At 48.4% G+C, this 44167-nt stretch carries 38 protein-coding genes, 1 riboswitch and 1 other annotated feature; of the genes, 32 read left to right on the top strand and 6 right to left on the bottom strand.

Translation table 11 applies throughout. From position 1 onward, the window contains the following. Window positions 1–322: 322 nt before the first annotated feature. From DXA87_RS10750 to DXA87_RS10625, 26 genes are all read left to right on the top strand, one after another. Window positions 323–1537 (top strand): LL-diaminopimelate aminotransferase, encoded by a 1215-nt coding sequence (locus DXA87_RS10750; RefSeq protein WP_117504336.1) that lies wholly within the window; start codon window positions 323–325, stop codon window positions 1535–1537. Between the two features lie 385 nt (window positions 1538–1922). Then, complete coding sequence (gene aspS, locus DXA87_RS10745) at window positions 1923–3254, top strand: aspartate--tRNA(Asn) ligase (protein ID WP_117504334.1); 1332 nt, start codon at window positions 1923–1925, stop codon at window positions 3252–3254. Window positions 3255–3279: 25 nt separating this feature from the next. Then, window positions 3280–3573 (top strand): Asp-tRNA(Asn)/Glu-tRNA(Gln) amidotransferase subunit GatC, encoded by a 294-nt coding sequence (gene gatC, locus DXA87_RS10740; protein ID WP_015554512.1) that lies wholly within the window; start codon window positions 3280–3282, stop codon window positions 3571–3573. 12 nt (window positions 3574–3585) lie between these two features. Next, the gene (gene gatA / locus DXA87_RS10735; protein ID WP_117504332.1) at window positions 3586–5061 is read left to right on the top strand and encodes an Asp-tRNA(Asn)/Glu-tRNA(Gln) amidotransferase subunit GatA; all 1476 of its coding nucleotides are present in this window, start codon (window positions 3586–3588) and stop codon (window positions 5059–5061) included. Continuing rightward, entirely contained in the window at window positions 5058–6491 is a 1434-nt protein-coding gene (gatB, locus tag DXA87_RS10730) for an Asp-tRNA(Asn)/Glu-tRNA(Gln) amidotransferase subunit GatB (protein ID WP_199537925.1), read from the top strand. Before gatA ends, gatB begins: the two co-directional genes overlap by 4 nt. A gap of 373 nt (window positions 6492–6864) precedes the next feature. Next, the gene (plsX, locus tag DXA87_RS10725) at window positions 6865–7875 is read left to right on the top strand and encodes a phosphate acyltransferase PlsX (RefSeq protein ID WP_021905053.1); all 1011 of its coding nucleotides are present in this window, start codon (window positions 6865–6867) and stop codon (window positions 7873–7875) included. 96 nt (window positions 7876–7971) lie between these two features. Beyond that, on the top strand, window positions 7972–8202 hold the full coding sequence (gene acpP, locus DXA87_RS10720) for an acyl carrier protein (protein WP_015554516.1): 231 nt from the start codon (window positions 7972–7974) through the stop codon (window positions 8200–8202). 55 nt (window positions 8203–8257) lie between these two features. Beyond that, a complete protein-coding gene (gene rnc, locus DXA87_RS10715; RefSeq protein WP_015554517.1) occupies window positions 8258–8938 on the top strand; it encodes a ribonuclease III in 681 nt (226 codons plus the stop codon). Between the two features lie 41 nt (window positions 8939–8979). Next, window positions 8980–12537, top strand: a complete 3558-nt coding sequence (smc, locus tag DXA87_RS10710) for a chromosome segregation protein SMC (RefSeq protein WP_117504330.1) — start codon at window positions 8980–8982, stop codon at window positions 12535–12537. A gap of 11 nt (window positions 12538–12548) precedes the next feature. After that, window positions 12549–13484, top strand: coding sequence for a signal recognition particle-docking protein FtsY (ftsY, locus tag DXA87_RS10705; protein ID WP_021905056.1), 936 nt, complete (start codon window positions 12549–12551; stop codon window positions 13482–13484). A 106-nt stretch (window positions 13485–13590) separates the two neighbouring features. Beyond that, a complete protein-coding gene (ilvA, locus tag DXA87_RS10700; RefSeq protein ID WP_117470315.1) occupies window positions 13591–14817 on the top strand; it encodes a threonine ammonia-lyase in 1227 nt (408 codons plus the stop codon). 88 nt (window positions 14818–14905) lie between these two features. Then, window positions 14906–16156 (top strand): chloride channel protein, encoded by a 1251-nt coding sequence (locus DXA87_RS10695; RefSeq protein ID WP_117504328.1) that lies wholly within the window; start codon window positions 14906–14908, stop codon window positions 16154–16156. A gap of 166 nt (window positions 16157–16322) precedes the next feature. Continuing rightward, window positions 16323–16520: riboswitch (cobalamin riboswitch) on the top strand. A gap of 54 nt (window positions 16521–16574) precedes the next feature. Then, the gene (locus DXA87_RS10690) at window positions 16575–17600 is read left to right on the top strand and encodes a sirohydrochlorin cobaltochelatase (RefSeq protein WP_117504326.1); all 1026 of its coding nucleotides are present in this window, start codon (window positions 16575–16577) and stop codon (window positions 17598–17600) included. 136 nt (window positions 17601–17736) lie between these two features. Then, window positions 17737–18678, top strand: a complete 942-nt coding sequence (locus DXA87_RS10685; RefSeq protein ID WP_117504324.1) for a hypothetical protein — start codon at window positions 17737–17739, stop codon at window positions 18676–18678. 6 nt (window positions 18679–18684) lie between these two features. Continuing rightward, a complete protein-coding gene (locus DXA87_RS10680; protein WP_242992152.1) occupies window positions 18685–19983 on the top strand; it encodes an ABC transporter substrate-binding protein in 1299 nt (432 codons plus the stop codon). A 252-nt stretch (window positions 19984–20235) separates the two neighbouring features. Beyond that, window positions 20236–21246, top strand: a complete 1011-nt coding sequence (locus tag DXA87_RS10675; protein ID WP_117504322.1) for an iron ABC transporter permease — start codon at window positions 20236–20238, stop codon at window positions 21244–21246. Between the two features lie 25 nt (window positions 21247–21271). Next, window positions 21272–22411: an ABC transporter ATP-binding protein gene (locus DXA87_RS10670; RefSeq protein ID WP_117504320.1), complete on the top strand. Its 1140-nt coding sequence runs from the start codon at window positions 21272–21274 to the stop codon at window positions 22409–22411. A 3-nt stretch (window positions 22412–22414) separates the two neighbouring features. Beyond that, window positions 22415–22614 (top strand) — a binding site (T-box leader). 282 nt (window positions 22615–22896) lie between these two features. Next, window positions 22897–24837, top strand: a complete 1941-nt coding sequence (gene thrS / locus DXA87_RS10665) for a threonine--tRNA ligase (protein WP_181968341.1) — start codon at window positions 22897–22899, stop codon at window positions 24835–24837. A 159-nt stretch (window positions 24838–24996) separates the two neighbouring features. Then, window positions 24997–26421 (top strand): HlyD family efflux transporter periplasmic adaptor subunit, encoded by a 1425-nt coding sequence (locus tag DXA87_RS10660; RefSeq protein WP_117504316.1) that lies wholly within the window; start codon window positions 24997–24999, stop codon window positions 26419–26421. Window positions 26422–26433: 12 nt separating this feature from the next. Continuing rightward, window positions 26434–27117: a YggS family pyridoxal phosphate-dependent enzyme gene (locus DXA87_RS10655; RefSeq protein ID WP_015554528.1), complete on the top strand. Its 684-nt coding sequence runs from the start codon at window positions 26434–26436 to the stop codon at window positions 27115–27117. Between the two features lie 17 nt (window positions 27118–27134). Then, a complete protein-coding gene (locus DXA87_RS10650) occupies window positions 27135–27647 on the top strand; it encodes a cell division protein SepF (RefSeq protein ID WP_015554529.1) in 513 nt (170 codons plus the stop codon). Between the two features lie 12 nt (window positions 27648–27659). Then, window positions 27660–28415, top strand: coding sequence for a YlmH/Sll1252 family protein (locus tag DXA87_RS10645; RefSeq protein WP_117470267.1), 756 nt, complete (start codon window positions 27660–27662; stop codon window positions 28413–28415). 12 nt (window positions 28416–28427) lie between these two features. Then, window positions 28428–29528, top strand: coding sequence for a 3-dehydroquinate synthase (gene aroB / locus DXA87_RS10640; protein WP_117504314.1), 1101 nt, complete (start codon window positions 28428–28430; stop codon window positions 29526–29528). Window positions 29529–29536: 8 nt separating this feature from the next. Further along, a complete protein-coding gene (gene lspA, locus DXA87_RS10635) occupies window positions 29537–30046 on the top strand; it encodes a signal peptidase II (protein WP_117504312.1) in 510 nt (169 codons plus the stop codon). Between the two features lie 3 nt (window positions 30047–30049). Continuing rightward, window positions 30050–30961 (top strand): RluA family pseudouridine synthase, encoded by a 912-nt coding sequence (locus tag DXA87_RS10630; RefSeq protein WP_117504310.1) that lies wholly within the window; start codon window positions 30050–30052, stop codon window positions 30959–30961. A gap of 246 nt (window positions 30962–31207) precedes the next feature. Then, a complete protein-coding gene (locus DXA87_RS10625; protein WP_117504308.1) occupies window positions 31208–31840 on the top strand; it encodes a cytidylate kinase-like family protein in 633 nt (210 codons plus the stop codon). 138 nt (window positions 31841–31978) lie between these two features. Here the strand turns inward: DXA87_RS10625 and glmS are convergent, their stop codons facing one another. Continuing rightward, window positions 31979–33796 carry a glutamine--fructose-6-phosphate transaminase (isomerizing) gene (gene glmS, locus DXA87_RS10620; RefSeq protein WP_015554534.1) on the bottom strand — a complete coding sequence of 606 codons (1818 nt, stop codon included), beginning with the start codon at window positions 33794–33796 and terminating at the stop codon, window positions 31979–31981. A gap of 324 nt (window positions 33797–34120) precedes the next feature. On the opposite strand from glmS, the gene DXA87_RS10615 reads away from it, so the two are divergent. The 6 genes from DXA87_RS10615 to DXA87_RS10595 all read left to right on the top strand — a co-directional run bounded on the left by DXA87_RS10615 (window position 34121) and on the right by DXA87_RS10595 (window position 41482). Next, on the top strand, window positions 34121–36355 hold the full coding sequence (locus DXA87_RS10615) for an NlpC/P60 family protein (RefSeq protein ID WP_117504306.1): 2235 nt from the start codon (window positions 34121–34123) through the stop codon (window positions 36353–36355). Between the two features lie 1154 nt (window positions 36356–37509). Next, window positions 37510–37794: a hypothetical protein gene (locus DXA87_RS10610; protein WP_117470262.1), complete on the top strand. Its 285-nt coding sequence runs from the start codon at window positions 37510–37512 to the stop codon at window positions 37792–37794. Between the two features lie 366 nt (window positions 37795–38160). Beyond that, window positions 38161–38310 (top strand): hypothetical protein, encoded by a 150-nt coding sequence (locus DXA87_RS17980; protein WP_158553069.1) that lies wholly within the window; start codon window positions 38161–38163, stop codon window positions 38308–38310. Window positions 38311–38348: 38 nt separating this feature from the next. Further along, the gene (locus tag DXA87_RS10605; protein ID WP_117504304.1) at window positions 38349–39077 is read left to right on the top strand and encodes a hypothetical protein; all 729 of its coding nucleotides are present in this window, start codon (window positions 38349–38351) and stop codon (window positions 39075–39077) included. 567 nt (window positions 39078–39644) lie between these two features. Then, window positions 39645–40430 (top strand): ATP-binding protein, encoded by a 786-nt coding sequence (locus DXA87_RS10600; protein ID WP_117504302.1) that lies wholly within the window; start codon window positions 39645–39647, stop codon window positions 40428–40430. Next, window positions 40430–41482, top strand: coding sequence for a tyrosine-type recombinase/integrase (locus DXA87_RS10595; RefSeq protein ID WP_015554543.1), 1053 nt, complete (start codon window positions 40430–40432; stop codon window positions 41480–41482). The genes DXA87_RS10600 and DXA87_RS10595 overlap by 1 nt, the downstream gene beginning before the upstream one ends. Window positions 41483–41891: 409 nt before the next feature. Here the strand turns inward: DXA87_RS10595 and DXA87_RS10585 are convergent, their stop codons facing one another. The 5 genes from DXA87_RS10585 to DXA87_RS10570 all read right to left on the bottom strand — a co-directional run bounded on the left by DXA87_RS10585 (window position 41892) and on the right by DXA87_RS10570 (window position 43716). Continuing rightward, window positions 41892–42263 (bottom strand): DUF2500 domain-containing protein, encoded by a 372-nt coding sequence (locus DXA87_RS10585; protein ID WP_117504300.1) that lies wholly within the window; start codon window positions 42261–42263, stop codon window positions 41892–41894. Between the two features lie 290 nt (window positions 42264–42553). Further along, window positions 42554–42697: a hypothetical protein gene (locus tag DXA87_RS18160; protein WP_015554546.1), complete on the bottom strand. Its 144-nt coding sequence runs from the start codon at window positions 42695–42697 to the stop codon at window positions 42554–42556. A gap of 56 nt (window positions 42698–42753) precedes the next feature. After that, window positions 42754–42915 carry a hypothetical protein gene (locus tag DXA87_RS17975; RefSeq protein WP_015554547.1) on the bottom strand — a complete coding sequence of 54 codons (162 nt, stop codon included), beginning with the start codon at window positions 42913–42915 and terminating at the stop codon, window positions 42754–42756. A gap of 50 nt (window positions 42916–42965) precedes the next feature. Beyond that, complete coding sequence (locus DXA87_RS10575; RefSeq protein ID WP_015554548.1) at window positions 42966–43514, bottom strand: hypothetical protein; 549 nt, start codon at window positions 43512–43514, stop codon at window positions 42966–42968. A gap of 73 nt (window positions 43515–43587) precedes the next feature. Further along, window positions 43588–43716: a transposon-encoded TnpW family protein gene (locus tag DXA87_RS10570; RefSeq protein WP_242990524.1), complete on the bottom strand. Its 129-nt coding sequence runs from the start codon at window positions 43714–43716 to the stop codon at window positions 43588–43590. Window positions 43717–44167: the final 451 nt, after the last annotated feature.

Genomic DNA, 44167 nt, shown 5'->3' with positions numbered 1-44167 from the left:
AGTTCAGTCATTACATCTTCTTGTTTTCATATTCATGAAAACAAGAAGCTTGGTGGTTCCACCATATGCTGATTTGGATGAAAAAGTGCTTATGCAAGCAAGCTTGCAACACACTTTCTCATTCAAACCAGCGCATGGCTGAACTGTAACAAAAAGTTAAAGTATTTGCCGGATTTTTACTGCAGTTTTTGCATATGTGTGGTATATTTACATATAAAAGTGGTGCAAAGCGACTAACCGGATAGCGTGCCTGCACGCAGAGCCGGCTAGGCATTTGGCAACCAGACCCCACATGCATTTACAGAAAGAGAGGATTTGAGACATGTTTAAAGTCAATGAAAATTTTGCCAATCTGCCGGGCAGCTATCTCTTCGCAAATATCGCAAAGAGAGTATCCGCATTCCAGGCAGAGCACCCGGAGAAGGAGATCATCCGTCTCGGAATCGGTGATGTGACACAGCCGATCGCTCCAGCGATCATTGAAGCGATGCACAAAGCTGTCGATGAGATGGGGCATGCTGAGACTTTCCGCGGCTACGCTCCGGAGCAGGGCTATGACTTTTTAAGAAATATTATTGCAAAAGAGGATTTCCAGGAGAACGGCTGCGACATCTCTGCTGACGAGATCTTCATATCCGACGGCGCAAAGTGTGACTGCGGAAATATCCAGGAATTATTTTCCTTGGACAGCGTTGTCGCTGTATGCGATCCAGTATACCCGGTATACGTGGATTCCAATGTTATGGCAGGCCGCAGCGGTCTTTACAACGGTGAGACAGGCCGTTTCGACAAGATCGTATATATGCCGTGTACTGCTGACAACGGATTCCTTCCGGAGTTCCCGAGGGAGCATGTAGACTTGATCTATCTCTGCTTCCCGAATAACCCGACCGGTGAGGCGATCAAGAAGGCAGATCTCCAGGCATGGGTGGATTTCGCGAACAAGAACGGCGCTGTCATCATCTATGACGCTGCTTACGAGGCATATATCACAGAGGCAGGCATCCCGCACTCCATCTATGAATGTGAGGGCGCTAAGACATGTGCGATCGAACTGCGCAGCTTCTCCAAGAAAGCAGGCTTTACCGGCATGCGTCTCGGATTTGCTGTAATTCCAAAGGACTTAAAGAGCGGTGATGTAAGCTTAAACGCTATGTGGATGCGCCGTCAGGGTTCCAAGTACAACGGAACTCCGTATATCATCCAACGCGCAGGTGAGGCTGTGTACTCTCCGGAAGGAAAGGCGCAGGTCGCTGAGCAGATCGCGCGCTACATGAAGAACGCGAAGACGATCTACACAGGCTTGAAGGACGCAGGTTTTACCGTATATGGCGGCGTAAACTCCCCGTATATCTGGTTAAAGACTCCGAACGACATGAAGTCCTGGGATTTCTTTGATTTCCTGTTAAACAACGCCGGGATCGTGGGCACTCCGGGGGCAGGTTTCGGTCCGTCCGGAGAGGGATATTTCCGGATCACTGCATTCGGAACTTACGAAAATTCTTTAAAAGCACTTGACAGAATCAAAAATCTCTGATAAAACATAAAACATCAAAAAGATATCAAACAAAGGCGTTGAAGGAAACTCCCTTTCGAAAGACTTTACAGAGAACCGTGTGACAGCTGAGAGCATGGAAGAAACGAGAAAGGCGGGAACGCTCCGGAGCCGGCTGCTCGAAGATCGGATACGATGGTAGGACAGCACGCAAGCTGCACGTTACGCGGCCGAGTCGTTAGGATGATGGTCCGACAGCGAAAGCGGCGACTCATGAGTGGCATGGAAATGCAATGCGGGTGGTACCGCGGGTGATATAGATCCCGTCCCGGAGAACTTTTAAAAGCAAAAGTCTCCGGGGCGGGATTTTTGTTGTTCAAGCTAAAAGGCCTCAAATTTTACCCCACAAATTTAGGAGGATCAGATTATGGAGTTTGTAACAGGATTAGAAGACAGAAAAGTAAAAACTCTTGAAGAATTGGAAAGAGAAGAGTCCGTTGGTACCGAAGTTACTGTTGAAGGCATGGTACACAGCATCCGCGATATGGGAGAAATCTCCTTTGTGATCTTAAGAAGCCGCGATGGTCTCTTACAGACCGTGATCCAGGCAGGATCCGAAAAGGAAGTCCTCTCCGAGATCCGTGAAGGTCAGGCAGTCCGCGTGACTGGAACTGTTTTCAAGGAAGAGCGTGCACCCCACGGAATTGAGATCCATCTTGCCGATGCAAGGATCCTTTCAAAACCGGAAGAGCCGATGCCAATTGCCATCGACAAGTGGAAACTTCCCACATCCCTGGAGGCAAACTTAAACCGCCGTGCCATCGCATTGAGGAACGTCCGTGAGCGCGCGAAATTCCGCATCCAGGAAGGTATCTGCCGCGGCTTCCGCGAGTTTATGACAAGCCAGGGATTCACCGAGATCCATACCCCGAAGATCGGTGCGAAATCCGCAGAGGGCGGCGCGAACCTCTTTAAACTCCAGTACTTCCACAGACCGGCAGTCCTGGCACAGAGCCCGCAGTTCTACAAACAGATGATGGTCGGCGTGTTCGACAGAGTCTTTGAGACCGGCCCGGTGTTCCGTGCGGAGAAGCACAACACAAAGAGACATTTAAACGAGTACACAAGCCTTGATTTCGAGATGGGATTCATCGACAGCTTCATGGATATCTGCAAGATGGAGACGGCGATGCTGCAGTATGTGATAGAACTCCTGAAAAAAGACTACGCGAAGGAGATTGCCCTCTTAAAGATCGAACTCCCGAACTTGGAAAAAATCCCATTCGTTCGCTTCGATGAAGCGAAACGGCTGATCGCTGAAAAGTATGACAGACAGATCAGAAGCCCACATGACTTAGAGCCGGAGGAAGAGGCGCTGATCGGCGAGTACTTCAAATCTGAGTACGGAGCAGATTTTGTTTTCGTTACCCACTATCCGTCAAAGAAACGTCCGTTCTATGCGATGGACGATCCGGAGAACAAGGAATTCACCTTAAGCTTCGACCTTTTATTCCGCGGTCTTGAGATCACCACAGGCGGCCAGCGGATCCATGATTACGAGACGCTCTTAAAGAAGATCGCGGAGAAAGGCATGGACATCGAGGGGATGGAAGATTATCTTGACTGTTTCAAATACGGAATGCCGCCCCACGGTGGTCTCGGAATCGGCCTTGAGCGCCTGACCATGAAGATGATCGGAGAGGACAACGTCCGTGAGGCATGCCTGTTCCCGAGAGATATGACAAGATTAAAACCGTGATGGTATAGAGAAAGGATTTGAGATTATGGCAGAGATGATCACCGATAAGACGATGGATGAGATTGAGATCCTGGCAAAGCTTCACCTGACAGAAGACGAGAAAGAAAAATCAAGACAGGATCTTCAGCAGATGCTCGATTATGTTGATATGCTGAATCAATTAGATACCTCCGATGTGGAGCCGTTGACCCACATCTTCCCGATCAAGAACGTGTTCCGCGAGGACGTTGTTCTTGAGAGTACCCCGAAGGAAGAATTGTTAAAGAATGCGCCGAAGGAAAAGGACGGACAGTTCCTTGTTCCAAAAACCATCGGTTAGGAGGAGACGGATATGAAAATACTGGAACTTTCCGCCACAGAGCTGGCAAAGAAGATAAAAGCAGGCGAGATCACCTCAGAGGAAGCCGCAAAGGCGTCCCTGGCGCAGATCGCGAAGGAAGATCAGAAGATCCGCGCGTACCTCACCGTGGATGAGGAGAAGGTCCTGGAACGGGCAAAGGAAGTGGACAATGGAATCCGTTCCGGAAAATACACAGGCCCGTTGGCAGGTGTCCCGATCGCAGTGAAAGATAATATCTGTACAAAAGACATGAGGACCACATGTGCTTCAAAGATCCTTGAAAACTTTGTCCCGTTCTATGATGCGACGGCGGTCACAAGGATCACAGATGCCGGCATGGTGATTCTCGGAAAGACAAACATGGATGAGTTCGCCATGGGAAGTACCACCGAGACTTCCGCATTTGCGGTTACAAAGAACCCGTGGGATACGGAACATGTTCCGGGCGGTTCCTCCGGCGGTTCCTGCGCGGCGGTCGCAGCCGGTGAATGCTTCGCGGCTCTCGGCTCTGATACCGGCGGATCCATCCGTCAGCCAAGCTCCTACTGCGGCGTTACCGGAATCAAGCCGACATACGGAACGGTTTCCCGTTTTGGTCTTGTGGCTTACGCGTCCTCCCTGGACCAGATCGGACCGATTGGCAAGAATGCAGCCGACTGTGCAGCCCTTCTTGAGACCATCACAAGCCATGACGAGAGGGACAGCACCTCCATGGAGAGAACGGACACGGATTTCACTTCCTCCATCGGAAAGGGCATACGCGGCATGAAGATCGGTATCCCGAAAGAGTATCTGTCGGACGGACTTGACGATGATGTCAGAGCAGCCGTCGAGCAGTGTGCAGCCTACTTAAAGGAGTGCGGGGCAGAGGTAGAATACTTTGACCTCGGTCTTATGGAATACACGATCCCGGCATATTACGTGATCGCGGCTGCGGAGGCAAGCTCCAACTTAGAGCGTTTCGACGGTGTCAAATACGGCTACCGAGCGAAAGAGTACGAAGGTCTCCACGACATGTACAAGCGTTCCAGATCCGAGGGATTCGGACCGGAGGTCAAGAGAAGAATTATGCTCGGTTCCTTCGTTTTAAGCTCCGGATATTATGACGCATATTACCTGAAAGCGTTAAAAGTACGCGCCCTGATCAAGAAAGCATTTGATGAAGCATTTGCAAAGTATGACATCATCTTAGGACCGGCTGCTCCGACAGCAGCGCCAAAGATCGGAACATCCCTGAGCGATCCGATGAAGATGTATTTAAGTGATATTTATACAGTTGCCGTAAACCTTGCAGGTCTTCCAGGGCTCACCGTTCCGTGCAGCGTAAACGAGAAAGGACTCCCGATCGGCGTCCAGCTTCTCGGTGACTGCTTCAGAGAAAAGACCCTGTTCGCCGCAGCATATGCCATTGAGAATGTCCGCGGTGGATGGACACTTCCATTTGCCAGAAAGGAGACCTTATCATGAAACAGTATGAAACCGTCATCGGTCTTGAGGTCCATGTGGAGTTAGCCACAAAGACGAAAATTTTCTGCGGATGCAAAACAGATTTCGGCGCTGAACCGAACACCCATGTGTGCCCGATCTGTACGGGTATGCCGGGATCTCTTCCTATATTAAATAAGCAGGTCGTGGAGTTCGCGCTTCGTGCGGGTCTTGCGTTAAACTGCCAGATCAACCAGTTCTGCAAGTTCGACCGTAAGAACTACTTCTACCCGGATAACCCACAGAACTACCAGATCTCCCAGTTGTACCTTCCGATCTGCCACGACGGTTATGTGGAGCTTGAGACATCAGCAGGAACAAAACGCATCGGCATTCATGAGATTCATATGGAGGAGGATGCCGGAAAGCTGGTTCATGACGAGTGGACCGACAGTTCCCTGGTCGATTACAACCGAAGCGGTGTTCCGCTTATTGAGATCGTATCCGAACCGGATATGAGAAGCGCCGACGAGGTCATCCAGTACTTAGAGCATCTTCAGTCCACGATGCAGTACCTCGGCGTTTCCGACTGCCGTCTCCAGGAAGGTTCCATGCGTGCCGACGTGAACCTTTCTGTCCGAGAGATTGGAAGCCCGGTACTTGGAACGAGAACTGAGATGAAGAACTTAAACTCCTTCAAGGCCATTGCCCATGCCATTGAGGGAGAAAGAGAGCGCCAGATAGAGCTTCTCGAGGATGGACGTGCTGTTGTCCAGGAGACACGCCGCTGGGATGACAACAAGGAAGCTTCCCATGCGATGCGTTCCAAGGAAGACGCGAAGGACTACCGTTACTTCCCGGACCCGGATCTTCCGCCGATCGATATTTCCGACGCATGGATCGCTTCCATCCGTGCAGCTCAGCCGGAGTTAAAGAAAGCAAAATCCAGGAGATACCAGTCCGAGTACGGGCTGAGTGCTTATGATGCGGATATCCTCACAGGGGATAAGGCGCTGGCTGAACTTTTCGAGAACACCATCAAGGCAGGTGCGGCACCGAAGAAGGCAGCGAACTGGCTGACCGGCGAGACGCTTCGTCTTTTAAAGGAGAAAGAATCAGAGGCATCGAAGATCACCTTCACAGCAGAGCATCTGGCATCCCTTATCGCACTCCTTGAGAAGAGCGTCATCAACAACCAGACTGCAAAGGATGTGTTTGCCGTCATGTTTGAGTCTGATGTGGATCCGGTAGCTTATGTTGAGGAACATGGACTCAGGATGGAGAGTGATTCCGGACTTCTGGAGGAAACAGTGAAGAAGATCCTGGACGCAAACCCGAAAGCTGTGGGCGAGTTAAAGGAAGGAAAAGACAAAGTCATCGGATTCCTTATGGGACAGGTCATGAAGGAGATGAAAGGAAAAGCAAACCCGTCACAGGTGAGCGGGATAATCCATAAACTTGTGCAGGAATAAAATGCGAAGAAGCCGTTTCAACGGATATGCATGCCTCGTAAGGAACCTGGTAAGGACAGGTCTGATAAGTGGTAAGGGCATATGTAATTAGAAAAAGTCATGATAATCGGATCTGAATCTTAGACCGATCGTTATGGCTTTTTTATCTCTTTCTTCTTTATATAAGGTATTTTTTTCCAAAAACCTGTCATTCCCTGTTCATGAAAACTGCATGAAAAAGGTATTGATTTTATGAAAGGTATTTAGTATATTAATTACTATAAAAGTCCCGGAGAGCGGCAGTGCGTTTTTACGCCGTTCGATGGGATGCTCCGTGCTATGGAAATATTTATCAACGCTTTTCTGAGCGCGGACAGGAATTGGAGAGAAAAACATGATAAAAATTGCTGTAGACGCCATGGGCGGGGACAACGCCCCTGGAGAGATCGTAAAAGGTGCTGTCGATGCGGTCACAGAACGAAAAGACATTACCGTCTGTTTAACTGGACAGAAAGATGTCATCGAGAAAGAGCTCTCAAAATATACCTATAAAATAGAGCAGATTGAGATCGTTGACGCCCCGGAAGTGATCGAGACGGGAGAACCGCCGGTCAATGCGATCCGTAAGAAAAAGAATTCTTCCCTTGTGGTCGGCCTGAACCTTGTAAAAAACGGGGAAGCGGACGGCTTTGTATCTGCCGGAAGCTCCGGAGCTGTTCTCGTTGGCGGACAGGTCATCGTCGGACGTGTCAAAGGTGTGGAACGCCCGCCGTTAGCACCGCTTATTCCTACGGAAAAGGGAGTCTCTCTTCTGATCGATTGCGGCGCAAACGTTGACGCGAGACCGTCTCACCTGGTACAGTTTGCCCAGATGGGTTCCCTCTATATGAAATATGTGATGGGAATCGAGAATCCGCGTGTGGCGATCGTCAATATCGGTGTGGAAGAGGAAAAGGGAAATGCCCTTGTGAAAGAGACATTCCCGCTCTTAAAAGAGTGTAAAAATATAAACTTCATCGGAAGTATCGAAGCCCGTGAGATCCCCCACGGCGGCGCGGATGTGATCGTCTGCGAGGCATTTGTGGGCAACGTGATCTTAAAGCTCTACGAGGGTGTGGGCGCGACGATGATGACGATGGTGAAGAAGGGCCTGATGAGCAATCTCAGAAGCAAGATCGGTGCGCTTCTCATCAAACCGGCTTTAAAATCTACGTTAAAGAGCTTCGACGCGAGCCAGTACGGCGGCGCACCGCTCTTAGGCTTAAAGGGACTCGTCGTGAAAACCCACGGAAGTTCAAAGGCGAAGGAGGTCAAGAACTCGATCATCCAGTGTATCTCCTTTAAGGAGAATGAGATCTCTGATAAAATAAAAGGGTGTCTTGCCCCGGAAGAGACAGAAGCATAACCGTTTGGCCGGGCGTTATCTGCGCTGCGGACTGAACCGTTACACATTATAAAACTAAATCTAAATTATTAAGCAAAATAGGAGAGGATGGAAATTATGGAGTTTGAAAAATTACAGCAGATCATCGCAGAGGTTCTCAATATCGATCCGGAGGAGATCACAATGAACACTACATTCGTTGATGATCTCGGCGCAGATTCCCTGGATGTATTCCAGATCATTATGGGTATCGAGGAAGAGTTCGACATTGAGATCCCGACTGAGGAAGCTGAGAAGATCGCAAGTGTCGGCGATGCTGTTGAGGCAATCAAAAACGCATTAAATTAATCGCAGGAAAAGGTGTCTCTTCACAGGGACACCTTCTTTTAAAGAAAGGCTAATCATGAAAGAAAAACTTGAAAAACTTCAGGAAATGATCGGTTACCAGTTCAAGGATCCAGGACTTCTGACTCACGCCCTGACTCACAGTTCCTACGCAAACGAAAAGCACTGGGATAAGACACGCTGCAATGAACGTCTGGAATTCCTTGGTGATGCCGTGCTCGAGGTGATTTCCAGCGACTTCCTGTTCCACACATACGAGTCTATGCCGGAGGGCGAGATGACGAAACTCCGTGCCAGCCTTGTCTGCGAGCCGACGTTGGCTTACTGTGCGGATGTGATACCGCTTGGCGACTATCTGCTTCTCGGAAAAGGCGAGGATCTGACCGGCGGAAGGAAACGGCCGTCTGTTGTCTCTGACGCGATGGAGGCGGTCATCGGCGCAATTTATCTGGATGGTGGTCTTGCTAATGCAAAAGAGTTCATCCATCGTTTTATTCTGAATGATATTGAACATAAACAGCTCTTTTACGATAGCAAAACTATCCTGCAGGAAATGGTTCAGGCAAAGTACAAAGAAACGCTTGTCTATGAACTTCTCAAGGAAGAGGGGCCGGACCACAACAAGTCCTTTGAGGTCTGCGTAAAAATCGGGGACGAGGAGATCGGAAGAGGTCTCGGACGTACGAAGAAAGCGGCGGAACAGGTTGCCGCCTACCACGGAATCTGTAAAATCCAGTAAGACACAGATCACGTAGTTTTAAGAAATAGGAAAATTAACGCATGTATTTAAAGAGTATCGAAGTACAGGGATTCAAATCCTTTGCTAATAAGATCATATTTGAATTCCACAACGGAATTACCGGCATCGTTGGCCCGAACGGAAGCGGAAAGAGCAATGTTGCCGATGCAGTCCGCTGGGTGCTCGGTGAACAGAAGGTAAAACAGCTCAGAAGTTCCTCCATGCAGGATGTGATCTTCTCCGGTACGGAGACGAGAAAACCCCAGGGATTTGCCTATGTGGCTATCACACTGGATAACTCTGACCACCAGCTTGCCATCGATTACGACGAGGTCACAGTTTCCAGGCGGATCTACCGCTCAGGTGAGAGTGAATATCTCTTAAACGGCAGTGCCTGCCGCTTAAAGGATATCAACGAGCTTTTCTATGATACCGGTATTGGTAAAGAAGGCTATTCCATCATCGGACAGGGTCAGATCGATAAGATCTTGAGCGGACGTCCTGAGGACCGCCGGGAACTCTTCGATGAGGCGGCAGGAATCGTAAAATTCAAGAGAAGAAAGGCCATCGCCCAGAAGAAACTTGAGGATGAGAAACAGAATCTCGTCCGTGTTTCTGATATTTTAAGCGAACTGGAAAAACAGGTGGGACCTCTCGCAAAGCAGGCTGAGACGGCGAAAGAGTATTTAAGACTCCGGGAAGAGTTGAAATGTTTCGATGTAAATCTCTTCCTCGCTGATTTAAAAGCCATCGAGGACCAGAAACTGGAGCTCACAAGAAAAGAGCACATGGTAACAGGCGATATGGAGGAATCCAAAGCCGCTGCCGAAGCCTTAAAAGAGGAATATGACCGGATCTCCGAGGCGGTCCGCGTGTTGGACGAAAAGATCTCCGAAAAGCAGAACGCCGCGAATGAAGCGAAGATGTCCGCGGGGAACTTGGAAGGCCAGATCAATGTCTTAAGGGAGCAGATCCATGCCGAGGAGTTGAACGCGGAGCACATTAAAAACAGGACTGCTGCCATCGACGAGGAATTATCCGCGAAAAATAAAGAGCAGGAAGCTCTCAAAGAGGAGCGGGAGGCTCTCGGAAATAAGATCCAGGAAGTCCTGGAACATCTCTCCGATGCGGAAGGTGCCTTAAAGATTTCCAGCACCCACGCCGACAGCCTTGAACAGTCCATCGAGCATTTAAAGGGTGCGCTGATCGCGGCCTTGAATGAAAAATCAGAGTTATCCGTAAAGAAACAGCGCTATGATACGATGCTGGAGCAGGTACAGGTCCGCAGATCCGAAGTCGCCCAAAAGCTCTTAAAGGTCAAGAGCGACGAGGAAAACTGGGATAACCAGATTGCGGAGCAGAACGAGCGCCTGACAGCCATCGACGCCGAGATTGAAAAACTCCTTTCCCAGGCAGAATCCCTGGAAGAGGAAGTAAAGGCGGCAAACGAAGAGATCCGCCGCTTAAACAGAAACCTAAGCCACACGGAACAGGATTACCACACGGCCCACACAAAGCTGGAATCCTTAAGGAACCTGGCGGAGCGCTATGATGGCTACGGAAACAGCATCAAGCGCGTCATGGAGGTCCGTGACCGGATAAAAGGCATCCACGGCGTTGTGGCGGACCTCATTGATGTTCCGAAGGAATATGAGATCGCTATCGAGACTGCTCTCGGCGGATCGATCCAGAACATCGTCACGGACTCCGAACAGACCGCGAAGGTACTGATCGAACATCTGAAAAAGAACCGGTTCGGACGTGCCACATTTCTTCCATTATCCGCAATCTCGGCGGGAAATGGATTTAATACACCGGGTGCCCTAAAAGAACCTGGTGCCATCGGAATCGCCGCGGATCTCGTCCATGTGCGGCCGGAATACCAGACCCTGGCGAGATACCTTCTCGGCCGCGTCCTCGTGGTGGATCACATTGACAACGCCATCGCCATTGCGAGAAAATACCGCCACTCCATCCGTATCGTAACGCCGGAAGGAGATCTCTTAAATCCAGGCGGATCCATGAGCGGCGGTGCCTTTAAAAACTCCAGCAACCTTCTCGGAAGAAAGAGGGAGATGGAGGAATTAGAAGAAGCCTGTAAGAAAGCCCTAACCACCGTCGATAAGATCCAGGCGGAGACCATATTCCAGGAAGGAATCTTCCAGGAAAAGAGCGGCGAATTGGAAAATGTAAAGAGTGACCTTCAGAAGAAATATCTGGAAGAAAATACGGCAAAGATCGCGTTGAAGCAGCTGGAGGGAAAGAAAGAGGAACTCTACGAGTCCTCCGCGGATATGAACCTGGAGAACCGTCAGCTGGAAGAGCAGATCCACGAGCTGCGGGACAGTCTCGCTGCCATCGCAGAAGAGATGAAGCGTCTGGAACAGGAAAATACCGACCGGAATGAAAAGATCGAATCGGATTCCGCAGCTTTAGAGCAGGCGAAGGCAGACCGGGATAACGCATCCGCGGTGCTTTCCGAAGTCCAGTTGGAAGCCGCGAACTTAAAACAGCAGGATTCCTTCCTCGACCAGAATATCCATCGTCTCGAGGAGGAGAAGAACCGTCTTCTCACTGAAAAAATGTCTCTGCGGGACGGACACACGGACAGTAAAAACGAGGTGGAGAAGCGCCTCGCACAGATTGAAGAATTAAAGCAGAAGATTGAGAATGCCGGAAAAGACGCGGAAACCTACTACCAGGAGATGACTGCCGCTCAGGATGAAAAGGCGGCAAAGAATGAAGCCCAGAAGGGATTCTTTGAGAAGCGGGAAGCGCTCTCCGCGAGGATCTCTGACCTGGACAAAGAGCTTCTCCGTCTGCAGAACCAGAGCGACAAACTGGCAGAACGCCAGGATGCCCAGGTGGAGTATATGTGGAACGAATATGGTCTCACATTCTCGACGGCGGAGCTCTTGCGGGACGGATCCCTCGACAATGTGGCGGACATGAAACGACAGATCGCCGAGCGGAAAAACGCGATCCGCGGTCTTGGAAATGTCAACGTCAATGCCATCGAGGATTACAAGGAGATCTCAGAGCGATACGAGTTCATGAAGACCCAGCACGATGACCTTATTACGGCACAGGATGCCCTCTATAAGATCATCGAGGAGCTGGATATCGGGATGCGGAAGCAGTTCACAGAGAAGTTCGCCATGATCCGGGCAGAGTTTGACAAGGTATTCCGGGAACTCTTCGGAGGCGGACACGGGAGTCTGGAGCTCATCGAGGATGAAGATATCCTGGAGGCAGGAATCCAGATCATTTCCCAGCCGCCGGGAAAGAAGCTCCAGAACATGATGCAGATGTCCGGTGGAGAAAAGGCACTGACGGCCATCGCTCTGCTTTTCGCGATCCAGAACTTAAAACCGTCCCCGTTCTGTCTCTTAGATGAGATTGAGGCGGCCCTGGACGATTCCAATGTGGACCGCTACGCAAAATATCTGCATAAACTGACAAAACATACCCAGTTCATCGTCATCACACACCGGCGAGGCACCATGGTCGCCGCTGACCGTCTCTACGGAATCACGATGCAGGAGAAAGGCGTATCCACGCTTGTCTCCGTGAACCTGATTGAAAATGATTTAAAATAGGGAGGATTCGTATGGAAGAGAAGAAAAAAGGCTTTTTCTCGCGCCTCGTCGAAGGTCTCACAAAGACCAGAGAAAACATTGTGTCCGGAATGGATTCCATATTTTCCGGCTTCTCCGCGATCGATGACGATTTCTATGAGGAGCTTGAGGAGACCCTGATCATGGGCGATATGGGGATCCAGACCACCATGGCGGTCATCGAGGACCTCAAGAAGAACGTAAAAGAACAGCATATCAAGGACCCGGAGCAGTGCCGGGAAGCCCTGATCGCCAGCATCCGCAGCAAGATGGACCTCGGTGAGAACGCATATGAATTTGAACATCGAAAATCCGTTGTTCTTGTCATCGGTGTCAACGGTGTCGGAAAGACCACATCCATCGGAAAGCTTGCGGACCAGTTAAAGGCAGAGGGAAAGAAAGTCGTCCTCGCCGCAGCTGATACCTTCCGTGCTGCAGCCATCGACCAGCTTGCCGAGTGGGCGAACCGCGCGGGCGTGGAGCTGATCGCCCAGAAAGAGGGATCCGATCCTGCTGCCGTGATCTACGACGCCATCTCCGCAGCAAAATCCAGAAATGCGGATGTGCTGATCTGCGATACGGCGGGAAGACTTCACAATAAGAAAAACCTCATGGAGGAGCTTAAGAAGATCAACCGCATCATCGATAAAGAATACCCGGAAGCTTACCGTGAGACTCTCGTAGTCCTCGACGGAACCACAGGACAGAACGCCTTGGTACAGGCCCGCCAGTTTATGGAAGCAGCTGATATCACCGGCATCATCCTCACAAAGCTTGACGGAACCGCAAAGGGCGGCATCGCCGTTGCGATCCAGTCCGAGCTCGGCATCCCGGTAAAATATGTGGGAGTCGGAGAGAAGATCGATGACTTACAGAAATTCAACTCCGAGGACTTTGTGAAGGCCCTGTTCGCGAAGCAGCCGGAATAACCCGAAAAATATGCCCTGTCAGATGCCTGCGTCAGACGCGGCTGTCCACGGCATTATACAGTAAATGACAGCGTAAGCTGTAACAATAAGGAGAATACAAATGGAAATGCAGGAACTCAGCCTCGAAAAATTTGAAGAAGCTTCTGAGATCGTAAAGAAAGTGACACAGGAGACAAAGCTGATCTACAGCGAATATTTCTCTGAGCGTTACGGAAACAAGATCTATTTTAAACCGGAGAACATGCAGCGTACCGGTGCTTACAAGGTACGCGGCGCTTACTATAAGATCAGCCAGCTCACACCGGAAGAGCGCTCCCGCGGTCTGATCACAGCATCTGCCGGAAACCATGCACAGGGCGTCGCTTACGCCGCAAAGCTTGCAGGCGTTAAGGCGACAGTCGTTATGCCGGTATCCACACCGCTCATCAAGGTAAACCGCACGAAATCCTACGGTGCTGAAGTTGTCCTTTACGGAAATGTCTTCGATGAGGCATGCGCCCACGCTTATGAGCTCGCTGATGAGCACGGATATACCTTTGTTCACCCGTTCAATGACTTAGAGGTCGCTACCGGTCAGGGCAGCATCGCCATGGAGATCATCAAGGAGCTCCCGACCGTAGACTATATCCTCGTTCCGGTTGGCGGCGGCGGACTCTGCACAGGCGTTTCCACCCTGGCAAAGCTCTTAAACCCGAAGATCAAGGTCATCGCCGTTGAACCGGCAGGAGCTGCCTGCTTAAAGGCATCCTTAGAAGCAGGAGAGGTGACAACGGTATCAAAGATCAATACCATCGCCGACGGTACCGCGGTACAGACACCTGGTGACAAGCTGTTCCCGTACCTTCAGGCAAACGTGGATCATGTGATCACCGTGGACGACTCTGAACTGACACTATCCTTCCTCGATATGGCAGAGAATCACAAGATGATCGTCGAGAACTCCGGACTTTTAACTGTAGCGGCCTTAAAGCATCTTGACTTTAAGGGCAAGAAAGTCGTATCCGTATTGAGCGGTGGAAACATGGACGTTCTCACCATGGCTACTGTTGTCCAGAATGGACTGATGCAGAGAGACCGTATTTTCACCGTAAGCGTTATGCTTCCGGATAAGCCGGGCCAGCTGGCAGCTGTTTCCTCACTGATCGCAAAGGAGCAGGGCAACGTGATCAAGCTGGAGCACAATGTATTTGCCAACGTAAACCGTACCGCAGGCGTAGAGCTCACGATCACTCTCGAGTCCTTCGGAACCGAGCATAAGGATCAGATCATCAAAGCTTTAGAGGCAGCAGGCTACTGCCCGGTGATCACTAAGACGAACGGAATCTATATGTAATATTCATTTATTGCCAGATGTCCAGGCAGATCCGGGCAAGATATGCCTGGATATCTGGCAATTTGTTACTTAGTAAAGGGGAAAATGTATGTACAGAAGCGAAACTCAGACAGCGCTTAATAAGAATATCCTGTATTTTATCCGTTGGACCGCGATCTCCATCGTGATGGGAACCGTCTGTGGCCTTATCGGAACGGCGTTTGGATACGGGGTCATCTATGCCCAGCGGCTGTTTAAGACCCACAGCTTTATGCTGTACCTGATGCCTGTGGCCGGCGTCCTGATCGTCCTGCTTCACCAGATGTTCCATGAGCTCGGAAACAGGGGAACGAACCTGATCTTAGAGTCCATCTCCTCGGACGAGCGGATCCCGATGGCAACGCTGCCCTGTATCTTTATCTCGACGATCTTAAGCCAGGCTGTAGGTGCTTCCGCCGGAAAAGAGGGAGCGGCCTTACAGATCGGCGGATGCATCGGAAATTATTTCGGCGATGTGTTCCATATGGATGAGAGAGATAAGAAAGTCATGATCATGAGCGGCATGAGCGGCTGCTTTGGTGCGATCTTCGGGACGCCGCTTGCGGCAGCCATGTTCGGAATTGAGGTCATCAGCATTGGTGTCGCCTACTACGCGGCTCTCGTTCCCTGCGTATTTGCTTCCTTTATCGGGGCGCAGATTTCAGGAGCTCTCGGTCTTCACGGCGAATCTTTCCCGATCCTTCATATTCCGGAGTTTTCTCTTGTTCCGGCGCTCTACACCGTTGGTCTTGGTCTTACCTGCGCTCTTTTAAGTGTCTGCTTCTGCATCCTGCTCCATGAGACTCAGCATCTCTATAAAAATAAGATCGGGAATGTCTATGTGCGGATCCTTGTTGCGGCAGGACTTTCCATCGCGCTGGCACTTATCTTCGGACGGGATTACTGCGGAGCCGGATTCAACCTTGTTGAGAAAGCAGTTGACGGGGAATCAGCATATCTTGGATTTTTGTTGAAAATGATCTTCACGGCAGTCGCCCTGGGCGGCGGATTTAAAGGCGGAGAGATTGTTCCAACACTGGCGGTGGGAGCTTCCTTCGGATGCACCTTCGGACTGCTCACAGGCTTCGAACCGTCCCTCTGTGCGGCAGCAGGAATGCTCGCTACCTTTGTCGGTGTCACAAACTGCCCGATCGCGACTATGTTCCTGGGATTCGAGCTATTTGGCTTTGAGGCAATGCCGTACTTTGCGGTGGCGGTCGCCATCAGCTTTACGCTGTCGGGATATTATGGTCTCTACAGCGGACAGAAGTTTACATACTCCAAGACGAAGGCGGAGTTTATTAACCGGAAGGCGCACTAAAGGTATCAGACCGTGCTTTAGCACATCAGCAGTCAGGTATTACGGAAATACTCCTCGGGTTTCAAGGGTTTTCTGTGATATCCGATTGCTTTTTTATTGCGGAGATGTTATGATAATCGTTACAGGTCCATATACATGCGGTGCTGTCATGAACCACCGGGCTGTTGTTTTATCCATATGCCCAGGCGTCATGAGAGTTAAAAGGGAAACAGGTCAAAAGCCTGCGCGAGCCCGTCACTGTAGATCCGGAGTACATGAGCATTGTCCGTCACAAACGGACAGTCACTGGCAGTTTCTGCTGGGAAGGCGTCTCATATGCGATGATGGATGAGCCAGGAAACCTGCCGGATGTCTGCTGGGAGAAAAAAGAACCAGGCTGGGACCTGAAAATTCATTTTTCAAGCGAGGAGAAGAGTAAATGAGAAAAGCAAACCTTTATGCCGTTATGACAGCGGCAGCCGTATCCATGGCAATCCTTTCCGGATGCTCCGGAAGCCAGACAGCAGCAACAACTGCTGCAGAGACTACTACAGTCGCAGAGACAACCGCGGAGGAAACTACAGCAGAAGCGACAGAGGCTGAAGAAGAGGACGAAGAGAATTACGATACAGGAGATGCTTCCATGGATAACACAAGAAATCAGGATGAGATCGGCGAGAATGAACTTCTTGTAGTAAGCTTTGGTACAAGCTATAATGACAGCCGCAGACTGACAGTCGGCGCTATCGAGAACGCCATCGAGAACGCATTCCCGGACTATTCCGTTAGAAGAGGTTTCACAAGCCAGATCATCATTGACCATGTAAAGAAAAGAGACAATATTGCGATCGATAACGTGACAGAGGCTTTAAACCGTGCCATCGACAACGGTGTCAAGAATCTTGTTGTACAGCCGACCCACCTTATGAATGGTCTTGAGTACACAGATCTTGTAAATGAGTTAGCAGAAAACTCCGATGCCTTCGAGCATGTTGCTGTCGGCGAGCCGCTTTTAACTTCCGACGATGACTTCAAGACTGTGATCTCCGCAATCACAGACGCAACAAAGGAGTATGATGACGGCGAGACAGCGATCTGCTTCATGGGCCATGGCACAGAGGCCGATTCCAACGCTGTTTACCAGAAAATGCAGGATATGTTAAAGGAAGAGGGCTTTGACAACTACTATGTAGGTACTGTTGAGGCAACTCCGTCCTGTGAGGATGTTATTGCACAGGTAAAAGAGGGCTCCTACAAGAAGGTCGTTTTAGAGCCGCTTATGATCGTAGCTGGTGACCATGCGAACAACGATATGGCCGGTGACGATGACGATTCCTGGAAGAGCCAGTTTGAGGCTGCAGGTTATGAGGTTACCTGCCTTGTAAGAGGACTCGGTGAACTCGAGCCGATCCAGCAGCTCTTTGTGCAGCATGCCCAGGCTGCCGTTGACAGTCTCGCAAAATAAGATAGCTCACTATGGGCGGTCGATGATTCGACCGCCTTTTTCTGATACAGGAATGTAGTGATGCTGACTTATCTGAAGCAGCCAGAATGCTGATAGCAGGCACTGCACTGATAATTTGAAGGGAGAGAAAAATTTTATGCATAAATTAAAACAGTTTACATTTGCACTTGCCGCAGTCTGCGCCCTGTCCACAGCATGCGGACAGCCCGGCACGACTGAGACAACATCTGCCTCTGCTGCAGAAACCAAGGCTGAAACTACGGTGGAGACGACTGCTGCCGTTGAATCAAAAGCCGCCGTTGCCTCCGGCAATGAGACCGCTGCGGAACAGACGATTGACACCGTGGGCCTCGTTCCGGTATCCGCAGCGGACCTGAAAAATGGAACTTACGATATTTCCGTAGAGTCCAGTTCCTCCATGTTTAAGATCATATCCTGTGCCCTGACCGTCCAGGACGGCGCGATGACCGCGAGAATGACTATGGGCGGAACCGGATATCTCTATGTCTACATGGGAACCGGCGAGGAGGCATCGAAGGTTCCGGAATCCGACCTGATCTCCTTTGAAGAGAATTCTGATGGGACCCACAGCTTTACGGTCCCGGTGGAGACATTAAATGAGGTGCTTCCGTGCACCGCGTTCAGCAAGAAGAAAGAGAAATGGTATGACAGAGAACTCGTCTTTGAGGCATCGGGAATTCCGGCAGATGCGTTTCTCAATACATCCTTAAAGACTGTGGAAGATCTCGGTCTCGCAGATGGAACCTATACTGTAGAAGCCGCTCTGACCGGCGGGTCCGGCCGTGCGTCTGTGGAATCCCCGGCGGTGGTCGAGGTAAAGGACGGAAAGGCAGAAGCGACGATCATCTGGAGCAGCTCCAACTACGACTATATGCGGGTGGACGAGGAGAAGTTTCTTCCGGTCAATACGGAGGGAAATTCCACCTTTGTGATCACGGTGACTGGTTTTGACAGCCCGCTGACTGTTTACGCCGACACGACGGCCATGAGCACTCCGCATGAGATCGAATACACGCTGACCTTTGATTCCAGCACGCTGGAAGAGCAGAAACAATAACACGGTATGGACAAGAACAGAATTCATTTATTCCGCAGAAGGCGGGAGACAGATAAGAGGTACAGGCGGTATGTCAGATGCCTCACCGTGATTCTTTTGAGTGTAGTCATGCTATGTGCTGGGTGCACCGGGAAAGACGCAGAGGGAAGCTCTGCCGGTGGCTCTGGGGAACAGACCGCTGCGGCAGACAGCCGGCAAAACGAAGCCGGCAGCAGCACTGAGGCAGCCCCAAAAACGGAGACAGCTGCTACAGCTTCCCGCAGCTGGAACAATATGTCCCCGGTAAGTTCCATGGATCTTCTCTATGCGGATCAGTTTTCCGTGGATTATTATGAGAATGACATCTCGCTCATCACCATCGAGGATACAGACCAGTTCCTTCTTCTGCCGGAAGGGATGTCCGCGCCGGCCGGACTGCCGGATTCCATCAAAATCCTCCAGAAACCGGTAAAAAATATCTATCTTGTGGCGACATCCGCTATGGATGATTTCATTCACCTGGACGCAATGGATTTGATTGCGCTCTCCGGCACAAAGGACACCGGATGGTATCTGCCGGAAGCAAAAACGGCAATGGAAGAGGGAAAAATTGCCTATGCCGGAAAGTACAGCGCTCCGGACTACGAGAAGATCTTAAGCAGTGACTGCGGTCTCGCCGTGGAGTCCACCATGATCTACCATACTCCCGAGGTAAAAGAACAGTTGGAACGCCTTGGGATCCCGGTTCTCGTGGAGCGGTCCAGCTATGAGGGCCATCCCCTGGGAAGAATGGAGTGGATCCGGCTCTACGGTGTCCTGACGGGAAAAGAGGCTGAGGCGGAACAGATATTTCGCGAAAATATTGACGCTCTGTCCGATGTTCTCGACATGGAACCATCCGGAAAAACGGCCGCTTTTTTCTATGTGACGAATTCCGGCAGCGTCAATGTCAGGAAGAATGGGGACTATATCGCAAAAATGATCGCCCTGGCAGGCGGAACTTACATTCCCGGGAATGCCGGTTCTGATGAGAACGCACTTTCAACGATGAACATGGATTTTGAGTCCTTCTATGCCGCCGCGAAGGATGCGGATGTGCTGATCTACAACAGTACCATTGACGGGGAACTCACCGCGATCGATGAGCTTTGCGCAAAGAATCAGCTTTTTGCGGATTTCAAGGCAGTGAAAGAGGGCAATGTCTGGTGTACCGGGAAGAACATGTTCCAGGAGACCATGGGCCTGGGGGATATGATCCGGGATATGAACGCGGTGTTTGCCGACGATACCGAATATAGCTTTACATATCTTCATCAACTGAAGTGACACGCAGGTGACAGCTGATCAACAGCACGGGATCGTCACTGCGTTGAATTCACACCTGTTGATGAGAACACGAAAAAGTTTAAATTATAGTAACTGTTCAGTAGGTCTGCGCACTTGCTGCGCTGACCGTAAGAAAACATAGGCTGGAAGGCAAAAATCCCATCAGCGAAGCTGATCTGGAATGGATTTTTGCACGTAACTATGAAGGTACTGAATAGTTACAAATTATAAATGAAAGGGGGAAGAACGCCTATGTCAACCCAGTCTAAGCGGATCGTCCGGGCCTACCTGCTGTTATTTGTCCTGCTTGCAGCCTTAAGCTTTCTGAGCCTGGCCGTCGGCAGCGTGCGCGTATCGGCAGCAGATATTCTTGTGGCCCTGGGTGGAAAAGAGGGGACTGATATGACCCGTCATATTCTCTTTGATATCCGCCTCCCCAGAATGCTGGCGGCGTTGATCCTCGGCGGGGCGTTATCGGTGTCGGGCTTTCTGCTGCAGACATTTTTCTCGAATCCCATCGCCGGCCCCTTCGTCCTTGGAATCTCTTCCGGCGCGAAGCTCGCCGTTTCGATCTTCATGATCCTGTTTCTCGGACAGGGACTCATCATGAATTCCTGGGTCATGATCGGTGCGGCTTTTCTCGGTGCAATGGCCTCCATGGGCTTCGTGCTGGCGGTCTCAAAAAAGCTTCCTCAGATGTCCATGTTAGTGGTAAGCGGGATCATGATCGGATATATCTGTTCGGCGGCAACGGATTTTATCGTAACCTTCGCCGATGACTCCAATATCGTGAACCTCCACAACTGGTCCATGGGCAGCTTTTCCGGCATCTCCATGGACGGGGTAAAGATCTGTCTCCTTGTGACTGCAGCAGCTCTCTTTTGTTCCATGCTGCTCTCAAAAGCCATGGGTGCCTATCAGCTGGGGGAGGTCTACGCGAGAAACATGGGTGTCAATATCAAACGGTTCCGGATCGAGCTGATCCTGTTATCCAGCATTCTTTCCGCTACAGTGACAGCCTTTGCGGGCCCCGTCTCCTTCGTGGGGATCGCGGTGCCCCATATGATCAAACAGCTGTTTAAGACCGCGAAGCCCATCGTTGTGATCCCGGGATGTTTCCTTGGCGGTGCAGTATTCTGCCTGTTCAGCGATCTGCTGGCGAGAACGTTGTTTTCACCGACAGAACTTTCCATCAGTTCTGTGACGGCGGTGTTCGGAGCGCCGGTGGTGATTGCCATGATGATAAAAAGAGTGAAACGTTGATAGGAATAGTCTGAAAGGAGAGCCCATGCAGAACTACCTGACAGCAGACAATTTAACCGTCGGATACCGCGGAAAACCGATCCTGTCCGACATCTCCATGAACATCCGCCGCGGATCCATCGTCACGCTGATCGGACCGAACGGGGCTGGAAAATCCACGATCTTAAAGAGCATCATCCGGGAACTTTCCCCATTAGGCGGAAGTGTATTTCTTGACGGCACAGCCCTGGAGGATTACTCGGATCCTGATTTTGCGAAAAAGACCGCGGTGGTCATGACGGGTCGGCCGGATCCGGAGCTTATGACGTGTTTTGACGTGGCGGCAGCAGGAAGATATCCGTATACCGGGCGGTTCGGGATCCTGTCCAAAGAAGACAAGAAAAAGGTCATGGATGCCCTCGAAATGGTCCGGTGCGAAAGCCTTGCGGATGTCCTGTTCCAGAACACCAGCGACGGACAGAAACAGCGGATCCTCTTAGCCCGGGCGATCTGCCAGGAACCGGAGCTTCTCGTTCTCGACGAGCCCACATCCTTTCTCGATATCCGGCACAAACTGGAGCTTCTCGATATCTTGAAGAAACTGGTCCATGAGCGCAATGTGGCAGTCCTCATGTCGCTTCACGAGCTGGATCTTGCGGAGAGGATCTCTGACTATGTGCTCTGCGCGGAAAACGGGACCATCGGGAGAACAGGGACGCCCCAGGAGGTGTTTGAGGGAGACTATATCGCAAAGCTCTACGGAATCGAACACGGGAGCTATCTGACGTCCCTTGGATTTCCGGAACTCCCGAGAACAGACGGAGCGCCGGGGGTCTTTGTCATCGGCGGCATGGGGAGCGGGATTCCTGTGTACCATGCCTTAAACCGGGCGGGGATCCCCTTTGCGGCGGGCGTGATCCATGAAAACGATATGGAGTACCAGACAGCGAGAGTGCTGGCAGCAGAAGTGATCCGGGAAGCGGCCTTCGAACCGGTGGGAGAGCAGGCGTTTCTTAGGGCGAAGAAAGTGCTAGAGTCCTGTGAGGCCGTTTTCTGCCCGTTAAACGTCTTCGGAACTATGAATAAAAAAAACCGGGAACTTCTCCGGATCGGAACGGAACTCGGAAAATTACGGCAAATTCATCTTGACAAATCTGATTCCGGTGATATACTAAATGACAAGTGAAAAAACAACACGTTGACAGGAAGAGTACGTTCGGAAACTGCTCAGAGAGGGATACATTTGGTGAGAGTTATCCTGCACGGAACGAGCTGAAGACCACCCTGGAGTGTCCCTTAATCGGGAACGGTGATTCCGTTATCATCAAATGAAGTGGTATAGAAATTCTATACAAGCAGGGTGGAACCACGGGTAATCTCGTCCCTTGATTATGTGAAAACGCATAATCAAGGGACTTTTTTATTTACGCGAACAACGAGCCAAAGTCCGCGCTTGCGCGAGACCTTGGCGACTGCCGCGATAACAAGGGGAAACTCGCGAAGCGTGTTTTCACTTGTTTGCGCGAGTGACAAAACAGAGACTGTGTTCACACAGGAAACTGAAAACGCGGTATTACAAGCCACGGCTCGCGTGAGATTTTCACTGAGAAAAAGCAGCTGTAAAATATCTCGGCTGCACGAAATTTTTCCAAGAGAAAAAGGAGAATGAACATGAAAGTAACATTAAAAGACGGCTCTTTTAAAGAGTATGCACAGCCGATGGCTGTCATCGACATCGCAAAAGACATCAGCGAAGGTCTTGCAAGAATGGCCTGTGTCGCAGAGATCGACGGAGAAGTAAAGGATCTGCGCACGATCGTTGACAAGGACTGCACTTTAAATATCTTCACAGCAAAGGATCCAGAAGGACTTGCAGCACTCCGCCACACAGCAAGCCATGTAATGGCTCAGGCGATCAAGCGAATCTGGCCGGAGACAAAGCTTGCCATCGGTCCGTCCATTGCTGACGGTTTCTACTACGATATCGACCGTGATGAACCGGTAACATCCGACGACCTCGCAAAGATCGAGGCTGAGATGAAGAAGATCATCAAGGAAGCTCTCCCGTTAGAGCGTTTTGAGCTTCCGAGAGCAGAGGCGATCGCCCTTATGAAAGAGAAGAACGAGCCGTACAAGGTAGAGCTCATTGAGGATCTTCCGGAAGATTCCATCATCAGCTTCTACAAGCAGGGTGAGTTCACCGACCTCTGTGCAGGTCCGCACCTCATGAACACAAAGGAAGTCGGCAAGGCATTCAAGCTCATGAACATCGCAGGCGCTTACTGGCGCGGAAGCGAGAAGAACAAGATGCTGACCCGTATCTACGCAACAGCCTTTGCGAAAAAAGAGGACTTAGACGCTTACGTTACCATGATGGAAGAGGCGAAGAAGCGTGACCACAGAAAGCTCGGCAAAGAGCTCGGTCTCTTCATGATGAGCGATGCAGGCCCAGGATTCCCGTTCTTCCTTCCAAAGGGAATGGTCTTAAAGAACACACTGCTTGACTACTGGCGCGAGATCCACAAAAAAGCAGGTTATGTAGAAATCTCCACACCGATCATCTTAAACAGAAGCCTCTGGGAGACATCCGGTCACTGGGATCACTATAAAAACAACATGTATACAACCGTCATCGACGGCGAAGATTACGCCATCAAACCGATGAACTGCCCGGGCGGCGTTCTTGTTTACGCTTCCGAGCCGCGTTCCTACCGTGACCTTCCGCTCCGTATGGGTGAGCTCGGTATCGTTCACCGCCATGAGAAATCCGGTCAGCTTCACGGACTCATGCGTGTACGCTGTTTCACACAGGATGATGCCCATATCTTCATGACTCCGGAGCAGATCCGTGATGAGATCAAGAACGTAGCAGGTCTGATCAACCAGGTATATTCCCTGTTCGGATTCAAATATCATGTAGAGCTCTCCACAAGACCGGAAGACTCCATGGGAAGCGACGAGGACTGGGAGCTTGCAACAAACTCCTTACAGGGCGCATTAGACGACCTTGGACTTGACTATGTGATCAACGAAGGAGACGGCGCATTCTACGGTCCGAAGATCGACTTCCATCTGGTAGACGCGATCGGCAGAACATGGCAGTGCGGTACGATCCAGCTTGACTTCCAGCTTCCGCAGCGTTTCGAGCTTGAGTACATCGGCGCTGACGGTGAGAAGCACAGACCGATCATGATCCACCGCGTATGCTTCGGTTCCATCGAGCGTTTCATCGGTATCCTGATCGAGCACTTCGCTGGCGCATTCCCGACATGGCTTTCACCGGTTCAGGTTAAGGTTCTCCCGATCTCTGAGAAGTACGAGGAGTACGCAAAATCTGTCAAAGCAGCTCTTGACGCGGCTGACATCCGTGCTGAGATCGACCTCCGTTCTGAGAAGATCGGCTACAAGATCCGTGAGGCACAGGGGCAGAAGATCCCGTACATGTTAGTTGTCGGCCAGAAGGAGCAGGCAGATGGAACTGTATCCGTAAGAAGCCGCTTCAAAGGCGATGAGGGCGCTGAAGATCTCAACGTATTTATCGCAAACATCAAGGCTGAGATCGCTGGCCGTGTAAACCGTCCGGTCGAGGTTAAAAAGGAGGAGGAGAAATAATCCTCTGCTCGTTTAACTAGGTGCTGAAATTTCAGATTTTCGCCGGTCTTCGGAATTTTCCGGGGACCGGCTTTTTTTCTGTTTTTTGTCTGTCTGCTTGCACTTTTTTCCGAATGATGGTATCATATTACGGAATATGACCGTTGGGAGGTTTATCAATTGGCGAAGAAAAAGAACAAGAAAGTCGTTCGTTATCGCCGGCCCCTGAATATCAATGTGGGCATGATCATTTTTGCCCTTATTTTCTTATATATGGCATTTTATCTCTATACCTACCTTCGCAGGGACAAGGTGGAGTTTTATGAAGTTGTGGAGGGAAGTATCGTAAACGATACGAGGCACACCGGAATCATTTTCCGGACAGAGGAGCCGAAATACACGGACCGTGCCGGAAATATCAACTTTTATCTGAGAGAGGGGAAAAGGGCAGCTGTCGGTACGAGAGTCTATTCCATTGATGAGACGGGAACGCTTTCCGCCCTGCTCGCGGAAAAAACGGACGGGTCTGTAGCCCTCTCAAAGGAAAACCTCGCTTCCTTAAAAAAGCAGCTGTCCAGCTTCAGCCAGACATTCACGAACGAAGATTTCCGGGAGGTCTATGATACGAAAAACACCCTGGATGCGGAAGTCCTGGAGTATGTGAGCGTTGATACCTTAAAAAATCTCGACAGCGCAGTCTCTGAACTGGGCGGAAATTTCACCCAGGTGCGGGCGGATCAGTCCGGCATTGTGTCCTACTCGGTGGATTCCATGGAGACACTGACACCGAACCAGGTGACAGCGGATATGTTTGACAAGAGTTCCTACAAGAAATCCAGCGTGCGCTCAGGACAGCTCGTGGAGACCGGGGCACCGGCCTACAAGATCATCACCTCCGAGGACTGGTCCATCGTGTTCCCGATGTCGGAGCAGGAGCTTACCACTTATAATGGAAAGACTTCCCTCGCCGTGAAGTTTAACGGCAGGGATCTTGAGACCTCCGGCGCGTTCTCCACAGTGACAGGCGGAGATGGAAAGACATACGGAAAACTCGATTTTTCTAAATATATGGAACAGTTTGTTTCCGACCGGTATGTGGATTTTGAGATCGTGACCGATGAAGTCCGGGGACTCAAGATCCCGAGAAGCTCCGTCACCGATGTGACTTTCTATGTGATCCCGAAGGATTATTATGTGAGCGCAAAGAAGGATTCTTCCGATTCCTCCTCCGTCTCCCAAAGCGGCTTCCGCAAGGAGACCTACGCGGATGGAAAGACGGTGGGTGTCATCACTTCGTGCACGATCTACTACGCGGATGATGAATACTATTACGTGGATGCCGGGGAGAACAGTGAACTGAAAGCCGGGGATTTCCTTACAAAGGACGATTCCGAAGAGCGTTACCAGATCGGAATGACCCAGACGGTACAGGGCGTCTACAATATCAACCGTGGATACGCGGTATTCAGAAGGATTGAGATCCTTTCTTCGAATGATGAGTATTACACCATCAAAAAGGGCACCGATTATGGTCTGTCCGTCTACGACCACATCGTCCTGGATGCCAACGCCGTGACCGGAAACGGAATGATCATCTATCAGTAGGAGGTTTTTATCATGTCAGTTGCAGAGAATATAAAGAACGTAAGGGAACGAATGAACGCAGCCTGCCTTCGCGCGGGAAGAGATCCGAAGGAGGTCACCCTGATCTCCGTCAGCAAGACGAAGCCGGTCTCCATGTTGATGGAGGCCTATGAGGCGGGAGAGCGCGACTACGGCGAGAATAAGGTACAGGAGATCACGGAGAAGCGCCCGCAGATCCCGGAGGACGCAAAGTTCCACATGATCGGCCATCTCCAAACAAACAAGGTCGGACAAGTCATCGACAAAGTGGTCCTGATCCACTCCTGTGACAGCGTCCACCTGGCAGAGAAGATCGAGAAGGAAGCCGCAAAGCGCGATATGATCGCCAATGTGCTCCTTGAGGTCAATGTGGCGAGAGAGGAGAGCAAATTCGGCATGTTCTTAGAGGACGTAATTCCGAATTTAAAGGAGATCCAGGCATTTCCCCATGTCTGCGTAAAGGGAATGATGACCATTGCACCAAATGTCGAAAATGCAGAAGAAAATCGAAAATATTTTAAAGAATTATATCAATTATATGTTGACATCAAAAATAAAAACATTGATAATGGTACTATGAGTGTGCTGTCCATGGGTATGACCGGTGACTTCGAGGTAGCCGTTGAGGAGGGTGCAACCATGATTAGAGTAGGAACCGGAATCTTTGGTTCCAGATAGATTGGAGAGAACTAGATATGAGCTTTTTAGGCAAGATTATGGATACGATGCGTCTGAACGACGATGAAGATGACGATTACTTCTTAGATGACGATTATGAGGATGAAAAGCCGGCGAGAAAGAACCTTTTCAAGAAGCAGACAGCTGATGATTTCGATGATTATGAGGAGGAGAAGCCAAGATTTTTACCCCGCACCACCAACAGCAATAAGGTTGTTCCGATGCGCCGCGGAAGCGGAATGGAAGTTTCCTTAATTAAACCGACCTCCTTAGATGACGCAAAGGAGATCTGCGATTACCTGCTTGCCGGAAAGGCAGTAGTCCTTAATATGGAGGGAATCCACACCGAGACCGCACAGCGGATCATCGATTTCACATCCGGATCCACATATTCCATGAACGGAAATCTCCAGAAAATTTCCAACTACATTTTTATCGCAACCCCGCAGTCCGTTGAGCTGTCCGGTGACTTCCAGGATCTTCTTACCGGAGGAAACTTAGACGTATCCGGACTCAACATCCATCTTTAATTAAGGATCCATATGGAAAAGGAAGAACAGCTTTTTAGGAAGCGGATCCAGGAACTGGCAGAAAACGCTTACTCCCGCGATATCCCGCTTCACACAGATTTTCTGACGCTCGCAGAACAGACTGTCTTCCAGAATATGTCGGCTACACTGCCGCCGGTGAAGTTCGTACTTTCCGGCGGCTTTCCGATGTCTGAAAGAAAGGTTTTGTGCTTTCTGGCGTCCTATGAGGAGGAACTTTACGCGCCGCCCTTCGTGTGTTTAAAGATCGTTCCCGCAAACAGGCGCTTCGCGGAGAAGCTCACCCACAGAGACTATCTCGGGGCGATCATGAATCTCGGAATCGAGAGGGCCATGATCGGGGACATCGTCCTGCAGGATGGAAATGCCTGGGCGTTTGTCATGGAAAAGATGAGCAGATATCTTGCGGAGAATCTCACGATGATCCGGCACACCTCTGTTGTCACGGAGATCACGGCAGATTTTTCTGAGCTTCCGGAGCCAGAGATGGAGGAAATTTCAGGAACAGTGAGTTCCGTCCGCCTGGATTCTGTTATCGCGCTTTGCGGAAGACTTTCCAGGACGAGGGCAGCATCATATATCGAAGACGAGAAGGTCTCTGTCAACGGGGCTGTCTGCACGAATGTATCGCTGAATCTTCGGGGCGGAGAGATCTTATCGATCCGCGGCATCGGCAAATTCCGGTTTGGCGAGCCAGGAAATCTTACGAAAAAGGGGCGGACATCTGTCGTGGTGTACCGCTATAAATAGGAGGTTAGCCTTATGATCACAGAACATGTAAACCGGATCCCTGTCCATCTCGACGGGAAGACCATTTATGATATCGTACTGGAAGATTTTTTTGACGCCCTTGCAAAGGAGATCTCCGCGCTGGGCACTGAGAAGAAAAAGATCTGCATCATCGCGGATTCCAACGTGGCTGACTTGTATCTTGATGAAGTGACAAAGATCCTTTCCGGTTGCTGCCGTGAGGTCACATCCTACGTGTTCCCGGCAGGAGAAGAGAATAAGAACCTGAAGACAGTCCAGGGCGCTTACGAGCACCTGATCTTAAACCATTATGACAGAAAGGATCTTCTTGTGGCTTTAGGTGGCGGTGTCACGGGAGACCTCTGCGGATTTGTGGCTGCAACCTATCTCCGCGGCGTGGATTTTGTCCAGATCCCGACAACACTGTTGTCCCAGGTGGACTCCGGAATAGGCGGAAAGACCGGTGTAGACTTTGATTCCTACAAAAATATGGTAGGCGCTTTCCACATGCCGAAGCTTGTATACACGAATGTGTCCGTACTTCGCACACTTCCGGACGATCAGTTCTCCGGCGGCATGGGAGAGGTCATCAAGCACGGCCTGATCCTCGATAAAGAGTACTTTGACTGGATCCAGACGAACAGGGCGAAGATCCTCGCAAAAGACGCGGACACCTTAAAGCTTCTGATCCAGGGCAGTGATTTCATCAAGCGTGAGGTTGTTGAGATCGACCCGACGGAACAGGATGAGCGCGTGACCTTAAACTTTGGCCACACATTAGGCCATGCCATTGAGAAATTAAAGAACTTTACGATGCTTCACGGCCACTGTGTCGCTGTCGGTGCCCTGGCTGCCATGAATATCTGCAAAGAGCGCGGACTTGTAAAACAGGATGAGATCGACGCATACAAGGCACTGATGGAGTATTTCTTTATCCCGACATCCGTTTCCGGCCTTAATACGGAGGAAGTCATCGCTGCGACAAAAAATGATAAGAAGATGGAAGCCGGCGTTATCAAGTTTATTCTTTTAGACCGTGTGGGTCATGCCTATATCGACCGCACCGTCACGAAGGATGAGATGGAACGCGCCCTGGCAACTATTTTCAGATAGGAGTTTTTATGAATACCATCGGAAAACGCTACGGTGTTCTTGCCGTATGTGCCGCCCTGCTCATCGCTCTGGACCAGTGGGCGAAGAGTATGGCTTACAACACGCTGCGGGTCAATGGACCGCTTGTGCTGATCAAGGGAGTCTTTGAGCTTCTGTACTCGGAAAACAGGGGCGCTGCCTTTGGAATTCTTCAGGGAAAACAGTGGTTTTTCTTCCTAGTTGCTGCGGCTGTCGTGATCGCGGTCCTTGTTTTTGTGGCAAAGCTTCCTTCCGGGAACCGGTATCTGCCGCTCTATATTTCCATGGTCCTTCTTCTTTCCGGCGCGGTCGGAAACCTGATCGACCGTGCGGTGAGAGGATTTGTGGTGGACTTCTTCTACTTCAGCCTCATCGATTTCCCGATCTTTAATGTGGCAGACTGTTATGTAGTCTGCGCGGCCGGACTTCTGATCCTTCTCATCGGCTTTTTCTATAAGGAAGATGAGCTTTCCTTCCTTTCACCGAAAAAAGGAGAATAACCAGTGAGAGAAGAATATTTTGTGACGGAGGAGACGGCGGGAGACCGGATCGATAAGTTCCTTGCGGAACAGTATGAGAATCTTTCACGCTCTTTCCTCCAGAAGCTTTTAAAATCAGGGGAAGTTATGGTAGATGGACGCCCGGTGAAGGCAAGCTACAAGGTGGCTGAGGGGGATCTGATCTCCTTCGAGGTGCCGGAGGCTGTGGAGCCGGAGATCGTGCCGGAGGATATTCCACTGGATATTTTATATGAGGACCATGATGTGATCCTTGTAAATAAGCCGAAGGGGATGGTGGTTCATCCGGCTGCTGGACATTATACGGGGACATTGGTGAATGCGCTGATGTTTCACTGTAAGGAAGACCTCTCCGGGATCAACGGAGTTCTGCGCCCGGGAATCGTCCACAGGATCGATATGGACACCACTGGCGTCATCATTGCATGCAAGAATGATCTCGCCCACAATTCCATAGCGGCACAGCTCAAGGAGCATTCCATCACCCGCCGTTATCAGGCGATCGTTCACGGAGCCCTGAAGGACGATGAGGGAGTGATCGACGAACCTATCGGGAGAAGCCCAAAGGACCGGAAGAAGATGGCAGTCAATTATAACAACGGAAAATCCGCAGTGACCCATTACAAGGTGCTCACACGGTTTAAGGATTTCACCCATATCGAGTGCCGCCTGGAGACGGGTAGAACGCACCAGATCCGCGTTCATATGGCAAGCATTGGACATCCGCTCTTGGGTGATGCCGTTTATGGTCCGGCGAAATGCCCGTATAAGCTTCAGGGGCAGACGCTGCACGCAGGGATTTTAGGGTTCGTGCATCCGCGGACGGGGGAGTATATGGAGTTTTCGGCACCGTTGCCGGAATATTTTGAGGAGCTTTTGAGAAAATTGCCGGGATAATTTTTCCCGGCTTTTTTGTGTAATAAAAAAATCCTCGAAACGTGCCAATGATGCGCACTCGCACGAGGATGTGGATTGTCGCAAGCGACCGCGCTCGGCGCGAGAATGTGACTTGGCACATTCTTACTTATTCTGCTTTATGCATATACTGATACAAAAATTCACGGGATAACTCTTGCATATTGACTGCAATTTTTGTATAATATAGCTATCAGAAAGCTTGATGACAGAAAGGAGCTGTGGCATATGAGTGATAACCTTATTATTACGATCGGAAGAGAATGCGGAAGCGGAGGAAGACATATCGGGCAGGCATTAGCAGAAAAACTCGGTGTAAAATGTTATGACAAAGAGCTCCTGAATCTGGCCGCAAAAGAGAGCGGTCTCTGTAAAGAGCTGTTTGAGACCCACGACGAGAAGCCGACGAGCAGTTTCTTATATTCCCTGGTAATGGATACATATTCCCTTGGATATGCGAACTCTGCATATATGGATATGCCGATCAACCACAAGATCTTCCTTGCGCAGTTTGATACGATCAAAAACCTTGCGGACAAGGAATCCTGCGTAATTATCGGACGCTGTGCTGACTACGCGCTGGCTGATTATCCGAACGTGGTATCCGTATTTATTACAGCCAACGAGGACGTGAAGATCAGGACTTTGATGGAACGCCATAAGATTTCTGAGTCCCAGGCGAAGGATGTCATGATCAAGACCGATAAAAAACGTGCCAGTTACTATAACTATTATTCCAGTAAGCGCTGGGGCGATTCCAAGAGCTACGATCTCTGCATGAACAGCAGCAAGATCGGTTATGACGGAGTTGTGAAGATGATCCAGGATTTTGTGGAGATCAAGAAAGGTTATAAGAAATAAGTGATATGAAGACGGGGCAGGAAGCAGAATCAAAGCTGTTTTCTACCCTGTTTTATTGTCTGAAATTATACCAACGTATGTAAAAAGGGCCAGCGCTTTGAGGCACTGGCCTAATAATGTTGAATATGATAGCTTTTTTTATTCCACCGTCACAGATTTCGCAAGATTTCTCGGCTGATCCACATCGAGGCCTTTCTGGACGGAAGCGTAGTAGGCGATGAGCTGGAGGACGACGGCGATCGGGAATACGGTGAATTTATCATCTTCCTTCGGGATCCGGATGATCACATCGGCGATTCCCTCGTCGACAGCGGTATCTTCCGTCACAAGGAGTACCACATAGGCGCCTCTCGCCTTCACCTCACGGATATTGGAGATGGTCTTTGCGAAGATGTGTTTCTGGGTCGCGATGGCGATCACCGGGACATGGTCTGTGATCAGGGCGATGGTTCCGTGCTTTAATTCACCTGCTGCGTAAGCCTCCGCGTGGATGTAGGAGATCTCCTTTAACTTTAACGCGCCTTCCAAGGAGAACGCGTAGTCCATGCCGCGGCCGATAAAGAACACATCCGGGTAATTCACGATGTGGGTGACGATCTCATTGATTGTATTCTCATCGCGGATCATGGTCTCCATGGCGGAAGCGCAGTTTAAGAGATCACTCATGAACTGCTCTGCATGTTCCTCCGTGTATACGCCGCGTACAAGTGCCATACGGCAGAAGAGAAGATAGAGGGCAGCGATCTGTACCGTGTAGGCTTTTGTGCTCGCCACGGCGATTTCAGGGCCTCCATGGGTATAGATCACGTAGTCGCTCTCGCGGGCGATCGTGGATCCCTTTACGTTTACAACTGAAATTACAGTGGAACCGCATTCCCTTGCGAGGCGGAGTGCCGCCAGGGTATCGATGGTCTCGCCGGACTGGGAGATCACGATGGTGAGGGTCGAGTCATCGATCAGCGGCTCCTCGTAGCGGAACTCAGAGGCAATGGACACGGTCACCGGAATTCTGAGGCGTGGCTCAATGAGGGCTCTCGCCACCATTCCCGCATGCATGGCAGTTCCACAGGCGATGACACGGATATTTGTGATCCGCTTTAAGAGCTCATCCGGGATCTTCTCATCGGAGAGGTCCGGGAGACCTTTTGTGAGGCGCGGAAGAATCGTCTTTTTTAATACTTCCGGCTGCTCGTGGATCTCCTTCATCATGAAATGCGGGAAGCCGTTCTTCATGGCTGCGTCCGTGTTCCAGGATGCCTCGAGGATCTCCGGCTCCACCTTTGTACCGTCAAGCTCGTAGAGGCTCGCGTGGTAGGCAGTGAGCTGTACGAGCTTTCCTTCCGGGACAACAAAGTATTTTTTTGAGTACGGAAGAAGAGCCGTCAGGTCAGAGGCGATCATGGCTCCGGAAGCTGTGTAAGCGGCTACAAGCGGGCTTACGTTTCTCACTGCATAAATTTCACCCGGCCGGTCCTCAAACATGATACAGAAGGCGTAGGAACCTTCCAGCTGTCTTAAGAACTCATGGATGGAGGAGAACGGGTCACCGTTGTAGATCTCGTTTAAGGTCGCAGCGGCAACTTCCGTGTCTGTCTGGGAATGGAGCTTTCCCTCCAGGTGGTATTTTGCTGTCAGGGCATGGTAGTTCTCGATGATGCCGTTATGGATCATCGTCACTTTTCCTGCCACATGCGGATGGGCATTCTCACTTGTCACGCCGCCGTGGGTCGCCCAACGGGTGTGGCCGATTCCGCAATGGGAAACGATGGGATCTTCCTCGCATACTTTGCGCAGGGCAGCAACTTTTCCGACTTTTTTGATAAAGTGGATCTTTGAGTTCTCGTCAAATAAAGCGATTCCCGCGCTGTCGTAGCCGCGGTACTCAAGCTGGGTGAGACCATTGAGCAGTACTGTCTGCGCATCTAAAGGACCGCAGTATCCGATAATTCCACACATATATTTTCATCTCCAGTTTTTCGTTATGTAATATTAGACTATGTTTCACGCGGTATCATGCTATCTTGAGGTCCCCTGCGGGACCTTCCTAATGTTCAGAAGGGACGCAGAAACCTTCCTGTAAGCAAGCTTACGGGACATTCCTGTATCCCCCCTGGCGACTGCACGAGCCAACTTGTTACGATTATAGTATTAAATGGATGGAAAGTCAATCCGCGCCTGTTTCCATGGGGAAAATTAAAGAAATCTTAACAAATTTTCCTTCCCCTATATGTTATACTAACTCCGTTATATTTACATAATGCAGGAGATGTACGCTCGAAAATGAAGTTGAACGACCATTTAGATTTTCATAAATTACCTTTTGATAAAGAAAAGATCCGCGAGCAGGTGGAGAAGATCGCCGCGGACTGCATGCACTGGGTGACAGGCAGGCAGAATGCGAGACCGCTTTTAGCGATGGTTTTATGTACCTGTATCGCGTTTTCCGCCATGCTTCCCTATATTCCGGTGATCGCCCCGGCGGAGACCAGCACGGAGCGGATCTATGAGCCGGAGACCGTCGATATTCTCGAGGATCCTACAGAAAATACGACGGATGAGACTACAGCGGAGATCGATCCGGATGCACCGGCTCCATATAAATTAAACTTTTCGAACATGTACGAGGAGGGATCGGAGACCAGCTATGCGGAGATCCTGATGAAGGAATTGATCCAGAAGGACTCCAAGTGGTTTGCCGCGATCTATGACATGGCAAACAAAGCTCCGGCAAAGCTTGCCCCGTCCTTTGGCCGCAAGGCGTCCTCTGTTCTCGGACAGTATAACCCGACCTCGAAGACTCAGGATAAGAACAATCCGGCTTCCTGGTATGTGGAGCATTTTAAGAATGTCAAGGTTACGTTTTACAACGGCGACGGCGAGGTCACGTCCGCAGTGTCAAATGCCCAGGATATTCTTTCCATGGCAAGTGTTTATGCGTTTTATAACGGGATCACGGATCTTGACACGATCCGCACCTATGTGAATGACCTCTGGACGAAGTCCCATTCCTACCAGGCATCCCTTGGAAATGTCTATTACTGCGACGGCTGCGTGGATCCGAACACGTCTGCGGAAGAGGGAGATTCCGAGCTGGAAGGTGAGGATACCTTTGTATCCGGACGAAATATTGACACGGAGATCCGAACAGACGCAGGCGATGAGGTCATCGACCAGGCCGGAGATACGGTTTCTGTAAACGGCGAGAGCCACAGTGATGGTTCCTCCGCATCAGGTTCCGCCCAGGATTCCTCCGCACATACGTCCATGGTGGCTGAAACAACGACAGTTCCTCCGTCGGCTGCAAACCATACAGAAGGTGCCGCGACGAAAGAGTCCACTACAAGCGCCCTGGATTCCCTGGCTGAGACGGCTGAGAGCGTGATCCAGGAGACCACAAAGAAAGCGACGATCATCCGCGTGGAGGATAAGACCGAGGCAGCCACGAAATCTCCGGAGGCGGAAGCTTCAACGACTGCAGCGCCGACAACGAAAGAGGAGACGGTTCGCGAAACCACTGCTCCTTCCACGGAAGGAACGGAAGAGACTTCAGTGAAGGTCATCCGAGTCGGCAGCAATGAAGAAGCGGACCATGAATATTCCGGTTATGCTGTCAGGGCGGCAGCGGAAGAGCAGAATGCGGAGACATTCCTTTTAGAGCCGGAAACGGCGGCAGGAAGTGAAGCAGGCAATGAAACCGGTGGTCTGGAACAGGCAGCCGAAGTGGAAGAGAGCGCTGCCAACGGATATAGCGTCCATACGGCGGCTGCATCCCATGCACTGATCTGTCCCGGACATATCGATCTGAAGATCTCAGCGACCATCCGCACACTCAACGAAAATTCAAATCTTTACAGTGTCGATGACACAGGAAACACTGTGGGAGAGACGGAGTCCGTATCCGCGGACGGAACCGGCTGGGAAGGCTGGAACCGCAGAATGATGTCCTTTGTAAGCCATATCAACCGCCAGGACTGGACAGAGACATATGGGCTCAACGTAGTCGTGGAGGGCACGAGAGCGCCGCTCTCAACGACGGAGATTGACTCCTACATGAGCAGACTTCCAAAAGATACTTCAGAGACGAGAAAGAATATTATCCGGTACGCCCTTCAGTCTGTCGGAAAAGTTCCGTATTACTGGGGTGGAAAGGCCAGCGCCCAGAATTATACTGGCAACAATTTCGGTTCCGTCACGATCCCGGACCACAAGGGACGTATCTTAAAGGGACTCGACTGCTCCGGATGGGTCAACTGGGTATACTGGTCCGTCACAGGAACACATCTGCCGTATGAGGGCACAGAGGGCTTAAGGACTCTTGGACGGCAGGTAAAACGTCAGGATTTGAAGCCGGGCGATATCGTGGTAATCACGGGATCCACGCCGCATGTTATCATGTTCCTCGGATTTACCTCAAACGGACAGATCCAGTGTGTCCATGAGACGGGGTCCGCGAACAATGTCACAATTGGCGTGATGAACGCGAACTGGCCGTATTATAGAAATCTGCTGGATTAATGGAATGTAGTTCTGGGAATTAACCGATTTGTCTGGTTCTGGGGACGAAAAAGTAATTTTAAATAATTTGATCTGTATGAATCTGTATGAAATTGATTTTATGATTGTGATGAACATTTTTGTGCGGATCATGTGCAGCACCTTCTTTACAGCACATCAGGGGTCTAGAAAGACTGGAATGCGGCCGGAGAGAAGGTGCTTGCTTTATTTAGATTTAGTGTGCTGAATAAATGAATGATAGATATATTATGGCATTTTTGTTTTGAAAGCTGTCAATGTAGGTAAACTTATCACAATGTCGTAATGAAGAAACCTAGTGCTTACGGCAATTTTTGATTTCTTTGTGTAAAGTACTATCTACATTTTTTGTGTACAATATATCACAAAGCCGTAATATGTAGGTCGGGTTATCACAAAGTCGTCATATATAGGTAAATATGTCACAAAGTCGTCACCAAGTAGGTAAACCGTTAATGTTCCATTTTTCCTCTCTAAAAGAACATCGAATCTTGCAAAATTAAGAAGTAATGGCGTAGGATGGAATATTGCACCAACGTTCATCAGTGTAATTTTTAAATAGTTTTCTTCAGCGAAAAATGAACCATCTCCAAAGTACTGGTTTATAAGGGCTCACACAGCTTTTGTTTTACTAACTAGGAAAGCGCTCGCCGCTACATTGGTTTTTTCCCAGAAATAGATACTTTGATATAATCCGCTTTTCCTTCTTTTCTATGTACAAAAATTAAATGTTATACTAAATATGATATATTGAATCGGAGGTGAAGGATATAAATCTGATTACAGCGGGATCGTCTGTTTGTGACGCCGGTAAAATCGGCAGTTTCCTATATGCCGGATGCCCGATATGAGTTGCCGATAACGAAAGTGAAGAAAAAGAATTAATAAAAATTGAATCGAGGAGGCAGTTCTGCGCTGATAATTGGATACGCTGAAGAAAATATGGCGGGAGTGGATTGAAAGGAAAATTTTTTGGATGCTTATAAGAGAAAAAATTACAGATAATTAACTAAAATAGAAACAATATATTACGAATTATGAAGATATGAAGAAGTGTATTGAAAACAGTACAATTTGATAATATAATTCAAAAAAAAGGAAAGAGTAACGCGGACTGCACCAAGACAGGAGGCAGTATGGGCAAGGAGAAAATTAAAATAAGATATATCATTTTCGTGCTGATAACCATGGGCGTAATATTTTTTGGAAAAATAACTAGGCTTGATAATTTAAACGCAGAAAAAATCGCCGGGATCATACTCGTGTCCCCACCTTATAAAAAGAGAATAACAGGTCAGCAAAAGATTGAAGAATTTACAATCCTGTTTAATGACAGAAAAAAGAAACCTGTATTCTCAATCACTCCACCCAAATGGTCGGGACAAAGGAGCCATTATATCAATGGAAACATACCAATATAATATTATTTTTTGCGGGGAGAACATTACGGTGAACAGACCAAAATATGTCATGGACAAATCGATAGATTTTGAGTTGGATCAGTTCCTGAAAAATATAATTAATAAAGCCCCATTAAGATGGATGCCTCCCGGATAAGGAGGTCGCTATGATGAATAAATCCGTAAAAACATGGTTTCTGTGGCAAAGAGCTATATGGCAGTAACATATGAATGTGAATAGGAAAGTTTGTTTCATATAACATATGAAAACAAAAGGATTAACGAATATTGAAAAGGAGATGATTCCAATGGATATGTCCCATGTAGATAACTAGCACTGCACACTAAGTAACGAGACATACTAAACAATGAAAAGGAGAGCACTCTATGAAAAAAAGATTTCTGGTACTCTGCAGCATGACACTATTCCTCTTGTCTGCCTATTCATCCACCTCTTTTGCAGATCAAAAGGCGGGGGAATCTAAAACCTATACGGTAGATGATATCAATAATGGCTTCACCAATTATTTAGTATAAATTAAACATAACTTTGAACTTCACAGCAAGAGGGAAAAATGAAAAAAACAAAGTTTGAGATTTTGATTTTTATATGTATGATACTTTTGGGATTAGGGTGTTTTCTTATTGCCACGAAAAATAACCAATATAATTTTTTCGAGGATATTTTATCACGTTATCCCGAAGAGAATATTGCAGGAACTCTTATGGTAGATTTAACACATGATGGTAATGATGAGTTACTTGTTATAAGCCAGGATGCCTTGGAAATCACATTGGAAATATATGCTATAATAGATGGCAATCCTATTGTAATATATAAAGACCATGCCTCTGATAACCATGCTGGATGGCGTTGGTACTATTTAACTGTTGTTGACCATAAAAACTATATCCTACAGTATACACCTGAGATATGGAATGGCATAGGAAATTACCATTTTGAAATATTTTCCTTTAATCAGAAGGGCCAGAAAGAAATATTAGAGACACAGGAACTGCCATATGATTCGATACATACTTCAGAGGATAATAAGCAGGATTTATTAATCAAAACACAGAATTTTAAAGCTATCTATGAAAAATGGCAAACCAACAGCATACCATTGATTACCATAGGCAGCGATCCGCTAACCGGTGATAATGATAATTATGTCCTGGAGAAAAAAGTAATATTGAATAATTCCTATTATAGCGTAAATGTGTTTAATAATAAAAGCTTTGGGAAATCTAATAGAAGTAGTTTGCCTTTGTTTGGCATAAAGACCGATTGCCTTGATTACTGATACGGTTTTATCACCAGCATACCCTTATGCGGATGTCGTATTTCAAAGTGATACAAACTCAGGAAGTTATTTTCCCTGTTATACCGGTTGTATTACATTGATTGATGCAATATGTCGTGCAGTAAGCAGTAATTCTAATATTAATACGGACGATCATATTCGGCAAATGGAACGACGTCTATTAAATCATAAAATTTTCATATGGGGTATTGAAAGATAATGTCGTATTATTAGCACTGGCATAATGCGGCATTATTTTTATATTAGGATACGAGGAGGACTGACATGTTTGCAAATAAAAAGGCAGGAATTATAATTCCGAAAAAATAGTAGAAAAGCGGGATTTCCATGTGATTGTGATAAGTGTCCTACATCTTTGTGACATGTTTACCTACATCGACAATATATTATGGCATTTTTTGTTTTGAAAGCCGGAATATTGACATTGGGGATGGAATAGAGTATGATATGGATAGATTTCCAACTATTCGTGAAAGAACAGTTTATCGAATAGTTATGGCAAAATTCCGGTCATCTACCATGTTTTCCATGAAATGAGGTTTTCTAATGAAATTACAAAGACTTTTAAGCCTGGTTCGTCAGGCTGTTGATGATTATGCTCTCATCGATGATCAGGACCATATTGCTGTCGGTGTCTCCGGCGGCAAGGACAGCCTGGCTCTTCTCTATGCGCTCCATGAACTGCAGCGCTTTTACCCGAAACATTTTACGCTTCATGCATTCACAGTCGATCTCGGATTCGGAATTCAGGATTTCAGCGGCATAAAGGCTTTTTGCGACGGCTTTCAGGTTCCTCTCACAATAATCCCCACCGAGATCGGGAAAATCGTTTTTGAGACCCGTAAAGAGTCAAATCCCTGCGCGCTGTGTGCGAAAATGCGCAAAGGAGCCCTAAACCTTGAGGCAAAGGCCGCCGGATGCAATAAGATCGCTTACGCGCATCATAAGGATGATATTATTGAGACGATGCTGTTGTCTTTGATGTTCGAAGGACGTTTTTATACGTTTCCACCAAAGACATTTTTGGACCGCACAGAACTTACGGTGATCCGCCCTCTCATGTATGTCTCTGAGGCGGATGTGATCGGATTTAAGAATAAATATAATCTTCCGGTGTGCAAAAATCCATGCCCTGCGGATGGACATACGAAACGCGAGTATGTTAAGAATTTAACCAGTCAGTTAAATAAAGAAAATCCGGGAATTAAGGAACGGCTGTTTCATGCGGTAATTTCCGGAAATATTGAAGGGTGGAATTCTGGAAATATCGGAATGGATGAAACTTGCCATGAAAATGACCGTGAAAGCAAGAATAAAAAGGAGGAATTCTGATGGCCACACTCTCCTACCATGAACAGAAGAATATAGAAAATACAAAAAAGCTCCGGGAACTTCAGAAAGAACTCCCCTATTTCTGCACGGATTTCTTCCGTGGAATTGAAGCAAGTACCTCTGTAAGGACCAGGATCGCGTATGCACATGACCTGAAAATCTTTTTTCAGTTCTTAAAAACTGCAAATCCCAGAACTTTTGATAATCCTGCACATACTCTTACGCCGGGTGATCTTGAAAAATTGACGGTATCAGATCTCGAAGAATATATTGATTATCTGAAGTGTCATCCCAGCGATACCTGTGAAGACGTTGTCAATACAGAACGTGGACTCATGCGAAAGGTCTCTTCTCTCCGCAGCTTTTACAGTTATTTCTTCCGAAATGAGCTGATCGAGAAGAACCCCGCCGCTCTCGTGCGCATGCCGAAGCTCCACGAAAAGGAAATTATCCGTCTGGAGATCGATGAGGTGGCAAAGCTGCTCGATGAGGTCGAGGAAGGTGATAAACTGACTGAGAAGCAGAAACTTTACCATGAGCGAACAAAAGTTCGGGATCTTGCCATGATGTCACTCCTTCTGGGAACCGGTATCCGTGTTTCTGAATGCGTTGGATTAAATATCAATGATATCGACCTTGATACCTGCGGTGCCAGAGTTTACCGGAAAGGCGGAAAGGAATCCGTGATCTACTTCAGCGATGAAGTTCGCGATGTACTGGAAGACTATCTGGATGAGCGGGAAATGATCGATGCCGTTCCAGGAAATGAGGATGCCCTCTTCCTCTCCATGCAGCGAAAGCGGATCAATGTGCGCAGCGTGGAAAATCTCGTAAAAAAATACGCGAAACTTGTCACACCGCTGAAAAAGATCACCCCGCATAAGCTCCGCAGCACCTACGGTACCAGCCTTTATCGTGAAACAGGCGATATCTACCTCGTTGCCTCCGTCTTAGGCCATAATGATGTCAATACGACAAGAAAACATTATGCGGCTCAGGAAGAAGAACGCAGACGGTCGGCGCGGAACGTTGTAAGGCTGCGCGAAGATTGACATATAAATGAAAAAGTAAAAAAATTTTTTTGATGAAAAAGGCTAATTTCGTACTTTATTTCCGTGTAAAGTGAAAACTACCGTTAATCCGCTTTGACATGACATTTGCAACTTACTATGCCAAGAAACGCGGAGAAAGCAAACCACATCGAGTAGCCATTACTCATATGGTCAAAAGGCTTATTTAGAGTCATCTATGCATTGGAGAGGTAAGATATCGACTTTAATGCACAGAAACTTCGTTAATCTCTATTGGATTCATACTAATTTCTCCCATCTGAAATACAATGTATTCAGATGGCTTATTAAAGTTACCATTTTTACAATTCAAAAAAGGTTCAAAATTCTCTTGACTGTTTATAGTTTGTCACCTCCTGGTCTATTTTCTTTCACACTATCACCTCCAGAATCACACGCGCTCAAATGACAGATATCTCGTTCCCTGAAACGTAAGTTTCCCAATGTCGCCTTCCGCCAGCATTCCGTATTCTCTGCCAGAAACCGGCAGTTCCATCCGGTCACCGCTCTCTACCTGAAACGTGACATAGTAGCTGGTACTTGAAGTCGAATGGTAGCCATGCGTTCCAGACAGGTCACCCGCATTTGCATGGCTATGATGTGTGATATTTTCACGCTTTGCGACGATGGTTGCACTCATTGACAAACGCGGTGACTGATTGTTTTTATGCCATGTTCCGATTCCTGTCACAAACTGGAAGATGATCATGCCAAAAACCATTACGAAGATAATCGGAAACATAAACCCAAACAGCATAAACATATAGCTCACCTCTTCTTCATCTTTCGTCCAATGATTACTCTGAGCACAAAACATACGACAATCACGAAAAGCGAGGCAGCGATATACAGTAATGCTTCTGTATACCACGGTGCAGAATACGATTCGTATAGTTTCGGAAAGCGCTTATACCCATAGAAATCCATACCCGTTTTAATCACAATCATGTAGAAACTTGCATAGATAATATATTTTAATAAATCGTATAGTTTATTCATGCCATTGCCTCCGCGATATTCTGTTTTAACCTTTTGGCCTCGGCAAACTGGAAGTTATCGAAGAGCATCCCTTAATTGCAACAAGCTACTACGGATACTTTCTCCAGCTCCACCAATAGCCTGCGCTATAATGATTGCGGCAACTATAATTGCCACTGCGACAATAATTTTTCCAATCAAATATTGATATTCTTTCATTTTGATTACCTCCATCTACAAGTATCGATTTTCTCAATTCTCAAAACAGGGAGTTGTCAGTCCTTCTTGTTCTTTTCAATAGCATTAATAGTGCAAGCAAAACCTGTAATCATTGAAAGTAGTATTGCTCCACCCATTGCTTCGTTCATTCCAGCACCAAAGAAAAAACCGACCAACGCTGCAATTACCATTAGAATGATTGAAATGATTACTCTCATAATATATGCCTCCATAAATTTGAAATTTATCGCAACATTTCATTCTTGGATTATACTCGCTTATAGATAATTGGTTCATCATATCCAAAAGTTTTCTTTCCATTAACTTCCATGCTTTCAGATACCTCCAGACAACTATCAGAAAACTTTTCCCAAAGCTTAAATGTCATTACCGGTGAAAACTGGCTTGTACTGCCTCCTTCCCAGATTCCATCTTTCTCATGATAGAGCGCCGGAGTGAATTTTTCAGATTTTTTCAATTCAGTGTAGTCAGCATTTTTCATAGAATCATATGAAAACGTACTTTTATCTTCTCCTTCTGGTATTTCATAAGAATACAACACAATTCCGTCTTCTTTCTCTGTAATAAGGAAAAGATGTGGGGAAGCATGGCGTTTACCATTTGTCTCATAGTAGCTTTCTTCAACAACAAATTTACCATTAAAATCTTTAGGAAGATTCAAAATTTTCTCATTACAGATTGTATTAATGTGTTCTGCATAAGGATATGTTTTCCCTTCTCTCTGCATATTATCAAACTGCTCTTTGTTATTAAAGTGTCCCGTCATCATATTAATAAAATTATCGAGCTTCATCATGCTTTTTACCTCCAAATTCCGACTTGTTACTCACATGATATCATATTTTTTCTTCAATTACATCCACCAAATTTTAGTACACTGCCATTCGGCTTGCTTCTGTAACCGGCATCCGTTTAATCTTCTCCTGCATTGTTTCCTTTGCATCTTCATTGAAATGATAACGGACAACATAGACTGTCTGGCAATTTTCTTTGTAAATGTGTTCCCCTCTGTTTTTGTATACACAATATGGATTTGTGAAAACATTCGCTATGATTGTCCGTAGGAGGACGGATCATGGTTGACTATACACCGCTTTGGAAAACGATACATGAACGGGAAAATAACTCAATATGCGATGCTTCAGGATAAAGTCCTCGATAACCATACGCTTGACAGGTTGAAAAACACGCACCGCATTCTCGTTACTTCAGTGATGAGTTAGGTGCGCTATTTATTTACAATAATATCGAACATATGTTTACATGCTTAGTAACATATGGTATAATATTCATATGGAAAAATATATGTTTACTATTAAAGAAAATTCTCTTTCGTATGGTAGAGGATATGTGTACTCGCTTCAATATCATCTGGTCTGATGCACGAAATACCGAAAGAAAGTTCTGACCAATGGTGTAGATCAGGAGTGCAAAGAAATGTTGCAGGAA

Origin of the sequence: Desulfotomaculum sp. OF05-3, from assembly GCF_003435535.1 — a bacterium.
In the GTDB taxonomy this organism is placed as follows: domain Bacteria; phylum Bacillota; class Clostridia; order Lachnospirales; family Lachnospiraceae; genus Pilosibacter; species Pilosibacter fragilis.
The sequence above is the reverse complement of the archived record's forward strand: the minus strand, read 5'-3'. Positions and strand labels throughout refer to the sequence as shown.

What these genes read in the sequence shown, in the direction of transcription:
- DXA87_RS10750 (WP_117504336.1), top strand. Translation starts at nt 323, where the DNA reads ATGTTTAAAGTCAATGAAAATTTTGCCAATCTGCCGGGCAGCTATCTC.
- aspS (WP_117504334.1), top strand. Translation starts at nt 1,923, where the DNA reads ATGGAGTTTGTAACAGGATTAGAAGACAGAAAAGTAAAAACTCTTGAA.
- gatC (WP_015554512.1), top strand. Translation starts at nt 3,280, where the DNA reads ATGGCAGAGATGATCACCGATAAGACGATGGATGAGATTGAGATCCTG.
- gatA (WP_117504332.1), top strand. Translation starts at nt 3,586, where the DNA reads ATGAAAATACTGGAACTTTCCGCCACAGAGCTGGCAAAGAAGATAAAA.
- gatB (WP_199537925.1), top strand. Translation starts at nt 5,058, where the DNA reads ATGAAACAGTATGAAACCGTCATCGGTCTTGAGGTCCATGTGGAGTTA.
- plsX (WP_021905053.1), top strand. Translation starts at nt 6,865, where the DNA reads ATGATAAAAATTGCTGTAGACGCCATGGGCGGGGACAACGCCCCTGGA.
- acpP (WP_015554516.1), top strand. Translation starts at nt 7,972, where the DNA reads ATGGAGTTTGAAAAATTACAGCAGATCATCGCAGAGGTTCTCAATATC.
- rnc (WP_015554517.1), top strand. Translation starts at nt 8,258, where the DNA reads ATGAAAGAAAAACTTGAAAAACTTCAGGAAATGATCGGTTACCAGTTC.
- smc (WP_117504330.1), top strand. Translation starts at nt 8,980, where the DNA reads ATGTATTTAAAGAGTATCGAAGTACAGGGATTCAAATCCTTTGCTAAT.
- ftsY (WP_021905056.1), top strand. Translation starts at nt 12,549, where the DNA reads ATGGAAGAGAAGAAAAAAGGCTTTTTCTCGCGCCTCGTCGAAGGTCTC.
- ilvA (WP_117470315.1), top strand. Translation starts at nt 13,591, where the DNA reads ATGCAGGAACTCAGCCTCGAAAAATTTGAAGAAGCTTCTGAGATCGTA.
- DXA87_RS10695 (WP_117504328.1), top strand. Translation starts at nt 14,906, where the DNA reads ATGTACAGAAGCGAAACTCAGACAGCGCTTAATAAGAATATCCTGTAT.
- DXA87_RS10690 (WP_117504326.1), top strand. Translation starts at nt 16,575, where the DNA reads ATGAGAAAAGCAAACCTTTATGCCGTTATGACAGCGGCAGCCGTATCC.
- DXA87_RS10685 (WP_117504324.1), top strand. Translation starts at nt 17,737, where the DNA reads ATGCATAAATTAAAACAGTTTACATTTGCACTTGCCGCAGTCTGCGCC.
- DXA87_RS10680 (WP_242992152.1), top strand. Translation starts at nt 18,685, where the DNA reads ATGGACAAGAACAGAATTCATTTATTCCGCAGAAGGCGGGAGACAGAT.
- DXA87_RS10675 (WP_117504322.1), top strand. Translation starts at nt 20,236, where the DNA reads ATGTCAACCCAGTCTAAGCGGATCGTCCGGGCCTACCTGCTGTTATTT.
- DXA87_RS10670 (WP_117504320.1), top strand. Translation starts at nt 21,272, where the DNA reads ATGCAGAACTACCTGACAGCAGACAATTTAACCGTCGGATACCGCGGA.
- thrS (WP_181968341.1), top strand. Translation starts at nt 22,897, where the DNA reads ATGAAAGTAACATTAAAAGACGGCTCTTTTAAAGAGTATGCACAGCCG.
- DXA87_RS10655 (WP_015554528.1), top strand. Translation starts at nt 26,434, where the DNA reads ATGTCAGTTGCAGAGAATATAAAGAACGTAAGGGAACGAATGAACGCA.
- DXA87_RS10650 (WP_015554529.1), top strand. Translation starts at nt 27,135, where the DNA reads ATGAGCTTTTTAGGCAAGATTATGGATACGATGCGTCTGAACGACGAT.
- DXA87_RS10645 (WP_117470267.1), top strand. Translation starts at nt 27,660, where the DNA reads ATGGAAAAGGAAGAACAGCTTTTTAGGAAGCGGATCCAGGAACTGGCA.
- aroB (WP_117504314.1), top strand. Translation starts at nt 28,428, where the DNA reads ATGATCACAGAACATGTAAACCGGATCCCTGTCCATCTCGACGGGAAG.
- lspA (WP_117504312.1), top strand. Translation starts at nt 29,537, where the DNA reads ATGAATACCATCGGAAAACGCTACGGTGTTCTTGCCGTATGTGCCGCC.
- DXA87_RS10625 (WP_117504308.1), top strand. Translation starts at nt 31,208, where the DNA reads ATGAGTGATAACCTTATTATTACGATCGGAAGAGAATGCGGAAGCGGA.
- glmS (WP_015554534.1), bottom strand. Translation starts at nt 33,796, where the DNA reads ATGTGTGGAATTATCGGATACTGCGGTCCTTTAGATGCGCAGACAGTA.
- DXA87_RS10615 (WP_117504306.1), top strand. Translation starts at nt 34,121, where the DNA reads ATGAAGTTGAACGACCATTTAGATTTTCATAAATTACCTTTTGATAAA.
- DXA87_RS10610 (WP_117470262.1), top strand. Translation starts at nt 37,510, where the DNA reads ATGGGCAAGGAGAAAATTAAAATAAGATATATCATTTTCGTGCTGATA.
- DXA87_RS17980 (WP_158553069.1), top strand. Translation starts at nt 38,161, where the DNA reads ATGAAAAAAAGATTTCTGGTACTCTGCAGCATGACACTATTCCTCTTG.
- DXA87_RS10605 (WP_117504304.1), top strand. Translation starts at nt 38,349, where the DNA reads ATGAAAAAAACAAAGTTTGAGATTTTGATTTTTATATGTATGATACTT.
- DXA87_RS10600 (WP_117504302.1), top strand. Translation starts at nt 39,645, where the DNA reads ATGAAATTACAAAGACTTTTAAGCCTGGTTCGTCAGGCTGTTGATGAT.
- DXA87_RS10595 (WP_015554543.1), top strand. Translation starts at nt 40,430, where the DNA reads ATGGCCACACTCTCCTACCATGAACAGAAGAATATAGAAAATACAAAA.
- DXA87_RS10585 (WP_117504300.1), bottom strand. Translation starts at nt 42,263, where the DNA reads ATGTTTATGCTGTTTGGGTTTATGTTTCCGATTATCTTCGTAATGGTT.
- DXA87_RS18160 (WP_015554546.1), bottom strand. Translation starts at nt 42,697, where the DNA reads ATGAAAGAATATCAATATTTGATTGGAAAAATTATTGTCGCAGTGGCA.
- DXA87_RS17975 (WP_015554547.1), bottom strand. Translation starts at nt 42,915, where the DNA reads ATGAGAGTAATCATTTCAATCATTCTAATGGTAATTGCAGCGTTGGTC.
- DXA87_RS10575 (WP_015554548.1), bottom strand. Translation starts at nt 43,514, where the DNA reads ATGATGAAGCTCGATAATTTTATTAATATGATGACGGGACACTTTAAT.